This window comes from Streptomyces sp. NPDC058685, assembly GCF_042714725.1.
Classification (GTDB): Bacteria; Actinomycetota; Actinomycetes; order Streptomycetales; family Streptomycetaceae; genus Streptomyces.
In genome coordinates, this window is sequence record NZ_JBHXSL010000003.1 from 1 (window position 1) to 57,238 (window position 57,238).

Sequence of the window (57,238 nt, forward strand, 5' to 3'; positions counted from 1 at the left end):
GCGGGGGGCGCCGCCGACGTGCTGTTGGCGTACGCGGGACTCAGCGGGTGGCGCCCGGCGGGACCAGCGTCGCGAGGAACGCCTTCGGCGCCGAGACGTTCCCGGCCGCGTCGATCGTGCGGTGCTCGATGGTGTGCGTTCCGTAGTCGGGGCTCGCGTCGTCCCAGGGCACGGCGCGTGACACGCCGAGCTTGCCGTAGACGAGATCGTCGATGACGGTGCCGCCGGGTGTGAAGCGGAACGGCGCGTCGGCGTCGGTGGGCCAGCCGTAGTAGGTCTGCCAGCCGTCGCCGTCGACCCGGAACTGCGAGACGACGTGCCCGGCCCGGTCGTCGCGGGCCGTCAGCTTCATCGTGAAGGCGCCTTCGTACACGTACTCCACCGGTCTGCCCGGCCGGTGGACCGTGCGCAGGGGCTCGGACAGCGCGTACCGGCTGCTCGCCGGGCTCGCGTCCACCGTCCAGTTCAGCGTGGTGGCCGTGCCCGCGATCCGCGCCGTGAGGCGGTGGCTGCCCGGACGCAGCCGCAGCGTGCCGAGGTCGAGATCGCGGTCGTTGCCGGGGTTGGCCAGGGGGCGGCCGTCGATGCTCCACCGCACGTCGAGCGCGCGGTCCGCGGGGTGCGTCGTGTCGGCGTACACGACCGCCTCCGAGCCCACCGGGGCCCCGGTGTCGGTGTGGCCGGTGAAGGCGGCCGGGACCGCCTCGGGCCGGGTGGTCACGGCCGTGTCCACGGTCCAGGCGACCGTGCGGGTCAGGGCCGACGAGCCGCGGATCGCCGGGTCGCGCACGAACGGCGTCGGGTCCGTGACCGTCGCGGTCAGCTCATGGGTGCCGCGCGGCAGACGCAGACCGCGCAGATCCAGCGTGCGTGCGTCACCTGCCCGGTGCAGCCGGCGGCCGTCCAGGCGCCAGACGACGTCCAGCTCGCCGCCGACCGGATGCAGCGTCTCCACCCACACCGTGCGGTCGTCGCCGACGGGGGCGGAGTTCGGTGTGTGGCCCTGGAGGAGGTTCACCTTCCCGGAGATCCTCTGGACCATCACCTCGCGTCCCACCTGGTCGAACGCGTAGCCAAGCGTTTTCATGATCGAGTGCTTGCTGGGCCGCCAGACGCCCTTCGTGGCGTACATGCCGCCTTCGTGGCGTCCGATGACACCGCCCGACTCGCTCTTCTCGCCCAGCCAGCGCCACCACTTCGCGCGCTGCTGCTTCATCTGGTCCTCGGTGAGCACGGTGTGGTGGGCGGAGGCGGGCTCGCCGCCCTCGTGGGTGCCGCCGGGAACCCCGCGCCCGTAGTAGTCGTACTCGTCCTGGAGCTTGCCCAGGGAATGGCCTATCTCGTGCGGGGTGATCAGCGAGGACAGGGCGTTGCCGCCGGAGGCGGTGGCGTACGTGCCGCCGGCGCCGCCGTAGGTGTCGCTGTTGGCCAGCGCGACGATCTGCCGGTTCGCGTCCGTCGAGCCCGGCACGAGGTCGGCCAGCGCGCTCGCCGCCCCGCTGTTCACGGTGAGCAGGCGCTGCACGCTGCCCGCGTTGCAGCCGCCCCAGAAGCCCATGCCGAGGGCGGTGTCGCGGCGGGGGGACTCGAGGCCGGGATCGCAGTCCACCCCGGACTCGGCCGAGGGCACCTCCACGGCCCAGACGTTGATGTACGAGCGGTAGGAGGCGAAGGGTTCGACGGACCAGAGCACGTTGAGGTGCTTGTCGACGTCGGCGCGGAATGCGGGCATCTCGCCGGCGGTGTAGCCGTCGCCCATGAGAACGATGTTGAAGCGCTTGTCGGCCGGACCGGTGGTCTGTACGGGGACGACGGTCGCGGCCTCGGTGACCGGTGGCGCCTCCTCGGCGGTGGCCGGGTCGGCGGCGGCCAGCAGACAGCCGGCCAGCAGGGCGCCCGCGGTGGCGAGCAGCGTCGCTCTTCGTGGTCGTGCACCGGGTGAGGTCATGAGGCGGGAGCGTAGGGGCACGCTCAACGAGCCGTAAAGACAGGAGAGTTGACCCTGTGGTGGCGGAATACCGCGGTGGCGCGCGGCCGGCCGCGGGTGCGCCACCTCGCGCGTGCGGGTGCACGGCAATGCTGGTTCCGTACCCTGCTCCACCGCAACGGCCACGCCGTCCCGGGCTTCTGCACCCTCAGCGGCGACCCGTGCGCGGTCGAGGGCGCCGGGGAGCACGAGGAGCGGGCGCGACCGCGCGGAAGCCCGGCCCGCCTACGGCCACGCGCGTGCGCGCAGCCACCGCTGAGGGAGCGGGTGGGGTGCCGGTGTGCCCCGGTCCGGCTCGGCCCGGGACACCGGCCCGCCCTCGGCGTGATAGACCGTTACCCGTTGGGTGGGGACGACACGGCCGGGGGATGCGGTGCGGGGACGAGGACTGCTCGGCTACCAGGACGCGGTGGCGATTCTGACCGGCGACAGCGCGGGGCTCGCGGCAGCCGACCGTGCGCTCGGCGGTGCGCTGTCCATGGTGACCGGCGGAGTCAGCGACGCGGTGCTGAGCGTCTTCGACGCCCAGGGGCGGATCCTGCGGCTGGGACGCGATCTGACGTCGGGACTCCGCGGGAACCTGGGCGCTGCCGATCGCGCCTCACGCACCGAGCTCCTGGCCGCCGCGCACACGGTGCTGGTGGTCACGGCGTACTTCGAGGCGCTCGGAGAGCTGGAACTGCCCTTCCGGCTGCAGGAGTTGGAGCTGACCCGCCGTGAACAGCTCACGCTGGCGGGAGCGGGGGAGGAGCAGGGGCTCCTGGCGACGCTCCTGTCCGCCGGAGTGCCACAGCCCGCTCCTCACCTGCCGTACGAGGACGCCGTCCGTGCGATCCACCGCTGGTACTGCTCGTGCTCCGGGCGGCTGGTGGGCTTCATCGAAGGGCTCGCGGTCTGGGACGGGCTCGACGAGCGCTGCCGTACCGCAGCCGTGGACGCCTTCACCCACTCGCTGAACGATCTCGCGGTGAGCCGGTACGAGGAGCTGTACGCACAACTGGCTGTGGAGGTGCCGGAGTTCGGATTCTGGACCGGCCGGGTCGACCATCAGGCGACTCGGGTGACGGTGCGTCAGGCGCTGACCGGTATCGAGACCGTGCTCGCCGGCCTGAGCGCTCCCGGACCGCTTCAGCACGCCGCGGCGGCTCTCGCGACCGGATACCGCGCCGCTCTGCCCCGTCCCATCCTCTCCGAGGTCAAGGCGTCCGCGGACATGACGATCCCCGAGCTCGGCGAGGGATACGTCGACCCCGACTTCCGGGTCCGCGCGGTACTCGACGGTGCCCATGGACCGGCCGAGGAAGGGTGGTGGGAGTCCGAACCCGTACGGTCCGACCTCACCGAGTATCTCGCCGGCGTCCTCACCTCCGTGGCCGCGACGACCGCCCCGCTGGTCGTCCTCGGCCAGCCCGGTGCCGGAAAGTCCGTGCTGACCAAGATCCTGGCCGCCCGGCTTCCCACCGCGGGATATCTGCCCGTGCGGGTCGTGCTGCGCGACATCCCCGCCGACGCCGACGTCCAGGACCAGATCGAGTACGCGGTCCGCGCCGCGACCGGCGAGCGGGTCTCCTGGCCCGAGCTGATCCGGGCGGCCGGCAGCGCGGTGCCCGTGCTGCTCTTCGACGGCTTCGACGAACTGCTCCAGGCAACCGGCGTCAGCCAGTCCGACTTCCTGATCCGGGTGGCCCGCTTCCAGGAGCGCGAAGCCGACCAGGGGCGGCCCGTGTTCGCACTGGTGACGAGCCGCACCGCCGTCGCCGACCGCGCCCGCTACCCGGACGGCGCTGTCGCCCTGCGGCTCGAACCCTTCAGCCGCCGCCAGATCGAACGCTGGCTCGCGGTGTGGAACCGCCTCAACGAGCCCGGCCTGACCGAGCGCGGACTGCGGCCGCTGACCGCGGCCGTGGCCGCCCGCCACCGCGTGCTCGCCTCCCAGCCGCTGCTGCTGATGATGCTCGCGCTGTACGACGGCGCCGCCAACGCCCTCCAGGGCGCGGCGGGTGACGACGAGCCGCTCGGCGAGGCGGAACTCTACGAACAGCTGCTGGTGTCCTTCGCGGTCCGCGAGGTGGGCAAGTCGGCCGAGGCATGGACGGCCACCGAACTGGTCCAGCGGGCCGAACAGGAGCTTCAGCGCCTGTCCCTGATCTCCTTCGGCATGCTGAACCGCCGCCGCCAGTGGATCACCACCACCGAGGCGGAGCAGGATCTGGCGGCACTGCTCGGCCGGGCCGAGCCGCCCGGAGACGGCTTCCGCGCCCCCCTGAACCGGGGAGAGATCGCGCTCGGCCGGTTCTTCTTCGTCCAGCGCGCCCAGGCGAGCCGCGACGACCAGCGGCTGACGACCTATGAGTTCCTGCACGCGACCTTCGGGGAGTACCTCGCCGCACGGCTCGCCGTCCAGCTCCTCGAAGGACTGCTCGACCAGCGGCCCGCGCTCGCCGTCGGACGCGTACGGGTCGACGACGACCTGCTGTACGTCCTGCTGTCGTACGCGCCGCTCTCCTCCCGCCAGATGCTCCGCTTCGTCGGTGCCAGGATCCGCGGCATCACCCCCGAGGACCGGACCAGGCTCGGCGAACTCCTCGTCACGGTCATGGCCGAGCACCGGGGCCGTACGGAGCACCGGTTCGCCGACTACCGACCCGCCTTCCGGGCCACGTCCTCGCGCCACGGTCTCTACGAGGCCAACCTGATCATGCTGAGGCTGCTGGTGACCGGCGGTATGCGGGCCGGAGAGCTGTACCCCGACGACGACAATCCTCCGGGCGCCTGGCACCGGCGGGTGCTGCTGTGGCGGTCCGCCTTCACCGAACCGGAATGGACGGACTTCGCCCTGGCCCTGAGCCTTCGCCACACCTGGCACGAGGGGCAGGGCGAGCTGGACATCAGACCGGCCGAGGACCTGCTCGACTCCCCGGAGCCGGTGGACGCCTACTGGCTGTACGGCCGCCCACCGGGAAGCGCGGACCGCAATCGAAGGATCAGCTGGGCGCGGCCCTACCCCGACCAGATCCGGCACAAGATGGCGGTGTCGGCCGGCACCAACGACGGGGTCGTGCTGCACGCGGTCGACCCGATCTTCCGCCGGCTGGGCCCCGCCGTCACCACTTTCGTCGCCACTCCGCGGGGCGCCGCCACCTCGGTGGCGAACGGTCTCACCGCCCTGTGGCTCGCGAGCGGCCTCGGCGCGAGCGAGAGCGAACTGTCCGCACTGTACGAGCACTGTGCGACGTTCCTCGAACCATGGAGCGCGCTGGACGAGGAGTCGCTCCGCCTCACGGCCCGACTCGTCCTCGGGCAGTTGGTCACGGACGCCGCCCTGCTGCCTCCTGCCGTCGTCTGTGCCGTGCTGAACGCACCCGCGATCGAGCGCCTGGACACCGAAGGTCTCGCGCTGGCGGTGACCGCGGGCCTGACAGCCTTGCACGCGCACCCCTCCGACGGCACGCTCCAGCAGTACACGGCCGTCTACGCCGACGCCCTCGGACGCGCGTACCCCGCGAGGCTCCTCGGCCTGTGGTCGCAGAACCCCTGGCACGAGGAGTGGCTCCGCCCGGAGGTCGCACGGCTGCTCGCGACCTTGTCCGAGGACGATCTGAGCCCGGTCCCCGCCGAACTCCTCGACCGGGCGCGCCGCTCCGTCGACGGCTCCGCGGCCCGGCCGCCGGGCTCCGCGTGAGACTCAGTGCGTTCTACCGTCGCCGTCGATCGCCTTGGTGTCCTGCGCACTGCCGCCGTTGGACCCCGTACCGAGCACGACGGCGTCGGCGGTTCCGGCATTCCGCACGGGCGTCTCCGGCGGTGCGGGGGGCGGTCCTCCGCGGACAGGTGAACGCCGGCTCAGCCCAGATCGAAGAGGTTCCGCAGGCCCAGCCGGTACCGCGTCCGGTCGTGGCGCTTCAGGGCCTCCACCTCCGGGGCGCGGAAGAGGGGTTTCACCGTGCACCGGGCAGCCGTCGAACCGACGCGGTCCAGCAGGCCGTTGACCGCAGCGCGGGCCGAGGCGTTCGCGCCCTCCATCGTGGCGAGGTCGATGTCGACCGAGACATAGTCGCCCGCCAGGAAGAAGTTCGGGATCTTCGTGACGGCCGACGGGCGGTTGTGGAAGGTGCCGACCGGGTGAATCAGCAGCTCGTCGTCGTTGGTCGGGTGAGGGGTGCCGATGCCGTCCACGCCCGGGTCCAGGAACCACGAGTGCAGGGTGCTGTCCTTGAGCACGACCCGGCCGGTGTCGTTGAGGGCCGCCTTCAGCTGGGCCCACACCTCGCGGGCGACCTGCTCGCGGGTGCACTGCTTCGCGGTCTTGCCGTACAGGATGCCGGGCCGGTCCCACTCCGAGATGTCCACCGAGACGCAGTCCACGGCCACACCGTCCCCGTAGTCGGCCGGGAAGTCCCGGTCGGGCCAGTGCCCGGCCTGCTGAATGGCCGTCAGGGACCAGGGGGAGTCGATGCAGTTGAGATGTCCGTCGATCAGCGGCGCGCTCTCCGTCAGATAGAACTGGATGCCCGTCATCCAGTCGGTCTCCAGCCGGTCGCATCTCACCAGCTGCGGATCAGCGGCACGGAGCCCTGCGCCCCAGGTGCGGCGCGCGTGCTCCACGGGCATCGCGGAGATGTAGTGGTCGGCGGTCACCGTCCGGCGCACACCCTGCGGGTCCTCGATCACCGCGGCCGTGACCTTCCCGGAGCCGTACGTCACGTCCCGGACCGTCCAGCCCACCCGGAACTCCACGCCGAGGCCGGTCAGATGCTCCACCCACGGGTCGATCCAGGCTTCATTCGTGGGGGCGTTGAGGATCCGGTCGAGCGGCCCGTCGGCGCCCCTGCCGAGCGCGTTGAACGCGAACGCCTCGAGGAGCGTCGCGACCGTACGCGTACTGGCCTCCTCGGCCTTGGTGGCGACGATGTTCCTGGTGAGTCCGATGGCGAGGACGCGCTGGTAGTCGTAGCTCATCCGCCCGGCCCCGATGAAGTCCCACCAGGGCGTGGCCTCCCAGGTGGCGTCCCGGCGCTCGGCGCAGCTGGTGAGGAAGACCAGACCCCGGTTGACGAAGTACGCCGTCTCCAGCGGCGGGATGCCCAGCGCGGTGTCCAGGAGGGCGGTGAGCGCGCGGCGGATCTCGTCCAGGGTGAGATCGGCGGGCTTGTGCCCGGGCCAGGGGAGCGGGATGCGGAGATCCTCGCGGCCGGTGCGTGTGAACGACATCTCGGGGGGTGCCACGAGGTTGTCCCACACGCCGTTCGGGTTACCCGGGAAGGGGATGCGCCGCATCGTGTCCGGGAGGTTGTGATAGATGCCGGGAATGAAGCGGAAGCCGTGCTCCGCGGGTAACGGCTTCCTGGCGCCCTTGGCACTGCCGGGCACGTCCATACTGCGCGCCTTGCCGCCGAGCGCCCTGCGCTCGTACACCGTGACCCGGAAGCCGCGCTCGGCCAGTTCGTGCGCCGCCGTCAGACCGGCGACGCCGCCGCCGAGCACGGCGACCGACTGCGCGGCCCGGGTCCCGTCGGCCGTGGTGTGTCCTGTCGCGGCGGCCGGAGCCGCGGTGGCCGCCGTGCCCAGCGCCGCCGTACCGCCGACCGCTGCCGCCCCGGCCATGAAGGTGCGTCGTGAGTTGCCCACCCGGTCCATCCCCAACCCCTTACCGACGGTAACAGTCGCGTCCGGCGCAGGAGCATACGGAGATCCCCCATGACCCGGAAGCCACACGTGCGCCCCTTCGTTCAATGGCTGGAAAATGGACCCATGTCACGACGCAGCTCCCGCTCCCGGCGTACCGACGAGCCCGCCTTCTCCGCCACATCCCCCTGCCCCTGCGGCCTGCCGGCCCCGTACGGCGAATGCTGCGGGCGGTACCACTCGGGCGCCGCCGCCGCGCCCACGGCCGAGCTGCTGATGCGCTCGCGCTACAGCGCCTTCGTCGTGCTCGACACGCAGTACCTGCTGCGTACCTGGCACCCCGCCACGCGGCCGGGGCACCTCGAACTCGACCCCGCCATGCACTGGGCCGGTCTGGAGATCCTCCAGACGATCGACGGCAGCCCGTTCCACTCCTCCGGCCTGGTCACCTTCCGCGCCCGCTACCGGCACCACGGCAAGCGGGGCGCGCTCCACGAGCGCAGCACCTTCGAGCGGCAGGACGGCGCGTGGGTGTACGTGGACGGGACCTTCCTCGACTGACGCGCCCGGGACGAGCAGCCGGGCGCGGAGCGGGTCATGCGCCCGTGGTCGACCCCGGGCGCACGATCATCAGGACCGTCACGGTCGCCCACAGCAGGTTGAACACTCCGGTGTACATCGCGAGCCGCGAGCCGGCGAGCGCGCCGAAGTCGTCCAGCACAGCGCCCTGCCCCGGCAGGACGAGCAGCCCGAGGACGAGGGCGGCCACCACGGTGAGCACGATGGACACGATCAGCCAGGTGTCACCGAGGACATGGAGGCTGTTCGCGGTGGCCAGACCGAAGACCGGCACGACCACCCCGACCAGGGCGTAGACCCGGCAGATGCGATGCAGATTGCGTACGGCGCCCACTGCCTGCCCGCTCTCCGGCTCGGCGGCCGCGTGCCGGACCGCGGCGGGGAAGGCGCTGGCGGCGACCGTCACCGGACCGATCGCGATGATCGCGGCCAGGACATGGACGGCGAGAAGGAACTCGGTCACGCGGCGACGCCCTGCCGTGCGGCGCCGCGGGCGCTCCAGACCGTGCCGCGCCGCTCGTACTGGAAGAGCTGCTCCACCGCGTGCGCCACCCTCGGCCCGAGCTCCCGCTCCAGGAGATACAGACCGACATCGAGTCCCGAGGTGACGCCGCCGCCGCTGACAAGATCGCCGTCGTCGACGACCCGGGCGTCGATCGCATGCACCCCCGCCTCGGCGAGCGCGTCGAGGCCCAGGTGATGTGTTGTCGCCCGGCGGTCGCCGATGAGCCCGGCCATGGCGAGGAGCAGGGAGCCGCCGCACACCGTGGCCATGGTCGTACCGGGCCGTTCGGACACTCTCCGCAGCAGCGGAGCGAGCCCGGTGCCGAGGCTCCGGGCCAGGATCGCCGCGACGGTGTCCTCGCCGCCGTCGTCGGAGATACGCCCCGCGGCGCCCGGCAGGACCACCAGATCGGCGCGGCCCGGGTCGAGCGCGGCCACGGCCCGCAGGGAGAGCAGCCCCATGCCGGACGGCACGTCGCGCGGGCCCTCTGCGGAGACCAGTTCGACGGTGAGGGCGCCGCCCGCGACCGCGCCGCCGGCGCCGAGCACTTCGTAGGGGGCGATCACGTCCAACGGGTCGAAGCCGTCGAACAGAACGATCTGAGCGTGCATCGGCACCGGTCCTTGTCTCTCGTGTCCGGGCACCCGTCCGGGGACCCGGACACGACGCTAGGGACCGCGCGGGAGTGTCGACAGTGGCGTGAATGCCACAGCCCAACGGATTCCCGCCAGCAGGCCACGAGGCAGGCACGCACACGGGGAGCAGCCCGTATCCGCTTGGCCGGAACCCGGGGAGCACCTAGGTTGTCGCCATGCACACGGTTGCCGTACTCGCCCTGGACGGTGTCATCGCCTTCGACCTGTCCACCCCGCTCGAGGTGTTCACACGCACCCGGCTGCCCGACGGCCGGACCGCCTACCGGGTCCGTGTCTGCGCCCCGGCGGAGGAGATCGATGCGGGCGCCTTCACCCTGCGCGCGCCCTGCGGTCTGGAGGCGCTCGCCGACGCGGACACGATCATCCTGCCGGGCTGCGCCGACCCGACGGTGCCGGTGCCCGAGGACGTCGTCGAGGCCCTGCGGGCGGCGGCGGCCCGTGGCACCCGTATCGCCTCGGTCTGCACGGGCGCCTTCGTCCTGGCGTCCACCGGCCTGCTCGACGGTCTGCGGGCCACCACCCACTGGCTGGCCGCGGAAGCGCTCGCCCGGCTGCACCCCCGGATCGAGGTGGACCCGGATGTGCTCTACGTCGACAACGGCCAGTTCCTCACCTCCGCGGGCGCGGCGGCCGGACTCGATCTGTGTCTGCACATGATCCGGCGCGACCACGGTTCCGCGGTCGCCGCCGACGCGGCCCGGCTGTCCGTGATGCCGCTCGAACGCGAGGGCGGGCAGGCCCAGTTTATCGTGCATCAGCTGCCGCCGAGCCCCGACGGCACCGCGCTGGAGCCCGTGCTGCGCTGGATGGAGGAGAACGCGCGGCGTGAACTCACGGTCGCCGAGATCGCCGCCCGGGCCGGGATGAGCCCGCGCACGCTGAACCGCCGGTTCCGCGAGCAGACGGCCAGCACGCCGCTCCAGTGGCTGCACCGCGCCCGGGTCCGTCAGGCGCAGTATCTGCTGGAGACGACGGCGCATTCGGTGGACCGGATCGCGGCGCAGGTCGGCTTCGGCTCACCGACGGCGTTCCGCGACCGGTTCAAGCGGCAGGTGGGAACCAGCCCGCACGCGTACCGCCGCGCCTTCCGCGGCGGACCGGGAGCCGAGCCCCCGGCCGCTGCCGCACAGCGGATCTGACACCCGCGGATCTCCCGGAACCCGCGCGGGTCACCCGCAGCCGGCCCGCGTGTGCGGCACCCGCATCGGGCGACCACGGCCGGACCGCGCGTGCGGCACCCGCACCGGTCGTCAGCAGCCGACCCCCGCCCGCGCGTCCGGCACCCGCATCGGGCGACCACGGCCGGACCGCGCGTGCGGCACCCGCACCGGTCGTCAGCAGCCGACCCCCGCCCGCGCGTGCGGCACCCGCGGCAGGCCACGCGGGTCCCCGCGTCCGGTACCCGCATCGTGCCCCCCGCGGGTCTCAGCGGATCTGACGCCCCGAGATCGCCCTCGCGATCACCAGACGCTGGATCTCGCTCGTCCCCTCGAAGATCGTGTAGATCTTGCTGTCGCGGTACATCCGCTCCACCGGGTGCTCCCGGCTGTAGCCCGCGCCGCCCAGGATCTGCACCGCCTTCTCCGACGCCGCCACCGCCAGTTCGCCCGCGCGGAGCTTGGACATCGAGCCCTGCGCCGCGTCGAAGGCGCGGTCGTTGCGGCCCATCCAGGCGGCCTGCCAGATCAGCAGCCGTACCGCCTCGATCTCGGTGCGGATGTCGGCCAGTGCGAAGGCGATGGACTGGTTCTCGATGATCGGACGGCCGAACGCGACCCGGTTCCCGGCGTAGTCGAGCGCGTACTCGTACGCGGCGCGGGCGATGCCGAGGGCCTGTGCGCCCACCGTGGGGCGGCTGACCTCGAACGTGGCCATCGCCGCCTGGGACTTGGCGGTCGTGCCCTCGCGCGCCCGGGCGAGGCGAGCGTCCAGCTTCTCCTTGCCGCCCAGCAGGCAGTGGCCCGGCACCCGCACGTCGTCGAGGAAGACGTCGGCGGTGTGGGAGGCCCGCAGCCCCAGCTTCCTGATCTTGCGGGCACCCTCCAGGCCGGGCGTACCGGGCGGGACGATGAAGGCGGCCTGGCCGCGGGAGCCGAGCTCCGGGTCGACGGAGGCCACGACGACATGGACGTTCGCGATGCCGCCGTTGGTGATCCAGGCCTTCTGGCCCTGGAGCGTCCACTCGTCCCGGGCCTCGTCGTAGCGCGCCCGGGTCCGCATCGCGGAGACGTCCGAGCCGGCCTCCGGTTCGGAGACGCAGAAGGCGGCGACCTTGGGGTCCTGCTCGTCGCCGTAGCACTGCGGGACCCACTCGGCGAGCTGGTCCGGCGTGCCGGAGGAGAAGATGCCGGCGACGGCGAGCGAGGTGCCGAAGAGGGCCATGCCGATGCCGGCGTCGCCCCAGAACAGCTCCTCGTTGGCGATCTGCAGGGAGAGTCCGCTGGGGTCGCCGTACATGTCGGCCAGCGACTCGAATCCGTACAGGCCGATCTTGGCGGCCTCCTGGATGACGGGCCACGGGGTCTCTTCGCGCTCGTCCCATTCGGACGCCGCGGGGCGGACCACGTCGGCGGCGAAACCGTGGACCCAGTCGCGCAGGTCCCGCTGCTCCTCGGTGAGCTGGAAGGAGAAGCTCATGGTCAGGCCTTCGGGATGTCGAAGTAGCGGGTGAGGCCCGCGGCCAGCGCCACGTCCCCGGCGATCTTGAGCTTGCGCATCATGAACATGGTCACCGGGTTCCCGTTGCCCGAAACCAGCTTGAGGAACTCGGCGTCACCCATGACGAGAGTGGTGCGCGGCTCCTGCTCCGAGCGCCCCTCGTGGACCGAGCAGGTGCCGTCCGTGATCGAGGTCTCGAAGACCTCCTCGGTCTCACCGGTGATCGTCCAGCGGATCAGCGCGTCCACGGAGCCCGCGTTCTCCGGGCGGAACTGCTGCTTCATGCGCCCGAACACCTCGCGGAGCACCCGCCCGCGCAGCTCGCCCCGCATCACATCGGCGAGTTCCCTGCCGGACAGCCCCTTCACGATCCTCGCGAACTCCTCGGGCGAGACCGCCGAGAAGTCGAGTGCGGCGAGCTCGTCGCCGATGTTCTCCGCCACAACGCGTCCTTACTCCGGAGTCAGCTTACTTCGGAGTAAGGTAGCCGCGCGGTCACGGCGTCGGCAAGAGGCCGCCCGTCGGCGGCGGTGGGGTGGGGTGGGGAGAGCGTGCGGGTCCGGGCGCAGGCGAGGTCAGTGCACGCCGCCGGGGCCGATGACCAGCCGAGGGTTGTAGGCGGCGAGGATCTTGTTCGCCCGGGCGAGGGCGGAGAGAGCGTGCTCGCGGTCGGCCCGGTCCTCGTTGCACAGAGGACCCCGGAACCGGTTCGCCTCGCGCGCGGCACAGTCCGCGTCGACCTCGGCCTGCAGGATGTCGATCGGCATGCAGGATCCGATCAACGCGGCCACGCGGTCGGGGATCGGCACGGGGATGAGGGGCGACGCGGTCACGTGTGTAGTCCTTCTTCTTCGGTCGGGTGCCGGTGGTCGGCGTCCCACCCCTCCATACGTACCGGACGAGCTTCCGTGTTCGTCTTCGGGGATGTCTCTGTGCGGCAACCGTTTCCGGGCGCCTGATTGATTTCGTGTTACGCGGGGGTAAGTTGACTCCCGAGTAAGTGCTGAGTCCCGTCAACTCACCGTCCGCGAGCAGCGAACCGGAGCCGACCATGGGCGTACGCAAGGATCTGAAGAAGGCGAAACAGCGCGGCGACCTCGCCGATCGTGCTCCTGTCGAATTGATCAGGAACAACGGTGTCGTACGAGAAGTGCGCACCACGCGGCTTGCCCGGCCCCCTGCCTCCGGCAGCACCGGCGACATACCTTACGCGAACGCCGAGCAGTCACCCGCATCGGTGGTCCTTCGACGCAAGGGCGACGACGGACAGTGGCAGCCGGTCACCGCGGCCGCCTTCGCCCGCCAAGTCACCGCCGTGGCGAAGGGGTTGATCGTTTCCGGTCTGGAGCCCGGCGGCCGGGTCGCGATCATGTCCCGTACCCGCTACGAGTGGACCGTGATCGACTTCGCCGTCTGGGCGGCCGGCGGCCAGAGCGTGCCCGTCTATGCGACCTCGTCCGCCGACCAGATCGCCTGGATCCTCGAGGACTCGGGCGTCTCCCACATGATCGTGGAGGACGACGACCTCGCCGCGACGGTGGCCGCGGCGGCGAGCCGACTGCCCGGGGCCCCCAGGACGTGGCGCATCGACGCCGGAGCGCTCGACGAGCTGACCGCCCTCGGGAGCGATCTCCCCGACGACGAGGTGACCGAGCGGCGGGCCGCCGTCACCCCCGACTCGATCGCGACCGTCTGCTACACCTCCGGTACCACCGGCAGGCCCAAGGGCTGCGTCCTCACCCACGGCAATCTGCACGCCGAGGCCGCCAACACGGTGGAACTGCTGCACCCCGTCTTCCAGGCGGTCACCGGACAGACCGCCTCCACCCTGCTCTTCCTGCCGCTCGCCCACATCCTCGGACGGACGATCCAGATCGCGTGTCTGCTCGCGCGGATCGAACTCGGTCACTGCCCGAGCATCAAGCCCGACGAACTGCGCCCGGAGCTCCAGCGGTTCAGGCCGACCTTCGTGGTCGGCGTCCCCTATCTCTTCGAGAAGATCCACGACACCGGACGCGCCACCGCCGAGAAGATCGGCCGGGGCTCGTCCTTCGAGCGGGCCGACCGTATCGCCGTCCGCTTCGCAGAGGCCCACCTCGGGCGGTACCTCGGTACCGTTGAGGGGCCGGGCACCGGCCCGGGCGTCGGCACCCGTGCCCCCAAGGGCCCGGGCATCCGGCTCACCGCCGCGTGGGCCCTCTACGACCTGCTCGTCTACCGGCGCATCCGCAAGGAACTGGGCGGCAGACTGCACTACGCCATCAGCGGCGGCTCCCCCCTCGACCGCCGGCTCGCTCTCTTCTTCTACGCCGCCGGCATCGTGATCTACGAGGGGTACGGCCTCACCGAGACCACCGCGGCCGCCACCATCAGCCCGCCGCTGTCGCCGCGCCCCGGCACGGTCGGCAGGCCGGTGCCCGGGACCGCGATCCGTATCGCGGACGACGGAGAGGTGCTGATCAAGGGTGGCATCGTCTTCGGCTCGTACTGGAACAACCCGGTGGCCACGGGCGAGGCGCTCGACGACGGCTGGTTCGCAACCGGGGACCTCGGCCGTCTGGACGACGACGGCTATCTGACGATCACCGGGCGCAAGAAGGACATCCTGGTGACCTCGGGCGGCAAGAACGTCTCGCCCGCCGTGCTGGAGGACCGGCTGCGCAGCCGTCCGCCGGTCGGCCAGTGCATCGTCGTCGGTGACAACCGGCCCTACGTCGCGGCCCTGGTGACCCTGGAGCCGGACGCGGTCGAGCACTGGCTCGCGGTGCGCAAACGGCCCCGGGACACACCGCTCGCGGAGCTGTGCGAGGACGCGGAACTCATCGCCGATGTGCAGCGGGCCGTCGACCACGCCAACGAGGCCGTGTCGCGGGCCGAGTCGATCCGCCGGTTCCGCGTCGTGCCGGGGGAGTTCACCGAGGAGAACGGGCTGCTGACGCCGTCGTTGAAGATCAAGCGCCATGCGGTCGCGGCCGACTACGCGGCGGAGATCGCGGCACTCTACGAGTGACCCGGGTGAACGCGGCCGGTATGGGTGCTCGCGGCCGCCCCGTGAGTGAATACCGTCCATGAGGATCCTGGTCTTCACGCGGACCGCCGGCTACCGGCACGCGTCCATACCCGACGGAATCCGGGCCTTCACCGCCCTGGGGGAGAAGCACGGCTTCGCCGTCGACGCCACCGAGGAGGCCGGCGCCCTCGCCGCGCCGCTCGTCGGCTACGGCGCCGTGGTCTTCCTCTCCACCAGCGGCGAGGTTCTCACCCCCGAGGCCCGCTCGGGGCTGATGGCCTACTGCGCGGCCGGCGGCGGCTTCATGGGGGTGCATTCCGCCGCCTGCACCGAGGAGGAGTGGCCGTTCTTCGGCGGGCTCCTCGGCGCCCGCTTCGTGCGCCATCCGCGGCTCCAGCCCGGGACGGTCGTCGTTGAGGACGCCGACCACCCCGCAACCCGGCATCTGCCCGGCCGCTGGCCCCTCACGGACGAGTGGTACGACTTCGACGTGAGCCCGCGGGGCACGGTGCGAGTGCTCGCCTCGGCCGATGAGGCCTCGTACGAGGGCGGCGGCATGGGCAGGGACCACCCGCTGGCGTGGTGTCACACCCACGCCGGGGCGCGGGTGTTCTACACCGCCCTGGGGCACAGCCCCGAGGTGTACGCGGATCCCGACTACCGGGCGCATCTCCTCGGCGGTCTTCAGTCCGTGCTGCGGCGGTAGCGGCAGGCTGTGCCGGGCACCGGGGACGTGTCGGCGCAAGCCGTCAGCCGGCCAGGGGCCTGCCCGGCGAACCCTCGGTCCGTGACCGCAGGGCCAGTGCCCGCAGGACGACCTCGATGGCGAACCGTCGCTCGGCGTCCACGAGTTGATCGCCGAGGATCGACTCCAGACTGCGCAGCCGGTAACGGACGGTCTGGGGGTGGACGTCGAGGCGCTCGCCCATCTGGGCCGCCGTGCCACGGGTGTCGAGCCAGATCCGCAGGGTGTCGACGAGCCGGTCGCGCCGGGACGGTGTGAGCTCGGCGAGCGGGGAGAGTTCTCGCTGGGCGAGCTGGTCGAGCAGCCCGGGATCGGACAGCAGCCACAGGGGGACGAGGTGGTCGGAGGCGAAGGCCAGCGGACCGTCCTCGACGATGCCCGCGTCGACCAGTTCCAGGGTACGCCGGGCCCAGCGGATCGAGTCATGTGCGTCGGCGGCCGGGACGGTGAGGCCGACGGCCGCGCGGTTGCCGAACAGAGCGGCGTCCAGCATGCGTCTTCGCGCGGCGTCGACCGGTCCCGGGATCAGTAAGTGCGGCTGCGGATCGCTCAGATCGGCGAGGACATCGTTGTCCATGTCCGCCCGCTCCAGGACCGCGGGGGAGCGCAGGGCGACCAGCGTGACGTACTCCGGAAGCGGCCAGGAGGTCTGCTCGGACAGTTCCGCGATGGCGGTACGGGGCACGGGCGGCCCGGCGAGCAGCAGATGCAGCAGCCGTCGGCGCAGGATCTCGTTCTGCTCCCCGGACCGCGACCGCACCTCCAAGTAGCCCTCGCGGGACAGTGCTTCGAGCTCGTCGACGTAGGCGAACAGCGCGTCGGCGAAGGTCAGCATCATCGTGGGGGAGAGGTTGTAGCTCCGGCCGACCTTCTTCGCCCGGCGCAACGCGATGCGCGCCCCGAGCCGGTACGCGCCCTGGAGCGCGTCCAGGCTGCGGCCCTCGTACGCCTCGTAGCGTCCGAACCTGCGGCACATCTCGTCCCGCAGGGCGGAGGGCGCGGACGGTTCGGCGACCTGGTCGACGAAGACGAGGATGCTCTGCTCGACGCCGACCCTGATGCCCTGGCCGTACGGGCCGTTCAGCAGCCGTGCGTACTCGGGATAGGCGCGGGTGACCTCGATGCCGATCTCTTTGATGAGGCTGGGCAGTTCGGGCCGGATGATGGCCGCGAACTCCTGCGGCAGCGGACCCAGCGACTCTCCGGTGTCCGACGGATTCACAGCTCCCGGCATGGCTGCCTCCCCTCGCTTTCCGGTGCCGGTGGGGTCGGTTTTCGATGCAAGCGCTCGCCATGGAAGCAGCTCACACTCATCGACTGCGGCTTGCCGAAGATAGACCAACCCCGGAGTGGTGAACACCACTTGGGGCACGACGAGTTTCCAAGGGCCAGAAAACGCTCTCTGTCGGCGATGATCGAGTGGCTCGAAATGGCGTCGGACGACGTAAAAGGGCTTCCGATTCCCGTGCGGGCACAGCAAAGTTCCGGCCATTGCGGACCGATAGCCCTGGGGGAGGCGGTGGCTGACGGACGGTGACGGCGGCGCCGTACGGTGAGGTCGGCTCTTGCGCGCGGTGGCGGGAGTGCGGGCACTCCGGCGATATGCGGCCCCCTGTCCCGACGTGACAGCTCGCGCCGGCCGTCCTCGGAGGTCGGCCGCTTACAGACCGGGAATTGCGCACCGAATGACAAGCGTGGCGCGCCAATTACGTACTCCGGTACGAGGAAAAACACGTGCCGAGAGAATCTTGACCGGCGGGATTGTGCGCGATGTTTCCCGCAAGTAACGTCTGGCATCGTCACGGATCGTACCTGGCTGAATCCTGTCGACCGCCACTGAACGGGGTTCAATGTCGCGTCCCGCCCTTCCCCCACACGGCTGTGGAACGCGTCCTGCGCAAGCAATGCATCGCACTGACGAATCGGAGGAACCACCCGTGCGAAACCCGATCGGAAAGGCCGCGTTAGTCGCGGTCGGGGCAACAGCCGCCGTCGCCCTCGCCACCGCACCGGCACTTGCCGCACCCACGACATGGACCGTAGGACCGAACTCTCCGGAGACGTTCTCGGCGCTGTCGGTGAATACCGTTCTCGACCTCAACGGAATTCCCCTCACCTGTCCCGCCGCCACCGCGGGCGGAAATCTCTTCAGCGCCACCGGAAATCCCGCCCATGTCGGCGACATAGCGAGCGCCGCCTTCGGCAGCGAGGCCGACCCCTGCACCAGCCCCGTGGGCCCGGTGGAGCCGGTCGCCGACACCAGCCCCGCCTGGCAGTTGCGGGCCACCGACTACGACGCGGCCACCGGCACCACGACCGGATACCTCACCGGCATCAACGCCTCCCTCACGGTGCTCACCTGCACCTTCGACGTCGCGGGTGAGGTGAACGCGACCTACACCAACTCCACCGGAGTGCTGACCGTCTCCAACGCGGACCGTCAGCTGACGGTCGTCAACGCCAGCGCGGGCTGCGCGGGTATCGCCCAGGACGGTGACCACCCGACCTTCAACGGCGACTACACCGTGGTCACCCCCGCCGGCGGCACGGCACACCCCACCCTCGTGGGCACCGAGTAGCCGACGTCGTCCGAGGCCGTCCGGGACCGCGCGGCGGAGAGCCGTCCGCCGTGCGGGCCCACCGGGTCTCGTGAAGGGAGCCATGCAGGTGCTGCGCAGCAGCGGGAGCAGCCCTACGACGGGCGCGCGTTGCCGTACGACGGGCACGCGTGCACGCACGGCGGTGCGGGGAACTGCCGTCGCCGTCCTGGTCCTTGCCGCCGGCACGGTCCCCGGGGCCGGCGCCGCGGACGGTGAGCAGACCGTGGCCGCCGAACTCGCCTACACCTGTGACGCCCCGGCGGAGCAGGAGCCTGTACGGATACAGGTACGGATCGCCGCCACCCTCCCCGAGGCGCACGCGGTGGGCGAGGCGGTCCAGGCGGAGGACGTCTCCACGACGGTGGTTCTTTCCGAGGCCACACGCGCCGAACTGGCCCTTCTCCGGGCGGCCGAGGTCACCGGCGCGAGCCGGCTCACCGTCGCCGTGGCCCAGGACGAGCACACGGCGGAAGCGGTCTGGCCGGGCACGGCCGCGCAGCCCGTTCCCGTCCCGGACAGCGGCGAGCTGACGCTCCGCACGTCCGGGCTCGTCCCCACCGTCACGGCCGGCGACACCGGCGGGCTCACCTTCACGGCGGGGCCGCTGACCGTCGACCTCACACCGCGCCGGGCGGACGGAACCCCCACCGAACCGGCCGTCGTTCCGCTGACCTGCACCCCCGAGGAGAGCGCGGAGACTCTTCTCGCCACGGTCGAGATCACCGGCAGTGCCGGCCCCTCCGCCCCGCCCCCGACCACGCAGCGACCCGCACCCACCACCGGAGCGCCCCGGCCGGAGGAACCGCGCGACCTCGGCATCGCACCACCCGCACCGAACGACGACAGCGCCCCCGCGGCACCACCCCCGTGCGTCGGCGACACCGTCAACCCCTTCGCGATGGTCGCGTACATCACGGGCTACTCGAACGTCGCCAAGCTCCGGGCGGCATCCGAAGTCCCCCTGTCCTGCACCCAGCTCATCGACGTCTCCAAGAAGATCGTGCCCAAGCCCGACGGGCTGCATCTGGTTCAGCACGCGACCGGCGTCCTGGACCACGAAGGCCGCCCCCAGATGCCGCCCGCACCCGCCACCTTCCTGACCTACGGGTTCATGCCGACGACGGCCATGATGGAGCTCACCCAACTGGACACCATGACCATCGACTCGGACATCCTGCTGGCCAAGTCCTCCGGTCTCACCCACATCAGGGTTCCGCTCCGCCTCCGCCTGTTCGACGTCAAGGTCAACGGCGTTCCCCTGGACGTCGGCCCCGACTGCCGGACGACCGGCTCCTTGTACTCGACGGACCCCGATCCCGCGCAGGACACCAAGGACCATGTGGTGCTCACCGGGGTGCTGAAGGGGCCGGGCAACGGCTACCAGCTCGTCACCGGCGGCGTACTCACCTCCACCATGACCATCCCGCCGTTCAGCGGCTGCGGAGTGGACGAGGACCTCGACGCCCTCTTCACCTCCTCCGTGTCCGGGCCGGGCAACTACCTCAAACAGGTCCAGGCCGCCCCCTGCGCATCGGGCAACCCCCGGCCCGACGCGCGGTACTGCACCCCCGACCACCAGCCGGTCAAGGTGCCCAAGCCCGAGCGCTGACCCACTGACACCACACACCTCGCAGCACAACTCCCCCAGAACCGGAAAGGATTGAGGGAGAGATGAGACCTGTCTCCTTGAGCTCCTCCAGAGCGCGCACCGCCGCGAGCTGCGCGCTCGCCGCCCTTCTCGTGGCGGTCCCCCTGACCGCGGCGCCCGCGAGCGCGGCCGAGCCCGTGAGTGACCGGACGCCGGCGCCGGCGTCGGCTCCCGTACAACTGAACGGTCACTGGGCGCCGTTCACCCGCTGTCCGGTCGACGACCCCGCCATGCTGGCCGCCGACGGCCAGGCCACGGTCGCCACCTGTGTGTCCTCGCAGTCACCGGGCGGCTCCATCAAGCTGGGCAAGACGACCGCGACGACCGGTCCCAACGACCTCCAGTTCGGGGTGGTGCAGCAGACGGCGACCGGCACCTTCACCGTGGTGCCGCCCGCCGGCGGCGCTCTCGTCGGGTCACCGACGGCCATCCCCGGCGGGCTGCTCGGTCTGATGTGTCCCAGCGACATCCCGGTCATCAGCGAGATCTGCCGCCGGCTCACCGAGAGCACCCTCAACAAGGTCACGGCCACGGTGGAATCGGCGGGCACCCCCACGGAGTTCAGCCTCACCTCGGGGCTGACCACCGGCAAGCCCATCGTGAAGCTGCCGGTGCGGATACGGCTGGAGAACCCGTTCCTGGGCTCGCAGTGCTACATCGGCTCAGCCGCCGACCCCATCGTGCTCCGGCCGCAGAACACGACCGCACCCGCCGTCGCCGTACAGCGCTTCGACGCGGGTGGAACGCCCAACACGGCAGGCGCGATGCTGCGGTTCGCCCTCACCGGCAACAGTCAGGGGGACACTGCCTTCTCCGTGCCGAAGGCCAACGGATGCGGCCTGTTCGGCATCCTCAACGGAGCCATCGACCTGAAGACGGGGCTTCCCTCGCCGTCCGGCAACAACCGCCTGACGCTCGACAACGCCTCCACCTACAGCGGCGGTCTCACCGCACCGGGCACCGTGAAGCCGGACGCCGGCAAGGTGCTGTCGCGGCACTGGCACTCCGCCGTCCTTCCCTGAGCGACGGCTTTCCCGAATGGACCGGCCTCGCGGCTCCGGCCCCCCTGGGCCGCGAGGCCACCATCGACTGCGACTGCGACTGCGACTGCGACTGCGACTGCGGGAGCGGGCGGTGGCTGCGCATAACTCCACAACGCGGCGGCCGGAACTTGTCACCGCATGACAAACAATTCGGCATCCGCGCAATTCGCGGATCAGGGGACCGTCCAGGCACTTGTCCTCGCGCCGCAGGTCAACTTAACGTGCGCCCTCGGCGCACCCCTGTCACGTCATGAGCACACAGCAGGAGGTGAGATGGGAATCGAAGTGGTGGTCGACGGACTCACGAAGTCCTTCGGCAAACAGAACATCTGGCAGGACGTCACGCTCACTCTTCCGGCCGGTGAGGTCAGCGTCATGCTGGGGCCTTCCGGCACGGGGAAAACCGTGTTCCTCAAGTCGGTCATCGGGCTTCTCAAGCCCGAGCGGGGTCGGGTCCTCATCAACGGCGTGGACATGGTGAACAGTTCCGAGAGGGACATCTACGAGACCCGCAAACTGTTCGGCCTGATGTTCCAGGACGGCGCCCTCTTCGGTTCGATGTCCCTCTTCGACAACATCGCCTTCCCTTTGCGTGAACACACCCGCAAAAAGGAGTCCGAGATCCGCCGCATCGTCATGGAGCGGATGGACATGGTCGGCCTCGTCGGGGCGGAGGGAAAACTTCCCGGCGAGATATCAGGCGGAATGCGCAAACGCGCCGGACTCGCCCGCGCACTCGTTCTCGACCCGCAGATCATTCTGTGCGACGAACCCGACTCCGGACTCGATCCCGTGCGTACCGCCTATCTCTCCCAGTTGCTGATCGATCTCAACGCCCAGATCGACGCGACCATGCTGATCGTCACGCACAATCTCGACATCGCGGCCACCGTCCCCGACAACATGGGGATGCTGTTCCGGCGCAATCTCGTCACCTTCGGCCCGCGGGAAGTGCTGCTCACCAGTGAGGAACCCGTCGTCGCGCAGTTCCTCAGCGGCCGCCGCGAAGGCCCGATCGGGATGTCCGAGGAGAAGGACGCCGCGACGCTGGCGATGGAGCAGCGCAAACTCGGGGGCGCCGCCGCGGCGGGGCCGCGCCCGCTCGTACCCCAACTGGAGCCGTCACCGGGCCTGCCCGAGCGCCGTGCCGTGCAACGCCGCAGAGAACGCGTCCTCGCGATGATGGACCGGCTGCCCGAAGCCGCTCGGACCGCGATCGCCCGCAGTTACGCCCCGGCCGGCGGCGGGGTGCCCAGGTGACCGCCCAACTGCCGGCCCGGCCCGCAGCGCCCCCCGGCCCACCGGCCCCGCGCCCGCCGCTGAAGGCGCTCGCGCCGCTGCGCGAGACCGGCAGGCTCTTCGCGCTCGCGCTCGCCGTCGTCCGGGCGACGTTCCGCCGTCCCTTCCAGGTACGGGAGTTCATCGAGCAGTTCTGGTTCATCGCCGGCGTCACCATCCTGCCCGCCGCCCTCGTCTCGATCCCGTTCGGCGCGGTCATCGCCCTCCAGGTCGGCTCGCTCACCCAGCAGCTCGGCGCGCAGTCCTTCACCGGCGGCGCCAGCGTCCTCGCCGTCATCCAGCAGGCCAGTCCGCTCATCGTCGCGCTGCTGATCGCCGGCGCCGGCGGCTCGGCGATCTGCGCGGACCTCGGCTCCCGCAAGATCCGCGAGGAGCTGGACGCGATGGAGGTCATGGGAGTGTCGCCCATCCAGCGGCTCGTCGTGCCGCGGGTGCTGGCCACCATGTTCGTCGCCGTCCTGCTCAACGGCATGGTCTCCGTCGTCGGCACACTGGGCGGCTACTTCTTCAACGTGATCATGCAGGGCGGCACCCCGGGCGCGTATCTCGCCAGCTTCTCCGCACTCGCCCAACTGCCCGACCTCTACATCAGCGAGTTCAAGGCGCTCGTCTTCGGCTTCATCGCGGGCATCGTCGCCGCTCACCGCGGGCTCAATCCACGCGGCGGCCCCAAGGGGGTGGGCGACGCGGTCAACCAGTCCGTGGTCATCACCTTCATGCTGCTGTTCTTCGTGAACATGGTCCTCACGGCGGTCTATCTGCAGATCGTCCCCGCGAAGGGGGGCTGATCCGATGGCCGTGCTCAGCCGCCTGGACCGCGCCGGAGACCAGCTGACCTTCTATGTACGGGCCCTGGTCTGGATTCCGAGGACCCTGCGCCGCTACCTCAGAGAGGTGCAACGCCTGCTGGCGGAGGTCGCGTTCGGGAGCGGCGGCCTCGGAGTCGTCGGCGGGACCATCGGCGTGATGATCGCGATGACCCTGTTCACCGGCACCGTCGTCGGCCTCCAGGGATACGCGGCTCTCAACCAGATCGGCACCTCCGCCTTCACCGGCTTCGTCTCCGCGTACTTCAACACCCGGGAGATCGCGCCACTCGTCGCCGGCCTCGCCCTCTCCGCCACCGTCGGCGCCGGCTTCACCGCCCAGCTCGGCGCGATGCGCATCAACGAGGAGGTCGACGCCCTGGAGGCCATGGGCGTGCGCTCCATGCCCTATCTCGTCACCACCCGCATCATCGCCGGTGTCGTCGCGATCATCCCGCTGTACGCGATCGGACTGCTGTCGTCCTACTTCGCCTCACGCTGGATCACCGTCGTCTTCAACGGCCAGTCCGCGGGCACCTACGACCACTACTTCCGGCTCTTCCTCTCCCCGGACGACGTCCTGCTCTCCATCCTCAAGGTGCTGATCTTCAGCGTGATGGTGATCCTCGCCCACTGCTACCACGGCTTCCGCGCGGAGGGCGGTCCGGCCGGCGTGGGCATCGCCGTCGGCCGCTCCGTACGCAACGCGATCGTCCTGATCAGCGTCACCGACTTCTTCCTCTCGCTCGCCATCTGGGGCGCGACGACGACGGTGAAGGTGGCGGGATGAACACGACCGTCCTGCGCCGAAGGCTCGCCGGAGTGGTCTTCCTGCTGGTGCCCGCCCTCCTGGTGTGGCTGTCGGTCGCCGTGTACGACAAGAAGTTCACCGACGACGCCACGATCACCGTCCTCGCCGGCGCCGTCGGCAACGAAATGCACACCAACGCGGAGGTCAAGCTGCGCGGCGTCGTCGTCGGCGAGGTGCGCGACATCCGCGCCGACGGCAGAGGCGCCCGTCTGACCCTCGCCATCGAACCCGGCCGGCTCAGCCGCATCCCCTCCGATGTCTCCGTGCAGATGCTGCCGACCACCCTCTTCGGCGAGCGCTTCGTCGCCCTCGTACCGCCCGCGCGCAACCCCTCCACCCGCACGCTCCGGGCCGGCGACACCATCACCCAGGACCGCTCCAGCAACGCCATCGAGCTGGAGCAGGTGCTCGACCATGTGCTGCCGCTGCTCACCGCGGTGCAGCCGCAGAAACTCTCCGCGACCCTGACCGCCGTCTCGCAGGCGCTGGAGGGCCGCGGCGACCAACTCGGCCGCACCCTGGTCACCCTCGACGCGCACCTCAAGAAGCTCAATCCCCAACTGCCCGTCCTCAACCGGGACATCGCGCACCTCGTCAGGGTCAGCCACCTGTACGCGGACGCCGCTCCCGACGTGCTGAAGGCGCTCACCGACTTCACCACCACCACGGGCACCATCGCCGGTCAGCAGGCCGAACTCGCCCGCCTCTACGGTTCGACCACCGCCACCGCGCAGGACCTCACCACCTTCCTGCGCCACAACAAGGAGAACCTCATCCGGCTCGCGGCGGTGAGCCGCCCGACGCTGGAGCTGCTCGCCCGCTACTCGCCGTCGTTCCCCTGCACCCTGCGCACCCTCGCCGGCTTCGTGCCCGCCATGGACAAGGCGCTGGGGAAGGGCACCGACCGGCCCGGACTCCATGTCGATCTGACCACCGTGCCCTCGCTGGGGAAGTACGTGCCCGGCAGGGACGCACCCGTCTACGACGGCGGCGACGGACCGCACTGCTACGCCGTCCCGTACAACGGCACACCGGCCCCCGCCGCTGCGGCAGCGGCCGCACCGAGCCTCGGCCTGCCCAACTCGCCCCAGGAGAACCAGCTCGTCAACGAGCTGATGGCCCCCGAACTGAAGAAGGCGCCGCGGGACCTGCCCGACTGGAGCAGCGTCCTGACCGGGCCCGTCTACCGCGGCACGGAGGTGACGCTCAAGTGAAGCGCCGCAGCATCGCCGGACCGCTGGTGAAGTCGGTCGTCTTCATCGTGGTCACCGTGCTGGCCACCACCGTCCTGGCCGTCAGCATCGCCAACACCGGGGTGGGCGACACCGCCCCGTACAAGGCGCGGTTCACCGATGTGACCGGACTGATCGCGGGCGACAGCGTACGGATCGCCGGGGTGAAGGTGGGGCAGGTCGAGTCCGTCAGGGTCGCCGACCGCCGTGAGGCCGAGGTCTCCTTCAGCGTCAGCAAGGGGCGCAGGCTGCCCGTCTCGGTGACCGCCTCGGTCAAGTACCTCAACATGGTCGGGCAGCGCTACATCGACCTCGACCAGGGAGCCGGCCCCGTCGGACAGTACCTGGCGGCCGGCGACACCATCCCCCTGAAGAGCACCACGCCCGCGCTCGACCTCACCCAGCTCTTCAACGGCTTCCAGCCGCTTTTCGAAGGTCTGTCACCGAACGAGATCAACGACCTGGCCTCCTCGATCGTCACCGTTCTCCAGGGCGACGGAGGCACCGTCGACAGCCTGGTGAAGCACGTCGGTTCCCTGACCACGACCGTGGCAGGCAAGGACCAGGTCATCGGCCAGGTCATCAAGAACCTCAACATCGTGCTGAAGACCGTCAACGACCGCGAGGCGGGCTTCGACCAGCTCGTCGACACCCTTCAGCGGCTGGTCAGCGGATTCTCCGGTGACCGCAAACCCCTCGGCGAGGCCGTGGTCGCCATGGGCGGACTCACCACCGTCACCGCGGACCTGCTGACGGACGGCCGCGCGCCGCTCAAGAACGACATCCGAGAACTCGGCCGTCTCTCCCGGCAGTTGGGCGAGAACAGCCCCGCCATCGAGAACTTCCTGCAGAAGACGCCCGCCAAGATGCAGGCCCTCACCCGGCTCGCCTCGTACGGGTCCTGGCTCAACCTCTATCTCTGCGAGGCGAAGGTCAGCGGCGTCACCACTTCGGACGGCAGCACGCCGCCCACGGGCATCGGGATCACCGAACCGAGGTGCCAGGGATGAGGATGACCATGCCCGGCCGTATCAAGCCCATCAGGGAACGCAACCCGGTCGCCGTCGGCCTCGTCGGACTCCTCGTCCTCGTGCTGCTCGGCTTCGCGGCCTTCCGCGCCGACTCCCTGCCCCTCGTCGGAGGCGGCACCACCTACACGGCGGAGTTCACCGAGGCGGCCGGACTCACGGACGGCGACGAGGTGCGCATCGCGGGGGTGAAGGTCGGCGAGGTCGCCTCCGTCGGCCTCGACGGCGACAAGGTGGCCGTCCGCTTCCGGGTCGAGGACGCCTGGATCGGCAACGCCAGCACCGTGGCCATCGCCATCAAGACGCTGCTCGGGCAGAAGTACCTGGCCGTCGATCCGCTCGGCACCACCGGCCAGAACCCGTCCGAGCGCATCCCCGCGAGCCGCACCACCTCCCCGTACGACGTCACCCAGGCCTTCAACGGACTGGGCGAGACCATCGGGAAGATCGACACCGCGCAGCTCGCCAAGAGCTTCGAGACGATCTCCGCGACCTTCAAGAACTCGCCGCCGAACGTGCGCACCGCTGCGAACGGGCTCTCCGCACTCTCCCGCTCCGTCTCCCAGCGCGATGCCCAGCTCGCCGCGCTCCTCCAGAGCAGCAGACAACTGTCGCGCACGCTGGACGGCAAGAAGAGCAGCTTCGAGATGCTGCTGGAGGACGGCAGTCTGCTGCTCGGTGAGATCCAGGCCCGGCGCGACGCGATCCATCTCCTGCTCACCGGCACCAAGAACCTCGGCATCCAGCTGTCCGGGCTGGTCGAGGACAACCGACAGCAACTGGCCCCCACCCTGGCCGCGTTGAGCAAGGTCACCGGCGTACTCCTGAAGAACCGCACGAGCCTCGACCGGACCCTCGCGCTCGCCGGGCCGTACTACCGGCTCGTCGGCAACACCCTCGGCAGCGGGCGCTGGTTCGACAACTACCTCTGCGGACTCGTTCCGCGTAACTATCTGCCCCCCGGCACGCCTCCCACGACCGGATGCATGCCGCCCAAGCCCTCAGGCGGTGCCTCATGAACCTCCGCCGGATCGTCGGGATCACCGCCGGGCTCGCGGTGGTCGCCGTCGCGGGAGCGTCCGGGGCGATGGCCCTGAAGGAAGCCCAATCCACCCGCGTCACCGCCTACTTCAGCCGGGCCACCGGTGTCTACGAGGGCTCCGACCTGCGAGTCCTCGGGGTCAAGGTCGGCACGGTCGACACCGTGAAACCGATGGGCGACCAGGTGCGGGTGACACTGCTGCTCGACCGCGACGTCGAGGTCCCCGCGAACGCCCACGCCGTCGTCGTGGCCCCGAGCGTCGTCGCCGACCGCTACATCCAGCTGGCCCCCGCCTACCGCGGCGGCGCACGGCTCGAGGACGGAGCGGTCCTGCCCGCAGAGCGCAACGCCATGCCACTGGAGGTCGACCAGCTCTACGCGTCGATCACCGAACTCAGCACCGCACTCGGGCCCAAGGGCGCGAACGCCGACGGCGCGCTCGCGCGTCTCTTCGACACCGGCGCCGCCAACCTGGACGGCAACGGAAAGGCGATCGGCGATTCCGTCGCACAGTTCGGCAAGGCGGCACGAACGCTCGACAACAGCAGCGGCGACCTCTTCGGCACCCTGGAACACCTTCAGTCCTTCACCGCCATGCTCAAGAAGAACGACGGCACGGTGGCCAAGGCCGAACAGCAACTCGCCACCGTCACGGGCTTCCTGGCCGACGACAAGGAGAACCTGTCGGCCGCTCTCAAGGAACTCGGCAAGGCGCTCGGCGTGGTGAAGGGCTTCATCAAGGAGAACCGCGGCGGGCTCCAGAAGAACGTCGACGCCCTCGTACCGCTGACCCGGATCCTGGTCGACCAGCGCGCCTCGCTCGCCGAGGCGATGGACACCGCCCCCCTCGCCGCCGGCAATCTGATGGCCGCGTACGACCCGGTCCACCGCACCATCAACGGCCGCGCCGACATCAACGAACTCAGCTTCGGCGGCGATCTCGTCACCCCCGACGGTACGAATCCACTGGCGGGCCTGGTTCCCGTGGCGCCGAACCGGCAGAAGACCCTGCCGGGTCTGCCGCTGCCGCCCGTCGGCACCGTCTACGGCACCCCGGACAAGCGTCGGGGGGCCTCCCGGTGAGAAGCCCCCGCACAGCGGCCGCGTCGACCGCACTCGCCCTGGCCCTCGGGCTCACCGTATCCGGCTGCTCGATGCCCGAGCTGTCGGGCATCGAGCAGCTGCCGCTGCCCGGCGGCGCCGATCTCGGAAGCCATCCGTACGACATCACCGCGGAGTTCGATGACGTCCTCAGCCTGGTGCCGCAGTCAGCGGTCAAGGTGAACGACGTCGCCGTCGGCCGGGTCACCGGGATCACCCTCAGCTCCCGGGACTGGTCCGCCAAGGTCACCATGCGCATCAACGGCGACGTGAAGCTGCCCGCCGACGCCTACGCCCACCTGGAACAGTCCAGCCTCCTCGGTGAGAAGTACATCCAGCTCTCACCCCCGCCCGCCAGAACCCGGACGGCGGCGGGCACCCGCGCGGCGGCGGGTCCCCTCGCGGACGGCGCGGCCATCCCGATCGCCCGCACCAACCGCAACCCCGAGGTCGAAGAGGTCTTCGGAGCGCTGTCGCTGCTGCTCAACGGCGGCGGCATCCATCAGATCAAGACCATCGCCACCGAGCTCAACAAGGCCCTCGGCGGGCGTGAACCCCAGGTCGCCTCCGTGCTCAAGCGGATCGACACCCTGGTGACGAGCCTCGACAGGAACAAGGGCAACATCACCGCCGCTCTCGACGGCGTCAACCGGCTCGCCGCCACCCTCGCGACCCGCAAACAGCAGGTCGGCCGGGTGCTCACCGGACTGAGCCCCGGCCTGTCCGTGCTGGAGCAGCAGCGCGGCTCCCTCCTCACCATGCTGCGCGCACTGGGCACCCTGTCCGACGTCGCCGTCGACACCGTCGAACGGAGCAAGGCCGACACGATCGCCGACCTCAAAGCCCTCGGACCGACGCTGAAGGCGCTCGCCGACTCCGGGAAGGCCCTGCCCGACTCGCTCCAGGTGCTGGTGACCTATCCGTTCACCGACGAGGTCCTGCGCGGGGTGAAGGGCGACTACCTCAACGTCTATCTGAACGTGGCGGCGGTACCCGGCACGCAGATCATCCCCGAGCTCACGCCGCCCGGAGCTCAGGCGCCCGCGCGAAGGGGCCGCGACGCGACACTCCCACTGCCCCTTCCGCCCGTCACGACGGCACCTGCCCCGACGAGCCCCGCCACGACCGCGGAAGGGGGCCGCTGATGCTCACCACCGCCACGCGCCTCAAGAACGTGGCCTTCCTGGTCGTCGCCGTCCTCGTGCTCGGCTTCGTCGGCATCCGCTACGCCGACCTCGGCCGGTACGCGGGACTGCAGGATTACTACACCGTGCGTGTCCAACTTCCGCATACCGGCGGCCTCTTCACCCACTCCGACGTCACCTACCGCGGTGTGTCGGTGGGGAGGGTCGGACCCATCGAGCTGCGCGAGGAGGGGGTCGAGGCCGAACTCCGCATCAAGGACTCGGCACCGCCCATACCCGCCGACCTGGAAGCCGTCGTCGCCGGCCTGTCGGCCGTCGGCGAGCAGTACATCGATCTGCGGCCGAGGAACAACGCGGGACCGTACCTGCGGGACGGCGCGGTCGTCGCGCAACGCGACACCCGCGTTCCCGCGCCCGTCACCGATGTCCTCACCAGCGTCGACGCCCTGGCCTCCTCCATCGACCCGGAGTCGCTGCGCACCGTCGTGGACGAGTTCGGTGCCGCGCTGAGCGGACGCGGCGACGACCTCCAGGTGCTGCTGGACAGCGGCGACGACTTCGTCCGCGCCGCCGACCGGGCGCTCCCGGTCACCACGCGGCTGATGATCGACAGCGAGACCGTGCTCCGTACGCAGACCGAGCAGGGGCGGGCCCTCAAGTCCTTTGCGACGGGGGCGAAGGAGCTCGCCGGACAGCTGAAGGGGTCCGACGCCGATCTGCGGCGCCTCATCGCCGCGGCGCCCGACGCTGCCGGCCAGATCAGCGGCCTCCTGCGCGATCTCGACCCGGCTCTCGGGGTGGTGGTCGCCAATCTGCTCACCACCTCCCAGGTCGCGGTCACCCGGCAGCGTGGCATCGAGGAACTGCTGGTCCAGCTGCCCGCCGTGGCCGCCGCCGGATCGACCGCGATCACGGGCCAGGGGGCGCGCTTCGGGATGGCGGTGACGTTCTTCGAACCCCTGCCGTGCACCGCCGGGTACGGCGGGACCACCTATCGCAACGGCGTCGACACCTCGCCCGCCGCAGCACTCAACACCAAGGCCCGCTGCACCGCACCGGCCGGCAGCGGTGTGAACGTCCGCGGCAGCGCGAACGCCCCCGGCGGCGGCCCGGTGCCCGACCCCGCGGTCCCCGGCTCCCTGCTTCCGCCGGCCGCCGGGACCGGCGGAGCCGACGGAGACAACACAGCCTCCGCCGCGGCAGAACGGCTGCCGGGACTGCTCGGACTGCCGTCGGTCGCGGGCATCCCGCGCGGTCTCGGCGGCCTTCTCGGACTGGAGGCGGGCGATGACCTGGAGGCGGGCAGTGACTAGGACGAGGAGGCTCTTCGCGGAGCAGCGCAGTCGCGTGGTGCGGGGGACCGCGGCTGTCCTGGCCGTCCTGTTCTGCGCCGTCTCCGCCTGGTCGTACGGGCAGGCGCGCGGCGACGACTTCCTCACCCACGCCACCTCCCGTGACGAGGTGCTGGCGGACGGCAAGGAGCGCATCGTCCGGCTCACCAGCTTCGACGCCGAGGACCCGGCCGCGGGGCGGAGGCAGTGGCTCGACGCCTCGACCGGGCCGCTCCACGACGAGTTGAAGCGGGTGAAGGCGCGGAAGGGCGCCACCGCCCGTGCCACGGTCACCGACGCGGCGCTCACCGCCCTCGACACCCGCGCGGGTACCGCCGAACTGATCGCGACCGTCCGCGTCGAACGGCCCCCCGGGGATGGGGCCACGGCAGGTACCACGGCCGGCAGCGAGCGCAAACGGCTGGAGGCCGTTCTCGCCCGCACCCCGGACGGCTGGAAGGTCCAGTCGCTGAGAGCGGTCCCGGTGGGTGGCGCATGAACAGCGAGGCGGCAGAGGTGGAAGCGGAAGAAGTGACGGGAGCGAGGCCGAGGCCCCAGGCGGAGAAGGCCCCGCATGGCGTGAGGCCGGAGCAGCGTCCGGAACCGGGGCCGGAACCGCGGAAGGGTACGCGACCCGAAGTGGGCCCGGACCGCCCCCCGTTCCGCCGCCGCACCCTCGCCGCCATGGCCCTCCTGATCGCGCTGGTTCTCGGCGGCGCCGCTTTCCTGTTCGCCACGGCGCGGCTGAACGACACACCCGCCGCCCGCAACCGCGCGCTGACCGACACCGCGGCCACCACCGAGGTGATCGAGGACGTCAGCACCGCGCTCACCCAGGTCTTCTCCTACACACCGGCCGGCACGGAGTCGACCCGGCAGGCCGCCCGAAGCCTCCTCGCCGGGAAAGCCGCCCGCCAGTACGGAGAGCTCTTCGGTCAGGTCGAGAAACGGGCGGCCGAGCAGAAGCTGACGCTCACCACCCATGTCGTACGGGCCGGGGTCACCCGGCTGACCGGCCACAGCGCCCACCTCCTGGTCTTCCTCGACCAGGTCGCCGAGCGCCGCGGCAAGCCGCCGGCCACCGCCGCCGCCCAGCTGTCCGTCACCGCGGAACTGCGCGGCGGACGCTGGCAGATCGTCGACATCGCATCCCGATAGGGAGGGACAGGACCATGGCAGGGACGACGAGGAATCCGCTGCTCGCCGCGGCGCTCGCGCTGACGGTCGTCGCGGCGGGGTTCGCGGGCTGGGGCGGCTGGTCCTGGTACGACGCCGCGCACGACGACTCCGCCGCGTACGCCAGGGAACGGGACCGGGTCCTGACCGCGGGGGAGCAGGCGGTGCTCAATCTCAACACCCTCGACCACCGCGACGTCGACGGGGGCCTCGACTCCTGGGAGGACTCGGCCACGGGAGAGCTGCGCAAACAACTCACCGACGGCCGGAGCCAGTTCGAGAAGCAGATCCAGCAGGCCAGGACGGTCACGAGCGCCCAGGTGTTGTCCGGCGCGGTCACCGAACTCGACGACCGCGCGGGGCGGGCGAGCGTGCTGGTCGCTTTGCGGATCACGGTCACCGCCCCCACCGGCAAACCCGCGCGGAAGGAGAGCCGGATGCTCGGCGAGCTCACCCGTACGCCCGAGGGCTGGAAGCTCAGCGCCCTCGGCCAGGCACCCGTCGGCAATACCGCGGCCGAGTGACGAGAGGACACCGGACATGTCGACAACCCGCCATCTGATCAACCGCCGCAGGCGGCTGGCGAGCACGGGCCGCCCCGGCACCGCGCCCGGCGACACGCTGACCCCCGACCGTCCCGCGACGGCGACGGCGACGGCGACGGCGACCGCGAAGGCCGGAGTCCTGTCGCGGCGGCCGGCCGTACGCGAACGCGGCCCCGTCGCACCGCAGGAGCTCGCCGACGTGAAGCCGGCGGCGGCCCGCGGCAGTCGGCTGCTCGCCGTGCTGTGCGCCCTCATCGTCCTGTCGGGAGGCTTCGCCGCCTTCGCCGGTACTCAGGCGTCCGACCTGCGCGACGAGCCCGCCGTACGCAACGCCGCCCTGGCCGACACCGCGCGCACGAGCGAGCTGAAAGGCCGGGTGACGGCGGCGGTCGAGGCGCTGTTCTCCTACAACTTCGCGGATTCCGGCGCCCTCGACCGGGCCGTGAAGGAGCATCTGACCGGCAAGGCCGTCGCGCAGCATGCCGCCATGCTCGCTGCCGTACGCAAGGAAGGGCCCCGTCAGAAGCTCGTCCTCACCACCACCGTCACCGAGAGCGGCGTGGAACTGATCGACGGCGACCGGGCCCGGGTGCTGGTCTTCGCCGACCAGAGCAACACCCGCACCGCGACGAAGGGCGAGACGACCTACGCGGCCGCCATGCTCGCCGTCGACGCCGTCCGCTCCGACGGCACCTGGCGCCTGGCCGCACTCGACACCTTCGGGGAGGGGGCATGAGGCGCCCGCGCGGTGCGCGCGCCCGCAAGCGAGTCGCCGGCAGTGTCGCCGCGGTGGCGGCGATGGCCGCGCTGACCGCCTCCCAGGCACCCGGAACCGTTCCCGAGAAGCCCTCCGCAGAGACCAACTCCGAGGCCGAGTACGGAACATGGGCCGAGCCGCCCAACGACGACTCGTACCACACCGAACTGCCGCCTCTCCGTACGCCGCCCGGGCCCGTCCGGCCGGGCCGGCCGGACGGAGGCATCCTGACCGGCGCCGTGCGGACCGAGTCGGGCATCCCCGCGACGGTCCTCGCCGCCTACCGCCGCGCGCAGACAGTGATCGCCCGCACCGATCCGGGCTGCCGCCTGCCGTGGCAACTGCTGGCGGCGATCGGCAAGGTCGAGTCCGGTCAGGCGCGCGGCGGGCGGGTGGACGCCTCGGGCACCACGCTCTCGCCGATCCTCGGACCGGTCCTCGACGGCAACGGCTTCGCCACCATCAGGGACACCGACGGGGGCGCGTACGACGGCGACCGGCGCTACGACCGGGCGGTGGGGCCCATGCAGTTCATCCCCTCCACCTGGGCGCGCTGGGGACAGGACGCCAACGGCGACGGACGCAGGGATCCGGGCAACATCCACGACGCGGCGCTCGCCGCCGGACGTTATCTGTGCGCCGGCGACCGCGATCTGACGGTGCCCGCGGATCTGGACCGGGCGATTCTCGGCTACAACCACTCGCGGGCGTATCTGCGCACGGTCCTGGCCTGGCTGGACTTCTACAGGTCCGGCGCCCACCCCGTACCGGACGGCACGGGTGTCCTGCCCGGGAGCCCGGGTGCGGGCGGCAGGACTCCTGCCGCGCGCCCCGTCGGCAAGGGGAACGGGAGCGGCGGAGGGATCGTCGTCGGTCCCACGCCCACGCCGACGCCCACCGTCCGGCCCCGCCCGACTCCCGGCCGGCCTCCAGGACCGTGGCCGCCCGGCGGTCCCAGCTCGCCGCCGCCGACCGGTTCGCCGGATCCGAGCCCCTCGCCGGACCCGACCCCGACCCCCACCCCGTCGCCGGATCCGAGCCCGACACCTTCCGACCCGTCGCCCTGCCCCTCGCCCGATCCGACACCTTCGCCCCAGCCCTCAGCCCCCGAATCACCGCCCCCGGAACCGTCGCCGAGCGGCAGCCCGGGCGACGGTCCCTGCTCACCCCTCCCGGGGTGACAGCACCTCGGCGAGGTCGTACGACACCGGTTCCTCCAACTGGGTGTATGTGCAGGAGGCCGGTTCGCGGTCCGGCCGCCAGCGGCGGAACTGCGCCGTGTGCCGGAAGCGGTCGCCCTCCATGTGGTCGTAGGCGACCTCGACCACCCGCTCCGGTCGCACAGCCACCCATGACAGATCCTTCTTGCCCGTCCAGCGGCTCTGCGCGCCGGGCAGCCGGGCTCCCTCGTGGGCGGCCTCCTCGGCCCAGGCCGCCCACGGATGCCCCTCCGGGGAGTCCATGAGCAGCGGCGCCAGCTCCTCGATCAGCTCCGCGCGCCGCTGCATGGAGAAGGCGGCGCAGACGCCGACGTGCTGGAGGGCGCCCGAGTCGTCGTACAGACCGAGCAGCAGCGACCCCACCACCGGCCCGCTCTTGTGGAGCCGGTAGCCCGCGACCACGGCATCGGCCGTGCGCTCGTGCTTGATCTTGAACATCAGGCGGGCGTCGGGGCGGTACGGCACATCCAGCGGTTTGGCCACCACCCCGTCGAGCCCGGCGCCCTCGTACTGCTCGAACCACTGCTGGGCCAGCTCCACATCGGTGGTCGCGGGCGCGAGATGAACGGGTGGCGCCGCGTCCGACAGAGCGGCGGCCAGCGTCGTGCGCCGCAGCGACAGCGGGGCGTCCAACAGGGCCTCGTCACCCAGAGCGAGCAGATCGAAGGCCACGAAACTGGCGGGTGTCTGCTCGGCGAGCATCCGCACCCGGGAGTCGGCAGGATGAATGCGCTCGGTGAGCTTGTCGAAGTCCAGCCGGCCCTCGTGGGCGATGACGATCTCCCCGTCCACCACACAGCGGTCGGGGAGCTGGGCCGCCAGATCGGCGGCGAGTTCCGGGAAGTAGCGGGTGAGCGGCTTGCCCGTACGGGAGCCGATCACCAGCTCGTCCCCGTCCCGGTGGACGATCGCACGGAAGCCGTCCCACTTGGCCTCGTACTGCATACCGGGCGGGATCTTCTTCACGGACTTGGCGAGCATCGGCTTCACGGGCGGCATGACCGGCAGATCCATATCGCGATTGTCCGGTATGCGGGGGAACTCGGCACGGCCTACGCTGACGGGCATGGCCGGAGCGGTGGAACTGGAAGTGGGGGAGCGGACCGTACGCGTGTCCAATCCCGACAAGGTCTACTTCCCGGAGCACGGTTACACGAAGCTGGACATGGTCCGCTACTACCTGGCCGTCGGTGACGGCATCACCCGGGCCCTGCGGAACCGGCCCACCACCCTCGAGCGCTACCCCGACGGGGTGACCGGCGAATCGTTCTTCCAGAAGCGCGCGCCCAAATACCTCCCCGACTGGATCCCGACGGCCCACATCACCTTCCCCAGCGGCCGGTCGGCCGACGAGATGTGCCCGACGGAACCCGCGGCCGTCATCTGGGCCGCCAACCTCGGCGCCGTCACCTTCCACCCCTGGCCCGTGCGCCGCGACGACACCGACCACCCCGACGAGCTGCGCATCGACCTCGACCCGCAGCCGGGCACCGACTACGCGGACGCCGTCCGGGCCGCCCACGAGCTGCGGGCCGTCCTCGACGAGATGGGACTGCGCGGCTGGCCCAAGACGTCCGGCGGCCGCGGCATCCATGTCTTCGTGCCGATCGAACCGCGCTGGACCTTCACCCAGGTCCGCCGTTCCGCCATCGCGGCCGGCCGGCTGCTGGAGCGCCGTATGCCCGACCGGGTGACCATCAAGTGGTGGAAGGAGGAGCGCGGCGCGCGCATCTTCGTCGACTACAACCAGACGGCGCGGGACCGCACCATCGCCTCCGCCTACTCCGTACGGCCCCGGCCGCACGCACCCGTCTCCGCCCCGCTGCGCTGGGAGGAGGTCGACGACGCCAGGCCCGAGGACTTCGACATCATGACGATGCCCGGCCGGTACGCCGAGGTCGGCGACGTCCACGCCGACATGGACGACCACCGGTTCAGCCTGGAGACCCTGCTGGAGGCGGCGAACAAGGACGAGGCGGAGCACGGCCTCGGCGATCTGCCGTACCCGCCGGAGTACCCGAAGATGCCGGGCGAGCCGAAGCGGGTGCAGCCCAGCCGGGCGAAGAAGCCGGAATGACGCCGCAATGACGAGGGCCCCCTCCCGGTGTGCGGGAGGGGGCCGTTGCCGTCCACAGGAGCGTCGGGGCCAGGACACGCGCAGGGCCTGCCCTGATCCGAACGAAAGACCCTAGAGCTCCTGGATCCGGATGTTGCGGTAGGAGATGACATCCGTCGTGCCGTGGACCTGGAGTCCGATGTAGCCCGACGCGTACCGGCGGCCGTCCGTGCCGGGGTCGTCGCCGCGCGGCGGGACGAAGTCCTGGCCGCCGGTGTTCTCGAACTCGTTGATGAGGACACCGTTGCGGAAGACCGAGTAGTGCTGGCCGACCACGCGGATCTCGTAGTCGTTCCAGGTGCCCTTCGGCGTCACACCCGCACCGGCCAGGCCGACACGGTCGAAGCCGTAGATCGAACCCGACTTGTACATGTCGCCGTCGGGCCGGTCCAGGACCTGGATCTCATGTCCGTACTTGATCGCGACCCACTCCGGGCGCGACTCCTCTGGGTTGTCGTGGACGTTCGGGAAGCGCACGAAGACACCGCCGTTGGCGTTGCCGGTGCCCGGTGCGTCGTCCCGCCACTGGAGCTTGAGCGAGAAGTCGCCGTACTGCCGCTGCGGGAACCACAACATGCCCATGCCCGGCACGGTGGTGCTGCTGGTCATGGCGCCGTCACCGCTGAGCGAGAACGAACCGCCGCCCACGTGCTGCCATTTGCCGAACGTGCTCTGGGTGCCGTCGAACAGATCCTTGTAGCCGGTGTTCTGGCCCGGCTTGCCGATACCGGACTGCTTGGCCGCCTTGTAGATCTTCTTGTGCTCGCGCTGGTCGATCACATTGTCGGCGAGCAGTTTGTCGACGACCTGGTCCACGTGCTTGAGGAACAGCGCGTGAGAGGACCAGTCCTTCTCGTCCTCGATCAGTTCGTTGATCGTGCAGCGGCTGCGGGTCATACGGTTGGGGATGCCCGTGTCGACCGTGCCGACGATCACGGTCAACCGCTCGTCCCACTCCGGGCAGTTGGGCGCCGGAACGCCACCGCCCTCCGCGACCGTGAACGACACCTTCTGCGCGGCCGAGGTGTTGCCGGCCTTGTCGGTCGCCCGGTGCAGAACGGTGTGGAAGCCCACCCGGTCGACGAGCACCGGAGCGGTGTAGGCGAGGTACGGGCCTCCGTCGAGGGAGTACTCGACCTTCTCGACACCCGACGCGCCCTCACCGGTGTCCGTCGCGGTGACGGTCACCTTGGCGCTGGTGACATACGCGCCGTCGGAGTTCTTCTCACCCGTCACCCCGGCCGAGGTCTGCGGCGGGGTCTTGTCCACGACCGGTGGCGCGACCACGGTGAACTGCACGGACTTCTCCGCGGCCGCGTTTCCGGCCTTGTCGGTCGCCTTGAAGCGGACCGTGTGGGTACCGACCGCGTGCACCATCACCGGAGCCGTGTAGGGCTGCCAGGCCCCGGCGGCGCCGATGGCGTACTCGATGGTGTTGACGCCCGATCCGGTGTCGGACGCGGTCACGGTGACCGTGGCCATGTCGAGGTACTGGCCCTGTTCGTTCTTCTCACCGGCCACCGTCGCCGAGGTCTCCGGCGGGGTCTTGTCGTCCGTCGGCGGGGCGACGACCGAGAAGTCGGCCGCCTTCTCCGCGGCGACATTGCCGGCCTTGTCGGTGGCCCGGTACCGGATCTTGTGCGTACCGACCTCGTTCACGACGACCGGGTTGGTGTACGCCTGCCAGGGACCGTCGGCCCCGACCGCGTACTCGATCTTGTCCACCCCGGAGCCCGCGTCGGTCGCCGCCACCGTCACGGTGGCCTGACCGATGTACGCGCCCGCGGAGTTCTTGTCGCCGTCGACCTTCACGGTCGTCTCGGGCGCCGTGGTGTCCTCGCCGGTGCCCTCGGTGACGGTCAGGATCCCCTGCATCGAACCGTGGCCCGGAATGGTGCAGTGGAAGAGGTACCGGCCGGGGGTCAGGGTGACCTCGGCGGTGTGCTTGCCGCCCTGGTCGTCATTGGGGTTGGCGAGGATGTTCAGCGGTACGTCGTTGTTGTACTCGGGGTCCGAGACGTCGAAGGTCAGCGTGTGCGGCATCCCGGTGGTGTTCCCGGTGGCCTTGCTGTTCTCGAACACGATCGTCGTCGCCCCCGCCACCGCCGTGGTGGGGAAGGAGAGATAGCGGTCGATCGGGTCACCCGCGGTCCAGGTGAGAACCTGGGCCGCCTCCCGGTCGTCGGTCTGCCCGTAGGCGGCCGCGGACATCAGTCCGACGACCATGGCCACGGACGCCAGCAGGGCCGTCCACAGGCTCGCTGTCCGGTGTCTGACGAATCTCACTGTGCCGCCTTCCGTGCCAGCTTGTCGGCGGACGGTGTCGCCTCGCCGCCCTTGTACGTCACGCGCCACAGCGCCGACTGGGCGTCCGAGGTGAAGAACCCGCGTCCGTAGTCGAGGACGTAGAGCGAACCGTCGGGGGCGAACTTCCAGTCCATGAGGTTGCGGATGCCGCCGTTGCCGACCGGGATGATCTTCTTCAGGGATTCGGCGTGGACCGGGATGCCGCCCTTGCCGACCGTCTTCGGGTCGGTGAGGACCGCGTGCCGCGGCTGGTCGCCGTCGTAGAAGTCACCGACGAACCACTTGCCGTCCCAGTACGCCGGCCACTTCTCGGTACCGGTGCTCGCCGCGTCGTAGCGGTAGACCGGGCCGTTCATGGTCGCCTGGCCGCCGCCCTTGAGCCACGGCATGAGCAGCTTCTGCTCCTCCGTCTTGTAGCTCGGGATGCCGTTGGCGTCGCGCGGGTAGTCCACGCCACCGCCCTGCGGCGAGTACCAGATGGTGTTGGAGGTGACGGGAGGCAGATTCACCAAACCGTCGTTGTTCGGCGACTCGTTCTTCGGCGCGTCGCAGTTGTACCAGCCGAGCGGCTGGTTCGGGTCGGGCAGATTGCGGTCGCGGTAGGGCTGCTTGTTGCCCATGCAGTACGGCCACCCGTGGTTGCCCGCCTTGGTGATGGCGGAGAAGGTGTCGTACTTGGCGGGGCCCCAGGTCGTCGACGGCGCGCCGGCGTCCGGGCCGACCCAGCCCGCGTACAGGGTGTCGGTCGTCTTGTCGACGAAGATGCGCGCTGGGTTGCGGACGCCCATCACATAGATCTCGCCGCGGGTCTTGCCGCCGCCCTCGTCCGGCTCCTGACCGGTGAAGAGGTTGCCCGCGGGGAGCGTGTAGGTGCCGTCGTCCTCCGGGTGGATCCGCAGGATCTTCCCGTTGAGGTTGTTCGTGTTGCCCGCCGTGCGGCGCGCGTCGGCGAACGAGACACCCTTGAAGTTGGGCTGCGGGTTGTTGCCCGAGTAACCGCCGCTGAAGCCGGACGAGTTGTTGTCACCCGTCGCGATGTAGAGGTTCTGCTTCGAGTCCCAGGCCAGTCCGCCACCCGCGTGGCAGCAGCTGTGGATCTGCACCGGCCACTTGAGCAGGACCTTCTCACTGGCCATGTCCAGCTTGTTGGTCGCGGGATCCAGGGTGAAGCGGGAGACCCGGCGCTCGGCCATGTGCGTCTCGCGGTTGATCTGCGAGTGCGGGGTGTAGTGCAGATACACCCAGCCGTTGGTCCGGAAGTCGGGGTCGAGCTCGATGCCGAGCAGGCCCTCCTCGACCTTGATCAGCTCGTCGCCGCCCCCCTTGTTGCCGAAGACGGTGAGCGAACCGGCCAGGGTGACCTTCTTGGTCGCGGGGTCGTAGACGTGGATCTCGCCCTGGCCCTTGCCCATGTCGGGGTTGTTCCAGTCGGTGATGACGGGCTTGCTGGAGTCCGCACCGCCGCGGCCGATGTAGAACACGCGCCCGTCGGGAGCCGTCACCAGTCCGTGCGGCTCACCGATCTGGTCGTTCTGCCCGGGCTGGTTGGGCTGAGTGACCCGCTGCGCCGTGTAGTTGGAGGTGATGGTCGCCTTGCAGTCGGCGCGCGAGATACGGCTCGTCCAGGCGAGGGCGCCGCGCAGATGGTCGCGGAAGTCGACCTCGGCGAAGCTCTCGGCCGTACCGCCCATGCCGGTGTAGAAGGAACGGCCGCCGTCGTAGTCGCGGCACCACGAGATGGGGTGGTCCCAGCCGTTGGCGCCGGCCGCCGGAGTGAACGAACTCTCCTTGAGGCGCGCCACGGTGTGGACACTGCCGGAGGGATTCGCCGACCAGTTGAACCACTTGTCCGGCCGCTTCCACTGCAACGGCAGCGACGTGGTGGCCGGATGCTTACGGTCGCCGACCTCCACGACGGCCCGCTGGACCGAGCTCGCCGCACCCGTGGGACGGGCACCGATCAGCCCGGTGAACCAGTCGGAGTACGGCTCGGTCCGCGCCGCGTCATGGATACCGAGGAAGCCGCCGCCCGCCTCCAGATAGGACTCCAGCCCTGCCTCCTGCTCGGGATCGAGCACATCGCCGCCTCCCGTCAGGAAGACGACGGCGTTGAACCGTCCGAGCTTGGTGGCATTGGTGAACACGGAAGCATCGTCCGTGGCCTCGGTCTTGAACCGGCCGGCCGCGGGACCGGTGAGGCCGATGTTCTCGATGGCCGCGATACCGGCGTTGACGACCGGCGACTCCTCGGTCGCCGAGCCGTGGAAGACCAGGACCCGCACATTCTGGCCGCCGGGAGGCGACGGCAGGGACAACGTTGTCGACGGCGGTTCCGGGTACGGTTTGGCCGCCGCGACATTCCCTCCGCCCAGTAGCGACACGGTCAGTGCGCCGGCCCCAAGTACCGCGGCCAGAGCGCTTCTTCGGGACCTGGACCTGTGTGGTGTGCGCTGCATGTGGTCACCCACCCCTCTTTGGTCACAACAACAGCCTCGGAAACTAGACCTCTTTTCGTGGTTCGCCAATAGATACGACCGGAGTGGCACGAACTTTGTCCTGAGTGTGGATAAACGAAGATCACCCGGCTACCGTGTGGCCGTCCCCGGGGTCACACACGCCCCGTCAACCTCCGCGACAGACATGGGGAGTTCGGCATGGACAGACGGAGCTTCAACAGGCGGCTCCTGGCGGGAGGCGCCGTCGCGGCCACCGGGGCGACATCGTTGTCTCTCGCCTCCGCACCGACCGCCACCAGCGCACCGACGGCCGCGGGCGCGGCGAGAACCGCACCCGCCGGCGGCATCGTGCGCCATATGAAGCTGTACGCCGAGAAGTTGCCGGACGGTCAGATGGGCTACGGCCTGGAGAAGGGCAAAGCGTCCATCCCCGGCCCGCTGATCGAACTCAACGAAGGCGACACGCTGCACATCGAGTTCGAGAACACCATGGACGTACCGGTCAGCCTGCACGCCCACGGTGTCGACTACGACATCGCCAACGACGGCACCAAGCTCAGCAAGAGCCATGTCGAACCGGGCGCCACCCGCACCTACACCTGGCGCACGCACCTCCCGGGCAAGCGGGCCGACGGCACCTGGCGCCCCGGCAGCGCCGGTTACTGGCACTACCACGACCATGTGGTGGGTACCGACCACGGCACGGGAGGGATCCGCAAAGGGCTCTACGGCCCGGTCGTCGTGCGCCGGAAGGGCGACATCCTCCCGGACAAGCAGTTCACGATCGTCTTCAACGACATGCTGATCAACAACAAGCCGGCCAACGCGAGCCCCAACTTCCAGGCCACCGTGGGCGACCGGGTCGAGATCATCATGATCACGCACGGCGAGTTCTACCACACGTTCCATATGCACGGTCATCGCTGGGCGGACAACAGGACGGGCCTGCTCGAGGGTCCGGCGGACGTCAGCCGGGTGATCGACAACAAGATCACCGGCCCGGCGGACTCCTTCGGATTCCAGATCATCGCGGGCGAGAACGTCGGCGCCGGCGCCTGGATGTACCACTGCCATGTGCAGAGCCATTCGGACATGGGCATGGCCGGGCTGTTCCTGGTGGCGAAGGCGGACGGCACGATCCCCGGGTACGAACCGCACCACCCGACGGGCGCGAAGGGCGCGGCGGAGGCGGGTGGCCACAGCCACTAGGGTCTTCCGTTCGGATCGGGCCGGCTCAGTGGCCGAGGTCCAGCACGCACCACTCGCTGTACGGCTCCGACTGCACGTACAGCCGCGGACCCCGGTTCACGAGCCGCCGCCGGCCGAGCTCGCCGCCGTCGGGCAGGACGAGCGTTCCGTACGCCACCGGCTCGGCGGCGGTCTCGGTGAGCACGCACATCACCAGGCGGGAGTGGTCGTACCCGTGGCCGCCGAGCAGAGCGAGACGGTCACCGTGGACGGCGAGACCGTGCGTGCCCTTCACCGGACCCGTGCGCACGGTGACCGGCTGCCCGTCCCGGATCTCCAGCAGACCGGTGCGGGTGCCGGCCCAGGCCGTGTGGGCTCCCACGTTCAGGCTGAGGCAGTCCGCCGTACCGGCCGCCCCGGGCAGCGGCACGAACTCGCCGAGCACTCCTCCCGTGAGTGACAGCCGCCGTACGGCGGGTCCCTGTACGGTCCACAGCGCGCCCGACGCATCGGTCAGCACATGGTCGACGTCGCCACCGGGGTCGAGGGTCCAGGACGCCCGGCCCAGTGCGTCGAAGACCTGGACCCGGGCGGTGTCGGCGACCACGAACCCGCCGTCCGGCAGCGCGTCCAGCCGGGGGTTCCGGGCGGTCACGGCGCTCAGCTCGATGGCGTGGGCGCTGCCGCCGTCCACGGTGACGACGAGCGCGTCGTACGGAACGCAGACCGAGGTGCCGTCCCCGTGGTCGTCCGAGGCGCCGACCGGCGCCTCGGGGCGCCCGGCGAGCAGCCAGTGCGCCCGTCCGGTGGCGTCGACCGTGCTGTGCAGCACGGGCAGCCTCGCATGGGCCCGCGGGAGACGGGCGTAAGGGGTGAGAGAGGTGGCTGCCACGGTGGTGCTCCTCGGCAAGGGCGGTACGGACGGTCCGCGGGCTCGCGGGGAGTCCGGCGGCGCACGGGCCGAGGGCGGCGGCGCGGGGCGTCAACCGGGCGCGGGCCTTTCTGCTCGTCGTGGCCGGAATCCTGCACGAGGCGGTGACCTCGGCACAAGGGAGTTCACGTGCGCTTCGGGTGCGGAGGCCCGGGATCGGTAGCAGACTCGGGCGAGAGGACCACGGGACCCCACGAAGGAGCGCACCATGCTCACCACCCGTTTCGTCACAGGCTCCCCGAACTGGGTCGACCTCGGCACCCCGGACGTCGAGGCGGCGACCGCGTTCTACGGCGGCCTGTTCGGATGGACCTTCCAGTCGGCGGGTCCCGAGGCCGGCGGTTACGGAATGTTCCAGCTGGACGGCAAGACCGCGGCCGGCGGCATGCAGGTCCCCCTGGAGCAGAGCCCGCCCGGCTGGACGGTCTATTTCCAGACACCCGACGCGGACGCCACCGCTCAGGCGGTGCAGCAGAACGGCGGCTCGGTGATGTTCGAGCCGATGGATGTTTTCGACCTCGGCCGCATGGTGGTCTTCACCGATCCGTCGGGTGCCGGGTTCGCCGGCTGGCAGCCGGGCCGGAACAAGGGCCTGGATGTGGTGAACGACCCCGGCTCGCTGTGCTGGCTCGAACTCAACACCACCGCCCCGGACGCGGCCCTGGCCTTCTACGACAAGGTCTTCGGCTGGGAGACCACGACGATGCCGTTCCCCGACGGCAGCGGCACCTACACCATGATCAACCCGGCGGGCGAGGGCGCGGAGGCGATGTTCGGCGGCCTGGTCCCGGTCCCGGAGGACGCCCCGGAGACGGAGGGCCCGTACTGGCTCCCGTACTTCGAGGTCGAGGACTGCGACGCGGCGGTGGCGAAGGCGGAACAGCTGGGCGGCCGGGTCACCATGCCGGTGGTGGAGGCGGAGGGAGTGGGCCGCTTCGCGAGCCTGGCGGACCCGGCGGGCGCGAGGTTCGCGCTGATGCAGGCGGCGTCGCAGGAGTAGCGGCGCGGCTGGTGGCGGTCGGTCTGGCTCGCGGTCGCATCCGGGCCTGTTGATGCGTCGTTGATCCGGTGTTTATCGGCACGGGAGAGCGTGTGCGCATGCCGATCAACACCATCACCGATGACGAACTCTCCTGGCAGGAGACAGCACTCTGCGCGCAGACGGGCCCGGACTTCTTCTTCCCGGCCCCGGGCTCGTCGACGCGAGAGGCGAAACAGCTGTGCAGGGCGTGCGAGGGGCGGGTGGCGTGCCTGGAGTACGCGCTGGCGCATGACGAGAAGTTCGGGGTGTGGGGTGGGTTGTCGGAGAAGGAGCGGTACCGGTTGAAGCGGAGCCGGGGTTAGGCGCGGCGCTCAGAACCACCGCCGTACGTAGCGCCCGTCCTTCGCCAGCCCGGCCCGCTCGGCGACCGCGTCGGCCGGCGGGAGCTGTGGGTCCCTGTCCCAGAGGGCGGTGGCCGCGACGCGGAGGGGGGCGTGACCACCGACGGGCGAGACGACACCACCGGAGTGGGGGTCACCGGCGAACCAGATGACGCCGGGGTGGGGGTCGTGCTTGTGCTGGAGGTTGTGGCGGTAGGGGGTGGTCTGAAGGCGGACCTCCTGACCCGGCGCGACGGTGATGGCGACGGCGAAGGCACGTCGCTGTGCCGCGGGCGGGTAGGTGCAGGGGTAGGCGTGCCAGGGGTAGGACTGAAGGATGCGGGCGATTCTGGGCGCGTGCGCCAATGCCAGAACCGTGATCAGCACAAGGAGCGGGCATACCAGCAACGTGACCCCGTACAGCGGGATCACAGTGTCAGGCACAAGTCCTTGCTGGCCCACCCATACGAGAATGATCGGCGCGCAGATGAATCCGGCGAGCCACAGTCGACGACGGAGCACAATCCTGCGATAGCCAGCTGCCGTGGCTGGGTGGCTGAAGGCGGTTCCAGTCATGGGCGCGGTCGTATGCGACGTCATTGAAGTGCCTCCCAGATGCGGCTGCGGTTGTGCGTTTCACGCTGTGGCGTCGGATCGGTGAAGCTGATGGTCTGACCGATGCCGCGCAGGATCTCCGCGTACTCATCCGCGAGCTCGAGCGTTGTGGTGGTGAGATCAACGACAACCACATGTGGGCCGGTCGGCCTGGCGACGCCAAGACGCGCTTGGAAAACGTCCCTTTTGTGGCCCGGAACTTCCGTAGGCGGCTCCGGTAAGAGACACGTCACGAGAGCCGCTGGACTACCGCAAGGGATTTCCAGCAGTTCGCGGGTGACGACGCTCCCCAGAGGGTTCAGCACCATTTCGAGTGCACACTGAGCGGCGGCCAAGGTGCTGGTGGGAGCGTTCGTCGGTACGTCGGCGATGGAGAGCACGGAGGTGGAAAAGCCGGCATCGCCACCCGTGTGCAGACCGAAAGCCAGATAGGTGATTCCCTGCATCGGCAGCTCGCTCAGCAGGTTCAGCAGCAGATCGGTCTCCAGCAACCGCTGATCTCGTACGGACGGATCGGAACAAAGGCTGGCGATGTCCGCGACGACCTGATTGCGAACCGTGGGCAGCTCGTCGGGGGCCAGGTCGACGAACCCGGGGGGTAGACGGAACCACAGCGGGGCGAGCCCTGGCTCCACAGCGGTGGCAGAGGCCACTTCAAACTCCTAACGGGTCAGCTGAGCCCATGTCCGGGCTGCGTTGATGCCTGCACCAGGGGCGTCGGAGGCTGCCAGGCGCGCTCCATCGACACCGGTCGCCGTGTTCTTCACAGCGTCATGCTCTTCGGCCGGTGTGAGTCCGATGCCAGCGGTCAGAACACCGGTGCTTGAAACACCTACGTGCAATGGCCTTTCCACGGCCGGGTTTGTCTGTCGAACCACCCAGTCCAGTAAGGGCTTTGGAGCGTCGTTGACCTCGTGCATCGCAGCGGTTGTGTTGGTCCGGAGGGCCTGAGCCCCGCTTCGGAAGCTTGTGGATGCACCCTGTCCGGCTGTGATGCCGGTCCGCGTCGCAGCTGTCATCCCTTTGACGCCCTGCGCGACCGCGCCCACGCCAGGTAGGGCTCCCAGGCTGTCTCCCCCGAGGGTGACGGCACTGGACCAGAATTGACCGTCGAACTTCCCCTGCGTCAGTCCCGCTTTGAGCGCGGATCTGTGCTTCGGGTCGGACGCGTGCGAGACGAGGGCAGCCAGACTCAGGCCTGCCGCTGCGAGCAACAGCGGGATGGTGACGGGGCCCGTGGCGAAGATGGCGAGGAGGCCCAAAGTCGCCGACAAGAGGCTCAGACCATCGCCCAAGTTGTCATCGACCCAGCCCAAAAACTTGTCCCAAGCCCCCGGCTCCTTCGGCGCCAGCCGCACCGTCGCCTCGTTCAACCCCTTCGCGATCTGCCCCGCCTCCGCCCCATGCGCCTCCTCCAGCTCCCGCGCCAGCTTCCGGACCGATGCGAGTGCCTCCCGCGCCTTCGTCACCGACTGCGCCGCCGCCCGCAGTTCCGGTTCCGGCGTCGACGCGGCCGAGCGCAGCAGGTCGTGGTGCGCCTCCGCCTTCGTGATCGCTGCCGTGTCCAGCTTCGCCTGCGTGTCGTAGCGGCGGGCCGTCGCCTGGTAGCTCACCAGGTCGTCGTGCCATCGGCCCAGTTGCTTCGCCGCCTTCGAGACCGACCGGTGCGCGTTCTTCAGGTACTTCGGCAGTTCGCCGTCGATCGCGGCGCGGAACGCGTCCGCCGCCTCGCCGCGCCAGAACGAGCTCTGGCCGAGCAGCTCGCTGACCAGGCGGTGCGCCGTGCCCAGGGCTTCCGCCGAGGAGTTGAGTTTTGTCCGGAGCGTGGCGACCGCCGACGGGTTCCCCGGAACCGGGTTCCAGCCCAGGTGCGGGTAATCAGGCGCGGGGGTCACCGACGTACACCGCCTTGAAGGCCGCCGCGATCGCGCGGTTCACCTGGACGTAGCCCTGGTGGCTGAGCCGTACACCGTTGTTGACCGACGCGATCCGCCCGTTCAGCTGCTCCGCGCCGTACTTCCAGCGCCGTTGGAACCCGTCGCACGCCTCGTCGAGTTCCTTTGTGCCCAACTGGTCCGCCCGTACATGCTCCAGTGCACCTCTCGCCTCGGCGAGCGACGTCAGCGAGCGGTCCAGGGCACGTGAGAAGCGGCCCAACTGGTCGGTGTCCACCTGAAGATCACGATCCATGGCCGACCACCTTGGCAGATCATCGCCCGAATCGGATAAACCGTGTCACTCCGACAGGTGGTGCGGCACGGAGCACTGACGGCGCGCAGGCGGCGTGCGTGAAGCGGCCGTGCGCGCTAGTGCGCCCCCTTGGAACTCCACGACCGGAACACGCCTTCGTCAACGCACACCTACGTTGGTACTCCGCCCGGTGGGGCCTGGGACCGCGAGGAGTCGCCCCGGGAGCCGGGCGCCGGGTGCGCCGACGGTATGGGGATACCGGCTCGGCGCCGTAGCAACCATTGGGGGGAATCCATGGTGACGATCCGACGCGGAACGCACCCCAGAACGCACCGGCCCGCGGCCCTGATTGCCGCGCTGTGCCTGTGTTCCCTGGCGACTTTGACGGCTTGCGGCGACGGCGGTGACGGCGGCGACGCATCGGACACGGCGACGACGACGAACAGCACGGAGTCGGCGGTGGCCACCAGCACGCCGGAGGACTCCGCCACGCCGACGGACAGCGAGACCGAAAGCACCGAACCGGCCGAGGAGACCACGGAGGCGGAGGACGACACCACCGACACCACTGACACCGGCGACGGGGAGACGGAGTCGGACGACTCGAGCAGCTCGTCCGGCGTACCGCACGGCACCTGGACCGGCAACGCGAGGATCAGCGTCGACTTCGAGGACCCCGGATGTGCCGCCTCGTCGCAGACGTACAGCCTTCCCGCGACGCTGATCGTCGACGATCCGGCGGGCTCGGAGAGCAATGACTTCCATCTCTCCTGGGCCAGTGACAGCCAGAGCGCGGCGGGTGCCTTCGGGGTGACCTCCGCACTCAGCGGGACCGACACCACGGACGGCGAGTCGGTGGAGACCGGCTACTGGTCGCTCAGCGACGACGGGGGCGGCGACATCTCCGGGAACCTGACGGACACGGGTGGTTCGCAGGGCCTCGCGCTCAATCTGGTCTTCGTGCCCAAGCCCCTGTTCCCGTGCAGCGGGTACACCCCGTTCGCGTACTCGATGGCCGAAGGCACCACGCTGGAAGGCACCCTGACCGAGGACTCCGCCTCGCTGACGCTGAGCGGCACGACGAGTGACGGGACGAGGAGCTTCCGTGTCGAATGGTCCTGACGCGCGGCTGCCGTCCTCGGAGGAGACCGCCGCGGCCGTCCTGGACGCGTGGTCTCTCCGTATCGCATCGGCCGCGGCCCCGCACGAGGCCGACTTCGCCCCGCACACCGCTCGGGTCTATGCCGGGGGCGGCCGCGGCCGGCGGGTTCTGCTGCGTTCCGCGCCCTCCACACCCGGCGGCACCGGCGGTGAACTCGTCGCCGTACTACCCCTGTTGTGGGACGCGCTCGCCACCTCCTACCGGTTGCTGGAGTCCGCCCTCGGGTCACCGGCCGTCGGCAACGCGGTGTCGGGGGCCGCGCTGCTCCTCGCCACGAAGCGACGGGAGGCGTCGGCAGACGACTCGCCGGCAGACGACCCGCCGACAGGCGATCCGCCGACAGGCGATCCGCCGGTACCGACGCAGCCCGCGCCGGCGGACCCGGCCCTGACACCGGGCCCGCAGCCGACCCCCGACCCCGACCCCCGCCCGGACGCTCCCGCGGCTCCCGAACTCGCGGGCCTCGTCGATGCGGTCGTCCGCGTTTCCGCTCTTCTCCAGAGCCGCGGTATGGGCCGTCAGGAGGCCGACCGGGCCGCCTCCGAAGCGGTGGCCGCGCTGTACGAGGGCCATGACGACGGGGCTCTCGCCTTCCTCGGTCTGCTGACCGGAGGCGACCCGCCTGCCGCCCCCGGCGGAGGCCGCGGACCGGCGGTGTCCCTTCCGCGCAGGCTGGCCGGCTGGTGGCGCGGCCGTACGGAGGGGGAGTGAAGCGCGTCCGCGCCGACGCCCCGGCCGGCGCTCCCGCGGACGGCCTCACCGACGGACGGATCGACGCCGACGACGGGCCGATCGACGCCGCCGACCGACCGATCGACGCCGTCGGCGGACTCGCGTCGTCTCCGCCGCCGTGGCTCTGGCTCGCTCTGGTCATGTACCTCTACGAGCTGCCCTCCACCGCCGCATGGTGGCACGAGCAGGTCACCTGGCTCTGGACCTCCGAAGTGTTCGGACCCGAGGTCGTCGGAGGCGCCGCATTCGCGGCCCTGCGTGTCACCACGATCAGCCAGGCCATGCCGACGGTCATCGTGCCGGCCGGTCTCGCGACCGTCCTGCTGCCGCACATCCGCGGTCGCTGGACGGAACGGCGCCACGCGCTCGTCGACACCCGCGGGGACGACCTTCCGGTTGCGGCGGGGACGGCCCGCGAGATCCAGGAACTGCTCGACCGGTATGCGCCGGGAGCCGTCCTCATGGTGTCGCTCAGCGGCGGCGGCCCGCCCATCCGGGTGTACGCGCGGGGCTGGCGGGAAAGGCGAGTCGCCGCATCCCTCGGGTACATCGCCATGTGGCACAGCCATCCGCGGCGAGCACGCGCGCTGCTCGCGCACGAGGCGGCGCACCTCACCCGGGGCGAACACCTCATTACCGGGCTCGGCAGCCCGTTCACCACGATGGTCAAGGCCTGGCCCGTGGTGTTCCTCGCCTTCGGGGTGGGGCCGCTGATCTGGCTCGCCATGGCACACCACCCCTCCGGCTCGCTGATGGGCGCCCAGGTACTCACCGTCATGGTCAAGCTGCCGCACATGCTGATCGTGCCCGTGGCCGCCCTCTGGTGCGTCGAACTGGCGGCGGACCGGTACGCCGTGGATGCCACGGGCCGCCGCACCGTCGCGGAGGCGCTCCACGCCGCCCACGAGCGCGAGTCCCGGCTACGGCGTGCGGGCTCCGTACTGCACCACCCGCCACGGTGGTTGAGGCGCTGGTTCATCGCAGGGGCCCACCGGCCGTCGGCGCGGTTGCTTCTGCTGACGGCCGGTCCGCTGGCCCTGCTCGTACAGGCCGTGGTGGTCACCGCCTTCGCCGTGCCCAGTCTGATTCTCGTGGGCGATCCCGCCCCGAACGCCGTGGCGAGCAGCCTGGATCTCGCGCACCGCAACCTGCTGCCCGTACCGCTGTGGACGACGATTGTGGTGATCCTGCTGGTGTGGCCGGCCGTGGAGGGGTTCTGGCTGCGGTTGTGGGGCGCTCCCCGGCACTCCGGCAAGCCCCGGCCGTCCGAGCCCGTGCCGTCCGGCGAGCCCGGGCACGCCGGCAAGCCCGCGCCGTCCGGTGTCCGCCGTCCACGCCTGCATCTCGTCGCGGCGCTGCTGCCGGCCTCCGTCCTTGTGGTGGCTCTTCTGCCGCACAGCGGCGCGCTCGAACGCGACCCTGTGCTGCGTCCTTCCACGGCCTCGGCGGCCCAGAGCAACGATTCTCAAACCTCTGGCCCGTGACGATTCTGAAAAAATGTTCGGGATCTCTTGAGTCGAATCACCGCCGTCTCCGTATCTGACGGCGTTGCGCTCCGATTTCCGCTCGGGCGGGTGAGGGCACGGACCGACTCGGCCGAGTGGCAGCCGGTCCCCGGCGTATGAGCAACCAGAAAGGGACGGACTTGTGAGGAACAGACAGAGACACAAGCGGTCCAGATGGATCGGCGTCACGGTCGCCGGTGTGGCAGCACTGGCCGTGGGCGGCGGAGCTGTGCTGATGACGAACAACAGCGCGTCGGCGTCGCGGGAATCCGCGAGCCAGCAGGCGGCCGCGCAGGCGACGATGACGCTCAACTGCCCCGATGTCTCTGCCCGTCTGACGGACGTGCCGCAGGAGGCGCGGCCCGCCGTGGACACCGAACTCGCCAAGCTGGACACCCAGGTCGCGGACGCCTACGGGCAGCTCGCCACCGGTGCGAAGACGGACAAGGAGTGGGTACGCACCAGTGTGCTGGACCCGCTGTCCTCCGAGCGTCGCCAGTCGCTCGACCGCATCGGCGCCGAGATAGGCAAGGTCTCGCAGCGGCCCGCGGGCCTGGACTCGCTGGCGGCGTGCACGGTACGCAAGGAAGAGGCGGCCCCTGCCGTCGCGGCCGCGAACGGCTCGGCGGCCCCGAGCGCTCCTGCGGCAGGCGGCCAGGCGCAGAACGCCCCCAGCCGTGCGGACTTCGTGGACATCCGCAAGGTGCGGCCCAACGTCGCCAAGCCGCGTCAGCAGGCCAACGCCTCCAAGGGCACCTTCTCGTCCCGCTGCGGGCGCAACGAGAACAAGCACTTCAACCCCGACAACGTCATCGTGGCACCGGGTGTGAGCAACGGCGCGCACCACATGCACGACTACGTCGGCAACCTCGAGACCGACGCGTTCTCGACCAACGACGACCTCGCCGGGGCCGGGACGACCTGCACCAACGGCGACCGCTCCACGCACTACTGGCCGGTCCTGCGGCTGCGCAACGGCAAGAACGAGGCCGACGCGAACCTTCCGGGCGGAGGCCAGGACGGCAACGTCGGCCGCATCCTCCAGCCCGCCTCCGTGCAGCTGACCTTCCGTGGCAGCCCGGTCGGCAAGGTCGCCGAGATGCCCACCTTCCTGAGGATCATCACCGGTGACGCCAAGGCCTTCGTCAACGGCACGGCCAACGCCAACGCCTCCTGGAGCTGCACCGGCTTCGAGAACCGGCAGCTGAAGGACAAGTACCCGCTGTGCCCCAGGGGTAGCAACGTCGTCCGGACATTCAACTTCCAGAGCTGCTGGGACGGCGCGAACATCGACAGCGCCAACCACCGCACCCATGTGGCTTTCGCCCAGGCCAACGGCGCGTGCCCGCAGGGCTTCCGGGCGATCCCGCAGCTGGTGCAGCGGATCACGTACAAGGTGAACCCCGGATCGGTCTTCGCGGTCGACAGCTTCCCCGAGCAGCTGCACAAGCCGGTGACGGACCACGGCGACTTCATCAACGTGATGTCCACGTCGCTGATGAAGAAGGCGGTGAGCTGCATCAACGGCGGCCGCAAGTGCGGCTGAGCCGCTGAGGCACGGTGCCGCGGTGACCCGGGGAGGGTGCGCTGCGGCACCACTGTTTCGTACGGCCGGCGGGCGCGGCCCGGCCGGCTCACCCCGGCCACCCGCCCCGGTGAGCCATGGCCGGGGGGCCCGATAGGATCCCCGCAATGTCTGGCCGTAGCGCAGAGGCAGGCGCACCGCCTTCTCAGGGCGGACACGCCGGTTCGAATCCGGCCGGCCGGACAGGCCGGACGGTCCCGTAGCGCAGAGGCAGGCGCAACGACCCCACACGGTCGGTCACGCCGGTTCGAATCCGGCCGGGACCACGCACAGAACGACGGGGGACGGGGCGGCGGATGGAGCACATCGGCGACGACGAGCTCGTGGCGTTCGACCGCACGGTCAAGAAGCTGCGTGCGCTGCCCGTCGACGACCCGGTGCGGCTGCGGGCCGAGCAGGTTGCATCCTCTTTTGCCCGGGACGGACGGCAGCGCAGGCGCAAGTCCCGTATCAGCGCGCGTGCCGACAGGGACGCCGCCGTTGTCGCGGCCACCGCCACCGGTGCCGTCGCCCGGCGCGAGGACGCGCCACTGGAGGTGGCGGCCAAAAGCGCCGGCGTCTTCACGAAGCCAAGGCGCTGCTACGTCTGCAAGTCGTTCTATCGACAGGCCGACTCCTTCTACCATCTGCTCTGTCCCGGCTGTGCGGCCGACAACACCGCGCGGCGCGGCATGAGCACCGACCTCTCCGGCCGCAGGGCGCTCCTGACCGGCGGACGCGTCAAGATCGGCTTCCAGCTGGCGCTGATGATGCTGCGCGACGGCGCCGAACTCCTTGTCACCAGCCGTTTCCCGCACGACACCCTGCGCCGTTTCCGGGCCGCGCCCGGCAGCGGGAAGTGGCTCGACCGGCTCACCGTCGTCGCCGTCGATCTGCGGGACCCCCGGCAGGTGCTCGGCCTGTGCGAGCGGCTGCGCCAGGACGGGGAGCCGCTCGACATCCTCGTCAACAACGCCGCCCAGACGGTCCGCAGGCCCCCCGCTTCGTACGCCCTGCTCGAGGCCGGGGAGTCCGGGGCCCTGCCCGGCGAGGTGCTGTGCGCTCCGGGGTACGAACCGATGGCCGCCCTGGAACCCGCGGGCGCCGGGGGAGCGCTTGCCCTGGTCCTTCCGGATGCCGACGAGGCGGGCCTGCTGCCCGACACCGCGCCGGCGAACTCCTGGTCGGCCCGCATCGGCGAACTCGACGCCGCCGAACTGCTGGAGACCCAGCTGGTCAACGCCCTGGCGCCCACGCTGCTGGTCGACCGTCTGCTGCCGTTGCTGCTCGCCTCTCCCCGCCACCGCCGTTACATCGTCAACGTGACCGCCGTGGAAGGCAGATTCGCCGTGCGGCGCAAGATGTCCACGCATCCCCACACCAACATGGCGAAGGCCGCACTGAACATGCTCACCCGCACCAGCGGGCCCGAACTCGCCGAGCAGGGCGTCCACATGTGCAGCGTCGACACGGGATGGATCACCGACGAGAATCCCGTGCCGAAGAAGGAACGGATCGCAGCCGAGGGCTTCCGCACACCCCTGGACATCGTCGACGGAGCGGCGCGCGTGTACGACCCCATCGTGCGGGGAGAGGCGGGCGCGCCGGTCTCCGGCGTCTTCCTCAAGGACTACCGGGAAGCGGAGTGGTGATGGAGGAGCCCTACGCGGGTGTACCCGAGGTGCTGCCCCGTTCGGTCGCCGAACTCGGACCGCTCATCGCCTGGTTGCGAGACGGGCGGACGACAAACCGCAGACTCGACTTCGCCGCGGGCACCGCGCTCCCGGACGGGCGCCTCGACCTGTGCAAGCAGGCGCTCGGCCCCGACGGCGCCGCTCTCGTCGCCGAGGCGCTGCGCGAGGGCGGCGCGAGCGGCACCGTTCCCGCGCGGCACCTGCTGCTCGGCACCGACGGGCTCGGCGACGAGGGCGCGGCCACCGTCGCCGACAGGACCGTGGGCTCAGGTGTCGAGACGCTGTACCTGGGGTGCAACGGCATCACCGCGGCCGGCGCCTGCCGGATCGCCGACAGCCTGCGGGCGTCGGAACACGTGGTCAGCGGGGTCTGGCTCAAACGCAATCCGCTGGGCACCGGGGGCGGTCGGGCGGCCGCCGAACTCATCGCCGCGGCCTCGTCGCTGCGCACGCTCGACCTCGTCCAGACAGGGCTCGACCCGGCCGGGCTCACGTTCCTCACGGAGGCGCTGCTCGCCGCGGACACGCGGGGACGCCGCATCGAGCGGCTCTTCGTCGGGGGCAACCCCCTCGGTCAGGCCGGAGCCGTGCCGCTCGCCGCACTGATCGCGTGCGGCGCGGTCGGCGAACTCTATGCGTCCGCGAGCCGGCTGGGCGACGAGGGCGCCCAGCGGCTGGCCGATGCGCTGGGGCGGGCGCCGCGGGGACGACTGGCCCGCCTCTCCGTCGCCAGCAACGGCATCGGTCCGTCGGCCGCTGCCCGTCTGGTCGCCGCAGCGGCCGCCGCCGGCGTCGAACTGCTGGACATGGGGCGAGTTCGGGCCGCGGGCACACTCGGCGCCGAGGACAACCGGATCGACACGGATGCCGCGACGGCCATCGGCGAGAGCCTCGCCGATGGCGAGCACCGGCTGACCCACCTCGTCCTCGCGCACACCGGGATGCGCAGCCGCGAGGCCCACCGCATCCTCGACGCCGCGCCTCGCGCCGTGAGCCACACCCGCTTCGTGCTCGGGAAGGGCATCGCCACCAGCGTGCGCCGCCGCCTCGACGCCTTCAGCGCACACCTGCCCGCGCCCGCCGTCTCCGCCGATGTCGCCGCCGTACGCAGTGTGCACCGCACGGCGCCCCCGGAAGCACCCTGACGATCAGCGCACCCCGGCCGTGAAGATCTCGATCCAGAACCGCTGGTGCTTCTCCGACGCGCCCACCAGATAGGTCGACCGCAGCTTCGGCGGCAGCAGTGCCACCAGCCGGGCCACCACCCTGCGGTGCTTCTTCAGCTGGGACAGCTCGGCGTTGGCGATGATGTGATGCACCACATCACTGTCGTTGCCGCCCTCCCCGGACTGCTCAGCGGCCCGGCGCAGTCGTCCCTCCCACAGCTCGACCCGCTCGGCGAGCTCCCGCAGGCCGGTCACCGGCCGGTTGTCCAGGCGCTCGATCAGGGACGTCAGGGGCACCGGAGCGTACTCGCCGTCCCCCAGATAGACCGTGCCCATCTCCAGCGGCAGACCGCGCTGATGCAGCTTGATCAGCCGCTCGATCGTCCGCTTGGTGATCCAGGCCCGGCCCTCGTCGTCGATGTCGTGCTTCCACCAGTCGAGCACCGTCTCGGCGACCGGCCCATAGGTCGCGATCAGCCACTCGTTGGCCGGGATGTCGTCCGGCTCGACGGTCAGCGATGCCGTGAACCGGGTCGCCTGGGCGATGTTGTTGCGGGAGACGAGCAGCTTGCGGCCCAGGTGGTACGGCGGGTTCTGGACGGCGATCTGTGCCCGCAGCCCTTCGATCCGCCGCCCCGCCAGCGACCACTCCTGGGTGACCTCCATCAGTTTGGCGAACGCCGCTTTGTCCTTGGGCCGGTTGTACTCGTCCCACACGATGGCCTTCGGCTCCGCCCCGGTGAACCCGGCCGCCAGGAGATTGTCCAGAGAGCCGTCGGGCGTCGGGATCGGGGCGCACAGGTCCTCGACATTGGTCACCGGCAGCGAGAAGTACAGCGGTTCGCGCCCGCCGAGCCCTTCCCGTACGGTCTGGCGCACGAGCTCCGTCTTGCCACAGCCCGGCGGACCTTGCAGCAGCACGGTCCAGCGGTTGCGCAGCGCGGCGCGCACCACCTGCCGCACCGGGTCGGGAATCGTCGCCGGGTTGGGTACGCCGAGAGCGGCCGCGATGCGGTCGAGCACCTCCGCGGTCCGGTTCTGCCCCGGTCGGCCGTCACCACGCGGCTCGACGAGGCGCAGCCGCTCGCCGTTGACCAGCGGAAGCCCCCAGCGCAGCGGGAATCCCTCCTGGGCGTTGGCCAGGATGTGGTCGACGGTGCGTGGCGCCAGCAGCTCGCGCAGCGCCGGGCTGAGCGACGCCCACACCGCGAACACCCCGCGCAGGTCCCATGTCCGGTACTTGGCGGCCAGCTTGTACCGCCACGAGGTGTCGTTCGCGGTGATCCGGATGGTGACCATACGGTCCAGGATCGCCAGATCGCTGCGGCGGGCGGCAGTCTCGGCGAGTGATTCGTTGTCGGCGAGGAACACGCCGATACAACCCAGCGCCCGCAGGTCGTACTCGCCGAGCGTCCAGTTGCAGGCGATCTGCATCAGCTGCGACTGGATCGTCTCGCCGGCCTGGAGCGAGTCGTCGATCAGCAGGACGAAGGGCTTGCCCGGCTTGAGCTGGCTCATCACCAGCTGCCGCAGCACCAGTTGACCGCTCTCGGCGTCCCGCACCGGCGCGTTCGCCAGCAGGTCGTCCGGCGTGAGGTTCGCCGCGGGCACGAAGACCAGCTCCGCGTCCGGATACGCCTCCGCCACATGGGAGAAGAACGTCGCCGTCTTGCCGATGCCGTGCTCGCCGAAGACCTGACC

At 70.5% G+C, this 57,238-nt stretch carries 49 protein-coding genes and 2 tRNA genes (1 of these 51 cut by a window edge); 34 read left to right on the top strand and 17 right to left on the bottom strand.

The window, feature by feature from the left end; genetic code table 11:
* Positions 1 to 40 precede the first annotated feature (40 nt).
* On the bottom strand, positions 41 to 1,948 hold the full coding sequence (locus tag ACFWU3_RS03175) for a M64 family metallopeptidase (protein WP_384430290.1): 1,908 nt from the start codon (positions 1,946 to 1,948) through the stop codon (positions 41 to 43).
* 412 nt (positions 1,949 to 2,360) lie between these two features.
* Between ACFWU3_RS03175 and ACFWU3_RS03180 the strand changes: the two genes are divergently transcribed.
* Positions 2,361 to 5,669: an NACHT domain-containing protein gene (locus ACFWU3_RS03180; RefSeq protein WP_384430293.1), complete on the top strand. Its 3,309-nt coding sequence runs from the start codon at positions 2,361 to 2,363 to the stop codon at positions 5,667 to 5,669.
* Positions 5,670 to 5,830: 161 nt separating this feature from the next.
* Here the strand turns inward: ACFWU3_RS03180 and ACFWU3_RS03185 are convergent, their stop codons facing one another.
* Positions 5,831 to 7,624, bottom strand: a complete 1,794-nt coding sequence (locus ACFWU3_RS03185) for an FAD-dependent oxidoreductase (RefSeq protein ID WP_384430296.1) — start codon at positions 7,622 to 7,624, stop codon at positions 5,831 to 5,833.
* A 114-nt stretch (positions 7,625 to 7,738) separates the two neighbouring features.
* On the opposite strand from ACFWU3_RS03185, the gene ACFWU3_RS03190 reads away from it, so the two are divergent.
* Positions 7,739 to 8,173 (top strand): YchJ family protein, encoded by a 435-nt coding sequence (locus tag ACFWU3_RS03190; RefSeq protein ID WP_384430299.1) that lies wholly within the window; start codon positions 7,739 to 7,741, stop codon positions 8,171 to 8,173.
* Between the two features lie 34 nt (positions 8,174 to 8,207).
* On the opposite strand, the gene ACFWU3_RS03195 is transcribed toward ACFWU3_RS03190, so the two are convergent.
* Both ACFWU3_RS03195 and ACFWU3_RS03200 read right to left on the bottom strand, forming a co-directional pair.
* A complete protein-coding gene (locus ACFWU3_RS03195) occupies positions 8,208 to 8,654 on the bottom strand; it encodes a hypothetical protein (protein ID WP_384430302.1) in 447 nt (148 codons plus the stop codon).
* Positions 8,651 to 9,307, bottom strand: a complete 657-nt coding sequence (locus ACFWU3_RS03200; protein ID WP_384430305.1) for a DJ-1/PfpI family protein — start codon at positions 9,305 to 9,307, stop codon at positions 8,651 to 8,653. Before ACFWU3_RS03200 ends, ACFWU3_RS03195 begins: the two co-directional genes overlap by 4 nt.
* A 200-nt stretch (positions 9,308 to 9,507) precedes the next feature.
* On the opposite strand from ACFWU3_RS03200, the gene ACFWU3_RS03205 reads away from it, so the two are divergent.
* Positions 9,508 to 10,491, top strand: a complete 984-nt coding sequence (locus ACFWU3_RS03205) for a GlxA family transcriptional regulator (RefSeq protein WP_384430309.1) — start codon at positions 9,508 to 9,510, stop codon at positions 10,489 to 10,491.
* A gap of 286 nt (positions 10,492 to 10,777) precedes the next feature.
* Here the strand turns inward: ACFWU3_RS03205 and ACFWU3_RS03210 are convergent, their stop codons facing one another.
* From ACFWU3_RS03210 to ACFWU3_RS03220, 3 genes are all read right to left on the bottom strand, one after another.
* The gene (locus ACFWU3_RS03210) at positions 10,778 to 11,989 is read right to left on the bottom strand and encodes an acyl-CoA dehydrogenase family protein (RefSeq protein ID WP_356703317.1); all 1,212 of its coding nucleotides are present in this window, start codon (positions 11,987 to 11,989) and stop codon (positions 10,778 to 10,780) included.
* Between the two features lie 2 nt (positions 11,990 to 11,991).
* Positions 11,992 to 12,453 carry an SCP2 sterol-binding domain-containing protein gene (locus ACFWU3_RS03215; RefSeq protein WP_384430313.1) on the bottom strand — a complete coding sequence of 154 codons (462 nt, stop codon included), beginning with the start codon at positions 12,451 to 12,453 and terminating at the stop codon, positions 11,992 to 11,994.
* Positions 12,454 to 12,585: 132 nt separating this feature from the next.
* The gene (locus ACFWU3_RS03220; RefSeq protein ID WP_313942995.1) at positions 12,586 to 12,843 is read right to left on the bottom strand and encodes a hypothetical protein; all 258 of its coding nucleotides are present in this window, start codon (positions 12,841 to 12,843) and stop codon (positions 12,586 to 12,588) included.
* Positions 12,844 to 13,061: 218 nt separating this feature from the next.
* Between ACFWU3_RS03220 and ACFWU3_RS03225 the strand changes: the two genes are divergently transcribed.
* Both ACFWU3_RS03225 and ACFWU3_RS03230 read left to right on the top strand, forming a co-directional pair.
* The gene (locus ACFWU3_RS03225; protein WP_384430317.1) at positions 13,062 to 15,020 is read left to right on the top strand and encodes an AMP-dependent synthetase/ligase; all 1,959 of its coding nucleotides are present in this window, start codon (positions 13,062 to 13,064) and stop codon (positions 15,018 to 15,020) included.
* A 58-nt stretch (positions 15,021 to 15,078) separates the two neighbouring features.
* Entirely contained in the window at positions 15,079 to 15,726 is a 648-nt protein-coding gene (locus ACFWU3_RS03230; protein ID WP_384430320.1) for a ThuA domain-containing protein, read from the top strand.
* Positions 15,727 to 15,769: 43 nt separating this feature from the next.
* Here ACFWU3_RS03230 and ACFWU3_RS03235 read toward each other — a convergent pair whose 3' ends face one another.
* Complete coding sequence (locus ACFWU3_RS03235) at positions 15,770 to 16,999, bottom strand: helix-turn-helix domain-containing protein (protein ID WP_384430323.1); 1,230 nt, start codon at positions 16,997 to 16,999, stop codon at positions 15,770 to 15,772.
* A gap of 703 nt (positions 17,000 to 17,702) precedes the next feature.
* Here ACFWU3_RS03235 and ACFWU3_RS03240 point away from each other — a divergent pair.
* The 17 genes from ACFWU3_RS03240 (at position 17,703) to ACFWU3_RS03320 (ending at position 34,510) form a co-directional block, all read left to right on the top strand.
* Positions 17,703 to 18,344, top strand: coding sequence for a hypothetical protein (locus ACFWU3_RS03240; protein ID WP_384430326.1), 642 nt, complete (start codon positions 17,703 to 17,705; stop codon positions 18,342 to 18,344).
* A 163-nt stretch (positions 18,345 to 18,507) separates the two neighbouring features.
* Positions 18,508 to 19,974, top strand: a complete 1,467-nt coding sequence (locus ACFWU3_RS03245; protein ID WP_384430329.1) for a DUF6801 domain-containing protein — start codon at positions 18,508 to 18,510, stop codon at positions 19,972 to 19,974.
* A gap of 62 nt (positions 19,975 to 20,036) precedes the next feature.
* On the top strand, positions 20,037 to 21,035 hold the full coding sequence (locus ACFWU3_RS03250; RefSeq protein ID WP_384430332.1) for a hypothetical protein: 999 nt from the start codon (positions 20,037 to 20,039) through the stop codon (positions 21,033 to 21,035).
* A gap of 294 nt (positions 21,036 to 21,329) precedes the next feature.
* Positions 21,330 to 22,316, top strand: coding sequence for an ABC transporter ATP-binding protein (locus ACFWU3_RS03255; protein WP_384430983.1), 987 nt, complete (start codon positions 21,330 to 21,332; stop codon positions 22,314 to 22,316).
* Positions 22,313 to 23,143 carry an MlaE family ABC transporter permease gene (locus tag ACFWU3_RS03260; protein WP_384430335.1) on the top strand — a complete coding sequence of 277 codons (831 nt, stop codon included), beginning with the start codon at positions 22,313 to 22,315 and terminating at the stop codon, positions 23,141 to 23,143. Before ACFWU3_RS03255 ends, ACFWU3_RS03260 begins: the two co-directional genes overlap by 4 nt.
* 4 nt (positions 23,144 to 23,147) lie before the next feature.
* Positions 23,148 to 23,951 carry an MlaE family ABC transporter permease gene (locus tag ACFWU3_RS03265; protein ID WP_384430338.1) on the top strand — a complete coding sequence of 268 codons (804 nt, stop codon included), beginning with the start codon at positions 23,148 to 23,150 and terminating at the stop codon, positions 23,949 to 23,951.
* Entirely contained in the window at positions 23,948 to 25,186 is a 1,239-nt protein-coding gene (locus ACFWU3_RS03270; protein ID WP_384430341.1) for an MCE family protein, read from the top strand. Before ACFWU3_RS03265 ends, ACFWU3_RS03270 begins: the two co-directional genes overlap by 4 nt.
* Positions 25,183 to 26,214, top strand: coding sequence for an MCE family protein (locus tag ACFWU3_RS03275; protein ID WP_384430344.1), 1,032 nt, complete (start codon positions 25,183 to 25,185; stop codon positions 26,212 to 26,214). Before ACFWU3_RS03270 ends, ACFWU3_RS03275 begins: the two co-directional genes overlap by 4 nt.
* Positions 26,211 to 27,251, top strand: a complete 1,041-nt coding sequence (locus ACFWU3_RS03280; protein WP_384430347.1) for an MCE family protein — start codon at positions 26,211 to 26,213, stop codon at positions 27,249 to 27,251. The genes ACFWU3_RS03275 and ACFWU3_RS03280 overlap by 4 nt, the downstream gene beginning before the upstream one ends.
* Positions 27,248 to 28,357 (top strand): MCE family protein, encoded by a 1,110-nt coding sequence (locus tag ACFWU3_RS03285; RefSeq protein WP_384430350.1) that lies wholly within the window; start codon positions 27,248 to 27,250, stop codon positions 28,355 to 28,357. The genes ACFWU3_RS03280 and ACFWU3_RS03285 overlap by 4 nt, the downstream gene beginning before the upstream one ends.
* Before the next feature lie 71 nt (positions 28,358 to 28,428).
* Positions 28,429 to 29,520 (top strand): MCE family protein, encoded by a 1,092-nt coding sequence (locus ACFWU3_RS03290; RefSeq protein WP_384430986.1) that lies wholly within the window; start codon positions 28,429 to 28,431, stop codon positions 29,518 to 29,520.
* Entirely contained in the window at positions 29,520 to 30,833 is a 1,314-nt protein-coding gene (locus tag ACFWU3_RS03295) for an MCE family protein (RefSeq protein ID WP_384430354.1), read from the top strand. Before ACFWU3_RS03290 ends, ACFWU3_RS03295 begins: the two co-directional genes overlap by 1 nt.
* Entirely contained in the window at positions 30,808 to 31,350 is a 543-nt protein-coding gene (locus ACFWU3_RS03300) for a hypothetical protein (protein WP_384430356.1), read from the top strand. The genes ACFWU3_RS03295 and ACFWU3_RS03300 overlap by 26 nt, the downstream gene beginning before the upstream one ends.
* Positions 31,347 to 32,009: a hypothetical protein gene (locus ACFWU3_RS03305; protein WP_384430359.1), complete on the top strand. Its 663-nt coding sequence runs from the start codon at positions 31,347 to 31,349 to the stop codon at positions 32,007 to 32,009. The genes ACFWU3_RS03300 and ACFWU3_RS03305 overlap by 4 nt, the downstream gene beginning before the upstream one ends.
* Positions 32,010 to 32,023: 14 nt before the next feature.
* Positions 32,024 to 32,551 (top strand): hypothetical protein, encoded by a 528-nt coding sequence (locus ACFWU3_RS03310; protein ID WP_384430362.1) that lies wholly within the window; start codon positions 32,024 to 32,026, stop codon positions 32,549 to 32,551.
* Positions 32,552 to 32,567: 16 nt separating this feature from the next.
* On the top strand, positions 32,568 to 33,308 hold the full coding sequence (locus ACFWU3_RS03315; protein ID WP_384430365.1) for a hypothetical protein: 741 nt from the start codon (positions 32,568 to 32,570) through the stop codon (positions 33,306 to 33,308).
* Positions 33,305 to 34,510, top strand: a complete 1,206-nt coding sequence (locus tag ACFWU3_RS03320; RefSeq protein WP_384430368.1) for a lytic transglycosylase domain-containing protein — start codon at positions 33,305 to 33,307, stop codon at positions 34,508 to 34,510. The genes ACFWU3_RS03315 and ACFWU3_RS03320 overlap by 4 nt, the downstream gene beginning before the upstream one ends.
* Here the strand turns inward: ACFWU3_RS03320 and ACFWU3_RS03325 are convergent.
* Positions 34,493 to 35,563 (bottom strand): ATP-dependent DNA ligase, encoded by a 1,071-nt coding sequence (locus ACFWU3_RS03325; protein ID WP_384430371.1) that lies wholly within the window; start codon positions 35,561 to 35,563, stop codon positions 34,493 to 34,495. The genes ACFWU3_RS03320 and ACFWU3_RS03325 overlap by 18 nt on opposite strands.
* 52 nt (positions 35,564 to 35,615) lie before the next feature.
* Between ACFWU3_RS03325 and ligD the strand changes: the two genes are divergently transcribed.
* Entirely contained in the window at positions 35,616 to 36,626 is a 1,011-nt protein-coding gene (ligD, locus tag ACFWU3_RS03330; RefSeq protein WP_384430373.1) for a non-homologous end-joining DNA ligase, read from the top strand.
* 111 nt (positions 36,627 to 36,737) lie between these two features.
* Here ligD and ACFWU3_RS03335 read toward each other — a convergent pair whose 3' ends face one another.
* Together ACFWU3_RS03335 and ACFWU3_RS03340 are read right to left on the bottom strand one after the other, a co-directional pair.
* Entirely contained in the window at positions 36,738 to 38,891 is a 2,154-nt protein-coding gene (locus ACFWU3_RS03335; RefSeq protein ID WP_384430989.1) for an OmpL47-type beta-barrel domain-containing protein, read from the bottom strand.
* Positions 38,892 to 38,947: 56 nt separating this feature from the next.
* Positions 38,948 to 41,428 (bottom strand): ThuA domain-containing protein, encoded by a 2,481-nt coding sequence (locus ACFWU3_RS03340; RefSeq protein ID WP_384430375.1) that lies wholly within the window; start codon positions 41,426 to 41,428, stop codon positions 38,948 to 38,950.
* Between the two features lie 198 nt (positions 41,429 to 41,626).
* Between ACFWU3_RS03340 and ACFWU3_RS03345 the strand changes: the two genes are divergently transcribed.
* The gene (locus ACFWU3_RS03345; protein WP_384430377.1) at positions 41,627 to 42,637 is read left to right on the top strand and encodes a multicopper oxidase domain-containing protein; all 1,011 of its coding nucleotides are present in this window, start codon (positions 41,627 to 41,629) and stop codon (positions 42,635 to 42,637) included.
* 25 nt (positions 42,638 to 42,662) lie between these two features.
* Here the strand turns inward: ACFWU3_RS03345 and ACFWU3_RS03350 are convergent, their stop codons facing one another.
* Positions 42,663 to 43,508 (bottom strand): hypothetical protein, encoded by an 846-nt coding sequence (locus ACFWU3_RS03350; RefSeq protein WP_384430380.1) that lies wholly within the window; start codon positions 43,506 to 43,508, stop codon positions 42,663 to 42,665.
* Between the two features lie 247 nt (positions 43,509 to 43,755).
* On the opposite strand from ACFWU3_RS03350, the gene ACFWU3_RS03355 reads away from it, so the two are divergent.
* On the top strand, positions 43,756 to 44,547 hold the full coding sequence (locus tag ACFWU3_RS03355) for a VOC family protein (RefSeq protein ID WP_384430383.1): 792 nt from the start codon (positions 43,756 to 43,758) through the stop codon (positions 44,545 to 44,547).
* 98 nt (positions 44,548 to 44,645) lie between these two features.
* On the top strand, positions 44,646 to 44,891 hold the full coding sequence (locus ACFWU3_RS03360) for a WhiB family transcriptional regulator (RefSeq protein ID WP_313942970.1): 246 nt from the start codon (positions 44,646 to 44,648) through the stop codon (positions 44,889 to 44,891).
* A gap of 9 nt (positions 44,892 to 44,900) precedes the next feature.
* Here the strand turns inward: ACFWU3_RS03360 and ACFWU3_RS03365 are convergent, their stop codons facing one another.
* The 4 genes from ACFWU3_RS03365 to ACFWU3_RS03380 all read right to left on the bottom strand — a co-directional run bounded on the left by ACFWU3_RS03365 (position 44,901) and on the right by ACFWU3_RS03380 (position 47,714).
* Complete coding sequence (locus tag ACFWU3_RS03365; RefSeq protein WP_384430386.1) at positions 44,901 to 45,353, bottom strand: hypothetical protein; 453 nt, start codon at positions 45,351 to 45,353, stop codon at positions 44,901 to 44,903.
* A 152-nt stretch (positions 45,354 to 45,505) separates the two neighbouring features.
* On the bottom strand, positions 45,506 to 46,177 hold the full coding sequence (locus ACFWU3_RS03370) for a hypothetical protein (protein WP_384430389.1): 672 nt from the start codon (positions 46,175 to 46,177) through the stop codon (positions 45,506 to 45,508).
* 9 nt (positions 46,178 to 46,186) lie between these two features.
* Positions 46,187 to 47,419, bottom strand: coding sequence for a putative T7SS-secreted protein (locus ACFWU3_RS03375; protein ID WP_384430392.1), 1,233 nt, complete (start codon positions 47,417 to 47,419; stop codon positions 46,187 to 46,189).
* Positions 47,403 to 47,714, bottom strand: a complete 312-nt coding sequence (locus ACFWU3_RS03380) for a hypothetical protein (RefSeq protein ID WP_384430395.1) — start codon at positions 47,712 to 47,714, stop codon at positions 47,403 to 47,405. Before ACFWU3_RS03380 ends, ACFWU3_RS03375 begins: the two co-directional genes overlap by 17 nt.
* A gap of 381 nt (positions 47,715 to 48,095) precedes the next feature.
* Here ACFWU3_RS03380 and ACFWU3_RS03385 point away from each other — a divergent pair, with 381 nt between their 5' ends.
* From ACFWU3_RS03385 to ACFWU3_RS03420, 8 genes are all read left to right on the top strand, one after another.
* A complete protein-coding gene (locus ACFWU3_RS03385) occupies positions 48,096 to 48,836 on the top strand; it encodes a hypothetical protein (RefSeq protein WP_384430398.1) in 741 nt (246 codons plus the stop codon).
* On the top strand, positions 48,820 to 49,587 hold the full coding sequence (locus ACFWU3_RS03390) for a hypothetical protein (RefSeq protein ID WP_384430401.1): 768 nt from the start codon (positions 48,820 to 48,822) through the stop codon (positions 49,585 to 49,587). The genes ACFWU3_RS03385 and ACFWU3_RS03390 overlap by 17 nt, the downstream gene beginning before the upstream one ends.
* Positions 49,584 to 51,092, top strand: coding sequence for a hypothetical protein (locus ACFWU3_RS03395; RefSeq protein ID WP_384430404.1), 1,509 nt, complete (start codon positions 49,584 to 49,586; stop codon positions 51,090 to 51,092). Before ACFWU3_RS03390 ends, ACFWU3_RS03395 begins: the two co-directional genes overlap by 4 nt.
* A gap of 256 nt (positions 51,093 to 51,348) precedes the next feature.
* Positions 51,349 to 52,659: a DUF1996 domain-containing protein gene (locus ACFWU3_RS03400; protein ID WP_384430993.1), complete on the top strand. Its 1,311-nt coding sequence runs from the start codon at positions 51,349 to 51,351 to the stop codon at positions 52,657 to 52,659.
* 150 nt (positions 52,660 to 52,809) lie between these two features.
* Positions 52,810 to 52,881 (top strand) — tRNA-Glu (locus ACFWU3_RS03405).
* A gap of 10 nt (positions 52,882 to 52,891) precedes the next feature.
* Positions 52,892 to 52,964 (top strand) — tRNA-Val (locus ACFWU3_RS03410).
* A gap of 30 nt (positions 52,965 to 52,994) precedes the next feature.
* Positions 52,995 to 54,329 (top strand): SDR family NAD(P)-dependent oxidoreductase, encoded by a 1,335-nt coding sequence (locus ACFWU3_RS03415; RefSeq protein WP_384430407.1) that lies wholly within the window; start codon positions 52,995 to 52,997, stop codon positions 54,327 to 54,329.
* Positions 54,329 to 55,516: a ribonuclease inhibitor gene (locus tag ACFWU3_RS03420; RefSeq protein WP_384430410.1), complete on the top strand. Its 1,188-nt coding sequence runs from the start codon at positions 54,329 to 54,331 to the stop codon at positions 55,514 to 55,516. The genes ACFWU3_RS03415 and ACFWU3_RS03420 overlap by 1 nt, the downstream gene beginning before the upstream one ends.
* Positions 55,517 to 55,519: 3 nt before the next feature.
* On the opposite strand, the gene ACFWU3_RS03425 is transcribed toward ACFWU3_RS03420, so the two are convergent.
* A protein-coding gene (locus tag ACFWU3_RS03425) for an AAA family ATPase (RefSeq protein ID WP_384430413.1) crosses the window boundary here: on the bottom strand, positions 55,520 to 57,238 show its 3' portion. It continues 129 nt past the right edge of the window; the window shows 1,719 of its 1,848 coding nt (coding positions 130-1,848); the start codon falls outside the window, past its right edge; the stop codon is at positions 55,520 to 55,522.

Excerpts from the sequence above, each read along its gene's own strand:
- ACFWU3_RS03175 (WP_384430290.1), bottom strand. The coding sequence starts at position 1,948 with ATGACCTCACCCGGTGCACGACCACGAAGAGCGACGCTGCTCGCCACC.
- ACFWU3_RS03185 (WP_384430296.1), bottom strand. The coding sequence starts at position 7,624 with ATGGACCGGGTGGGCAACTCACGACGCACCTTCATGGCCGGGGCGGCA.
- ACFWU3_RS03190 (WP_384430299.1), top strand. The coding sequence starts at position 7,739 with ATGTCACGACGCAGCTCCCGCTCCCGGCGTACCGACGAGCCCGCCTTC.
- ACFWU3_RS03200 (WP_384430305.1), bottom strand. The coding sequence starts at position 9,307 with ATGCACGCTCAGATCGTTCTGTTCGACGGCTTCGACCCGTTGGACGTG.
- ACFWU3_RS03205 (WP_384430309.1), top strand. The coding sequence starts at position 9,508 with ATGCACACGGTTGCCGTACTCGCCCTGGACGGTGTCATCGCCTTCGAC.
- ACFWU3_RS03210 (WP_356703317.1), bottom strand. The coding sequence starts at position 11,989 with ATGAGCTTCTCCTTCCAGCTCACCGAGGAGCAGCGGGACCTGCGCGAC.
- ACFWU3_RS03225 (WP_384430317.1), top strand. The coding sequence starts at position 13,062 with ATGGGCGTACGCAAGGATCTGAAGAAGGCGAAACAGCGCGGCGACCTC.
- ACFWU3_RS03230 (WP_384430320.1), top strand. The coding sequence starts at position 15,079 with ATGAGGATCCTGGTCTTCACGCGGACCGCCGGCTACCGGCACGCGTCC.
- ACFWU3_RS03235 (WP_384430323.1), bottom strand. The coding sequence starts at position 16,999 with ATGCCGGGAGCTGTGAATCCGTCGGACACCGGAGAGTCGCTGGGTCCG.
- ACFWU3_RS03250 (WP_384430332.1), top strand. The coding sequence starts at position 20,037 with ATGAGACCTGTCTCCTTGAGCTCCTCCAGAGCGCGCACCGCCGCGAGC.
- ACFWU3_RS03255 (WP_384430983.1), top strand. The coding sequence starts at position 21,330 with ATGGGAATCGAAGTGGTGGTCGACGGACTCACGAAGTCCTTCGGCAAA.
- ACFWU3_RS03265 (WP_384430338.1), top strand. The coding sequence starts at position 23,148 with ATGGCCGTGCTCAGCCGCCTGGACCGCGCCGGAGACCAGCTGACCTTC.
- ACFWU3_RS03270 (WP_384430341.1), top strand. The coding sequence starts at position 23,948 with ATGAACACGACCGTCCTGCGCCGAAGGCTCGCCGGAGTGGTCTTCCTG.
- ACFWU3_RS03280 (WP_384430347.1), top strand. The coding sequence starts at position 26,211 with ATGAGGATGACCATGCCCGGCCGTATCAAGCCCATCAGGGAACGCAAC.
- ACFWU3_RS03285 (WP_384430350.1), top strand. The coding sequence starts at position 27,248 with ATGAACCTCCGCCGGATCGTCGGGATCACCGCCGGGCTCGCGGTGGTC.
- ACFWU3_RS03290 (WP_384430986.1), top strand. The coding sequence starts at position 28,429 with ATGCCCGAGCTGTCGGGCATCGAGCAGCTGCCGCTGCCCGGCGGCGCC.
- ACFWU3_RS03295 (WP_384430354.1), top strand. The coding sequence starts at position 29,520 with ATGCTCACCACCGCCACGCGCCTCAAGAACGTGGCCTTCCTGGTCGTC.
- ACFWU3_RS03300 (WP_384430356.1), top strand. The coding sequence starts at position 30,808 with ATGACCTGGAGGCGGGCAGTGACTAGGACGAGGAGGCTCTTCGCGGAG.
- ACFWU3_RS03305 (WP_384430359.1), top strand. The coding sequence starts at position 31,347 with ATGAACAGCGAGGCGGCAGAGGTGGAAGCGGAAGAAGTGACGGGAGCG.
- ACFWU3_RS03310 (WP_384430362.1), top strand. The coding sequence starts at position 32,024 with ATGGCAGGGACGACGAGGAATCCGCTGCTCGCCGCGGCGCTCGCGCTG.
- ACFWU3_RS03315 (WP_384430365.1), top strand. The coding sequence starts at position 32,568 with ATGTCGACAACCCGCCATCTGATCAACCGCCGCAGGCGGCTGGCGAGC.
- ACFWU3_RS03320 (WP_384430368.1), top strand. The coding sequence starts at position 33,305 with ATGAGGCGCCCGCGCGGTGCGCGCGCCCGCAAGCGAGTCGCCGGCAGT.
- ACFWU3_RS03325 (WP_384430371.1), bottom strand. The coding sequence starts at position 35,563 with ATGGATCTGCCGGTCATGCCGCCCGTGAAGCCGATGCTCGCCAAGTCC.
- ligD (WP_384430373.1), top strand. The coding sequence starts at position 35,616 with ATGGCCGGAGCGGTGGAACTGGAAGTGGGGGAGCGGACCGTACGCGTG.
- ACFWU3_RS03335 (WP_384430989.1), bottom strand. The coding sequence starts at position 38,891 with ATGGTCGTCGGACTGATGTCCGCGGCCGCCTACGGGCAGACCGACGAC.
- ACFWU3_RS03340 (WP_384430375.1), bottom strand. The coding sequence starts at position 41,428 with ATGCAGCGCACACCACACAGGTCCAGGTCCCGAAGAAGCGCTCTGGCC.
- ACFWU3_RS03345 (WP_384430377.1), top strand. The coding sequence starts at position 41,627 with ATGGACAGACGGAGCTTCAACAGGCGGCTCCTGGCGGGAGGCGCCGTC.
- ACFWU3_RS03355 (WP_384430383.1), top strand. The coding sequence starts at position 43,756 with ATGCTCACCACCCGTTTCGTCACAGGCTCCCCGAACTGGGTCGACCTC.
- ACFWU3_RS03360 (WP_313942970.1), top strand. The coding sequence starts at position 44,646 with ATGCCGATCAACACCATCACCGATGACGAACTCTCCTGGCAGGAGACA.
- ACFWU3_RS03380 (WP_384430395.1), bottom strand. The coding sequence starts at position 47,714 with ATGGATCGTGATCTTCAGGTGGACACCGACCAGTTGGGCCGCTTCTCA.
- ACFWU3_RS03400 (WP_384430993.1), top strand. The coding sequence starts at position 51,349 with ATGACGAACAACAGCGCGTCGGCGTCGCGGGAATCCGCGAGCCAGCAG.
- ACFWU3_RS03415 (WP_384430407.1), top strand. The coding sequence starts at position 52,995 with ATGGAGCACATCGGCGACGACGAGCTCGTGGCGTTCGACCGCACGGTC.
- ACFWU3_RS03420 (WP_384430410.1), top strand. The coding sequence starts at position 54,329 with ATGGAGGAGCCCTACGCGGGTGTACCCGAGGTGCTGCCCCGTTCGGTC.